This is a genomic window from Cupriavidus sp. 01L45 (genome assembly GCF_056399885.1).
In genome coordinates, this window is the sequence record NZ_JBFTSG010000024.1 from 56,402 (window position 1) to 112,483 (window position 56,082).

General features: G+C 64.5%; 55 protein-coding genes and 2 tRNA genes (2 of these 57 only partly in view). 36 read left to right on the forward strand and 21 right to left on the reverse strand.

All coding sequences use genetic code 11. From position 1 onward, the window contains the following. Positions 1-369, forward strand: the 3' portion of a protein-coding gene (locus AC1DT6_RS17960) for a S1C family serine protease (protein ID WP_441626674.1). It extends 891 nt beyond the left edge of the window; the window shows 369 of its 1,260 coding nt (coding positions 892-1,260); its start codon lies beyond the left edge, outside the window; the stop codon is at positions 367-369. Positions 370-598: 229 nt separating this feature from the next. Then, on the forward strand, positions 599-1,810 hold the full coding sequence (gene serA, locus AC1DT6_RS17965; protein WP_441626676.1) for a phosphoglycerate dehydrogenase: 1,212 nt from the start codon (positions 599-601) through the stop codon (positions 1,808-1,810). 29 nt (positions 1,811-1,839) lie between these two features. On the opposite strand, the gene AC1DT6_RS17970 is transcribed toward serA, so the two are convergent. Then, complete coding sequence (locus AC1DT6_RS17970; protein ID WP_441626778.1) at positions 1,840-2,106, reverse strand: H-NS family nucleoid-associated regulatory protein; 267 nt, start codon at positions 2,104-2,106, stop codon at positions 1,840-1,842. Between AC1DT6_RS17970 and AC1DT6_RS17975 the strand changes: the two genes are divergently transcribed. The 5 genes from AC1DT6_RS17975 (at position 1,988) to AC1DT6_RS17995 (ending at position 5,986) form a co-directional block, all read left to right on the forward strand. After that, positions 1,988-2,671: a hypothetical protein gene (locus AC1DT6_RS17975; protein ID WP_441626780.1), complete on the forward strand. Its 684-nt coding sequence runs from the start codon at positions 1,988-1,990 to the stop codon at positions 2,669-2,671. The genes AC1DT6_RS17970 and AC1DT6_RS17975 overlap by 119 nt on opposite strands. Positions 2,672-2,963: 292 nt before the next feature. Next, positions 2,964-3,686 carry a DUF4198 domain-containing protein gene (locus tag AC1DT6_RS17980; protein WP_477102951.1) on the forward strand — a complete coding sequence of 241 codons (723 nt, stop codon included), beginning with the start codon at positions 2,964-2,966 and terminating at the stop codon, positions 3,684-3,686. A gap of 13 nt (positions 3,687-3,699) precedes the next feature. Further along, a complete protein-coding gene (locus tag AC1DT6_RS17985; RefSeq protein WP_276289088.1) occupies positions 3,700-3,990 on the forward strand; it encodes a DUF3649 domain-containing protein in 291 nt (96 codons plus the stop codon). Next, positions 3,987-5,633 carry a PepSY-associated TM helix domain-containing protein gene (locus AC1DT6_RS17990; protein WP_441626680.1) on the forward strand — a complete coding sequence of 549 codons (1,647 nt, stop codon included), beginning with the start codon at positions 3,987-3,989 and terminating at the stop codon, positions 5,631-5,633. Before AC1DT6_RS17985 ends, AC1DT6_RS17990 begins: the two co-directional genes overlap by 4 nt. Beyond that, on the forward strand, positions 5,630-5,986 hold the full coding sequence (locus tag AC1DT6_RS17995) for a DUF3325 domain-containing protein (RefSeq protein WP_441626682.1): 357 nt from the start codon (positions 5,630-5,632) through the stop codon (positions 5,984-5,986). Before AC1DT6_RS17990 ends, AC1DT6_RS17995 begins: the two co-directional genes overlap by 4 nt. A gap of 7 nt (positions 5,987-5,993) precedes the next feature. Here the strand turns inward: AC1DT6_RS17995 and AC1DT6_RS18000 are convergent, their stop codons facing one another. Beyond that, a complete protein-coding gene (locus tag AC1DT6_RS18000) occupies positions 5,994-6,467 on the reverse strand; it encodes a hypothetical protein (protein ID WP_441626684.1) in 474 nt (157 codons plus the stop codon). Between the two features lie 173 nt (positions 6,468-6,640). On the opposite strand from AC1DT6_RS18000, the gene AC1DT6_RS18005 reads away from it, so the two are divergent. After that, positions 6,641-7,063: a PaaI family thioesterase gene (locus tag AC1DT6_RS18005; RefSeq protein ID WP_441626686.1), complete on the forward strand. Its 423-nt coding sequence runs from the start codon at positions 6,641-6,643 to the stop codon at positions 7,061-7,063. Between the two features lie 132 nt (positions 7,064-7,195). Here the strand turns inward: AC1DT6_RS18005 and AC1DT6_RS18010 are convergent, their stop codons facing one another. Both AC1DT6_RS18010 and AC1DT6_RS18015 read right to left on the reverse strand, forming a co-directional pair. Then, positions 7,196-7,537 carry an endonuclease gene (locus AC1DT6_RS18010; RefSeq protein ID WP_441626688.1) on the reverse strand — a complete coding sequence of 114 codons (342 nt, stop codon included), beginning with the start codon at positions 7,535-7,537 and terminating at the stop codon, positions 7,196-7,198. Between the two features lie 270 nt (positions 7,538-7,807). Continuing rightward, the gene (locus AC1DT6_RS18015) at positions 7,808-9,232 is read right to left on the reverse strand and encodes an MFS transporter (RefSeq protein ID WP_477114796.1); all 1,425 of its coding nucleotides are present in this window, start codon (positions 9,230-9,232) and stop codon (positions 7,808-7,810) included. A 248-nt stretch (positions 9,233-9,480) separates the two neighbouring features. Between AC1DT6_RS18015 and AC1DT6_RS18020 the strand changes: the two genes are divergently transcribed. From AC1DT6_RS18020 to AC1DT6_RS18050, 7 genes are all read left to right on the forward strand, one after another. Continuing rightward, complete coding sequence (locus AC1DT6_RS18020) at positions 9,481-9,882, forward strand: response regulator (protein ID WP_441626692.1); 402 nt, start codon at positions 9,481-9,483, stop codon at positions 9,880-9,882. A 135-nt stretch (positions 9,883-10,017) separates the two neighbouring features. Then, the gene (locus AC1DT6_RS18025; protein ID WP_160172310.1) at positions 10,018-10,176 is read left to right on the forward strand and encodes a hypothetical protein; all 159 of its coding nucleotides are present in this window, start codon (positions 10,018-10,020) and stop codon (positions 10,174-10,176) included. Between the two features lie 189 nt (positions 10,177-10,365). Next, entirely contained in the window at positions 10,366-11,004 is a 639-nt protein-coding gene (locus AC1DT6_RS18030) for a hypothetical protein (protein WP_441626694.1), read from the forward strand. Between the two features lie 189 nt (positions 11,005-11,193). Continuing rightward, positions 11,194-11,424, forward strand: a complete 231-nt coding sequence (locus AC1DT6_RS18035; protein WP_441626696.1) for a hypothetical protein — start codon at positions 11,194-11,196, stop codon at positions 11,422-11,424. A gap of 104 nt (positions 11,425-11,528) precedes the next feature. Continuing rightward, positions 11,529-11,999, forward strand: a complete 471-nt coding sequence (locus AC1DT6_RS18040; protein ID WP_441626698.1) for an NHL repeat-containing protein — start codon at positions 11,529-11,531, stop codon at positions 11,997-11,999. 67 nt (positions 12,000-12,066) lie between these two features. Beyond that, entirely contained in the window at positions 12,067-13,143 is a 1,077-nt protein-coding gene (locus tag AC1DT6_RS18045) for a methyltransferase (RefSeq protein ID WP_477102957.1), read from the forward strand. A gap of 42 nt (positions 13,144-13,185) precedes the next feature. After that, the gene (locus AC1DT6_RS18050) at positions 13,186-13,650 is read left to right on the forward strand and encodes a ferritin-like domain-containing protein (protein WP_035873659.1); all 465 of its coding nucleotides are present in this window, start codon (positions 13,186-13,188) and stop codon (positions 13,648-13,650) included. Positions 13,651-13,885: 235 nt separating this feature from the next. Here the strand turns inward: AC1DT6_RS18050 and AC1DT6_RS18055 are convergent, their stop codons facing one another. Next, the gene (locus tag AC1DT6_RS18055) at positions 13,886-14,014 is read right to left on the reverse strand and encodes a hypothetical protein (RefSeq protein WP_441626702.1); all 129 of its coding nucleotides are present in this window, start codon (positions 14,012-14,014) and stop codon (positions 13,886-13,888) included. A gap of 157 nt (positions 14,015-14,171) precedes the next feature. Here AC1DT6_RS18055 and AC1DT6_RS18060 point away from each other — a divergent pair, with 157 nt between their 5' ends. After that, positions 14,172-15,059 (forward strand): NAD(P)-dependent oxidoreductase, encoded by an 888-nt coding sequence (locus AC1DT6_RS18060; protein ID WP_477111500.1) that lies wholly within the window; start codon positions 14,172-14,174, stop codon positions 15,057-15,059. Positions 15,060-15,165: 106 nt separating this feature from the next. Here the strand turns inward: AC1DT6_RS18060 and AC1DT6_RS18065 are convergent, their stop codons facing one another. Together AC1DT6_RS18065 and AC1DT6_RS18070 are read right to left on the reverse strand one after the other, a co-directional pair. Further along, positions 15,166-15,414 (reverse strand): hypothetical protein, encoded by a 249-nt coding sequence (locus tag AC1DT6_RS18065; RefSeq protein ID WP_477114797.1) that lies wholly within the window; start codon positions 15,412-15,414, stop codon positions 15,166-15,168. 123 nt (positions 15,415-15,537) lie between these two features. After that, positions 15,538-16,257 (reverse strand): Crp/Fnr family transcriptional regulator, encoded by a 720-nt coding sequence (locus tag AC1DT6_RS18070; RefSeq protein ID WP_441626708.1) that lies wholly within the window; start codon positions 16,255-16,257, stop codon positions 15,538-15,540. 428 nt (positions 16,258-16,685) lie between these two features. Between AC1DT6_RS18070 and AC1DT6_RS18075 the strand changes: the two genes are divergently transcribed. Further along, positions 16,686-16,961, forward strand: coding sequence for a hypothetical protein (locus AC1DT6_RS18075; protein ID WP_441626710.1), 276 nt, complete (start codon positions 16,686-16,688; stop codon positions 16,959-16,961). A 16-nt stretch (positions 16,962-16,977) separates the two neighbouring features. Here AC1DT6_RS18075 and AC1DT6_RS18080 read toward each other — a convergent pair whose 3' ends face one another. Next, positions 16,978-17,193: a hypothetical protein gene (locus AC1DT6_RS18080; protein WP_441626712.1), complete on the reverse strand. Its 216-nt coding sequence runs from the start codon at positions 17,191-17,193 to the stop codon at positions 16,978-16,980. A 150-nt stretch (positions 17,194-17,343) separates the two neighbouring features. Between AC1DT6_RS18080 and AC1DT6_RS18085 the strand changes: the two genes are divergently transcribed. The 5 genes from AC1DT6_RS18085 to AC1DT6_RS18105 all read left to right on the forward strand — a co-directional run bounded on the left by AC1DT6_RS18085 (position 17,344) and on the right by AC1DT6_RS18105 (position 22,594). Beyond that, positions 17,344-17,823, forward strand: coding sequence for a hypothetical protein (locus tag AC1DT6_RS18085; RefSeq protein WP_441626714.1), 480 nt, complete (start codon positions 17,344-17,346; stop codon positions 17,821-17,823). A gap of 498 nt (positions 17,824-18,321) precedes the next feature. Next, complete coding sequence (locus AC1DT6_RS18090) at positions 18,322-19,686, forward strand: TAXI family TRAP transporter solute-binding subunit (RefSeq protein WP_441626716.1); 1,365 nt, start codon at positions 18,322-18,324, stop codon at positions 19,684-19,686. A gap of 236 nt (positions 19,687-19,922) precedes the next feature. Continuing rightward, entirely contained in the window at positions 19,923-21,140 is a 1,218-nt protein-coding gene (locus tag AC1DT6_RS18095) for a DUF4382 domain-containing protein (RefSeq protein ID WP_441626718.1), read from the forward strand. A gap of 261 nt (positions 21,141-21,401) precedes the next feature. Continuing rightward, the gene (locus AC1DT6_RS18100; protein WP_441626720.1) at positions 21,402-21,683 is read left to right on the forward strand and encodes a hypothetical protein; all 282 of its coding nucleotides are present in this window, start codon (positions 21,402-21,404) and stop codon (positions 21,681-21,683) included. Positions 21,684-22,087: 404 nt separating this feature from the next. After that, positions 22,088-22,594, forward strand: a complete 507-nt coding sequence (locus tag AC1DT6_RS18105; RefSeq protein ID WP_441626721.1) for a lipocalin-like domain-containing protein — start codon at positions 22,088-22,090, stop codon at positions 22,592-22,594. Between the two features lie 234 nt (positions 22,595-22,828). On the opposite strand, the gene AC1DT6_RS18110 is transcribed toward AC1DT6_RS18105, so the two are convergent. The 5 genes from AC1DT6_RS18110 to AC1DT6_RS18130 form a co-directional block, all read right to left on the reverse strand. Beyond that, complete coding sequence (locus tag AC1DT6_RS18110; RefSeq protein WP_441626722.1) at positions 22,829-23,800, reverse strand: quinone oxidoreductase family protein; 972 nt, start codon at positions 23,798-23,800, stop codon at positions 22,829-22,831. 135 nt (positions 23,801-23,935) lie between these two features. After that, the gene (locus AC1DT6_RS18115; RefSeq protein ID WP_441626724.1) at positions 23,936-24,928 is read right to left on the reverse strand and encodes a Bug family tripartite tricarboxylate transporter substrate binding protein; all 993 of its coding nucleotides are present in this window, start codon (positions 24,926-24,928) and stop codon (positions 23,936-23,938) included. Between the two features lie 94 nt (positions 24,929-25,022). Further along, on the reverse strand, positions 25,023-26,081 hold the full coding sequence (locus tag AC1DT6_RS18120; protein ID WP_477111501.1) for a beta-keto acid cleavage family enzyme: 1,059 nt from the start codon (positions 26,079-26,081) through the stop codon (positions 25,023-25,025). 56 nt (positions 26,082-26,137) lie between these two features. Further along, entirely contained in the window at positions 26,138-26,986 is an 849-nt protein-coding gene (locus tag AC1DT6_RS18125) for a TauD/TfdA dioxygenase family protein (RefSeq protein WP_441626728.1), read from the reverse strand. 154 nt (positions 26,987-27,140) lie between these two features. Next, positions 27,141-27,740: an RBBP9/YdeN family alpha/beta hydrolase gene (locus AC1DT6_RS18130; protein WP_441626730.1), complete on the reverse strand. Its 600-nt coding sequence runs from the start codon at positions 27,738-27,740 to the stop codon at positions 27,141-27,143. 213 nt (positions 27,741-27,953) lie between these two features. On the opposite strand from AC1DT6_RS18130, the gene AC1DT6_RS18135 reads away from it, so the two are divergent. Beyond that, a complete protein-coding gene (locus AC1DT6_RS18135; protein ID WP_441626732.1) occupies positions 27,954-28,991 on the forward strand; it encodes an AraC family transcriptional regulator in 1,038 nt (345 codons plus the stop codon). 175 nt (positions 28,992-29,166) lie between these two features. Continuing rightward, a complete protein-coding gene (locus AC1DT6_RS18140) occupies positions 29,167-30,219 on the forward strand; it encodes a phytoene/squalene synthase family protein (RefSeq protein ID WP_441626734.1) in 1,053 nt (350 codons plus the stop codon). A gap of 44 nt (positions 30,220-30,263) precedes the next feature. Here AC1DT6_RS18140 and AC1DT6_RS18145 read toward each other — a convergent pair whose 3' ends face one another. The 4 genes from AC1DT6_RS18145 to AC1DT6_RS18160 form a co-directional block, all read right to left on the reverse strand. Further along, entirely contained in the window at positions 30,264-31,688 is a 1,425-nt protein-coding gene (locus tag AC1DT6_RS18145; RefSeq protein ID WP_441626736.1) for an amidase, read from the reverse strand. 78 nt (positions 31,689-31,766) lie between these two features. Further along, the gene (locus tag AC1DT6_RS18150) at positions 31,767-32,264 is read right to left on the reverse strand and encodes a MarR family winged helix-turn-helix transcriptional regulator (RefSeq protein ID WP_441626738.1); all 498 of its coding nucleotides are present in this window, start codon (positions 32,262-32,264) and stop codon (positions 31,767-31,769) included. 195 nt (positions 32,265-32,459) lie between these two features. After that, a tRNA-Leu gene (locus tag AC1DT6_RS18155) sits at positions 32,460-32,546 on the reverse strand. A gap of 214 nt (positions 32,547-32,760) precedes the next feature. After that, a complete protein-coding gene (locus AC1DT6_RS18160; protein WP_441626740.1) occupies positions 32,761-34,998 on the reverse strand; it encodes an NADP-dependent isocitrate dehydrogenase in 2,238 nt (745 codons plus the stop codon). Between the two features lie 356 nt (positions 34,999-35,354). Here AC1DT6_RS18160 and AC1DT6_RS18165 point away from each other — a divergent pair, with 356 nt between their 5' ends. The 6 genes from AC1DT6_RS18165 to AC1DT6_RS18190 all read left to right on the forward strand — a co-directional run bounded on the left by AC1DT6_RS18165 (position 35,355) and on the right by AC1DT6_RS18190 (position 42,851). After that, positions 35,355-36,131 (forward strand): FadR/GntR family transcriptional regulator, encoded by a 777-nt coding sequence (locus AC1DT6_RS18165; protein WP_441626742.1) that lies wholly within the window; start codon positions 35,355-35,357, stop codon positions 36,129-36,131. Between the two features lie 111 nt (positions 36,132-36,242). Beyond that, entirely contained in the window at positions 36,243-37,652 is a 1,410-nt protein-coding gene (locus AC1DT6_RS18170) for an amidase family protein (protein WP_441626744.1), read from the forward strand. Between the two features lie 30 nt (positions 37,653-37,682). Further along, positions 37,683-38,687: a Bug family tripartite tricarboxylate transporter substrate binding protein gene (locus AC1DT6_RS18175; protein ID WP_441626746.1), complete on the forward strand. Its 1,005-nt coding sequence runs from the start codon at positions 37,683-37,685 to the stop codon at positions 38,685-38,687. A 479-nt stretch (positions 38,688-39,166) separates the two neighbouring features. Continuing rightward, positions 39,167-40,576 (forward strand): MFS transporter, encoded by a 1,410-nt coding sequence (locus AC1DT6_RS18180; RefSeq protein WP_441626748.1) that lies wholly within the window; start codon positions 39,167-39,169, stop codon positions 40,574-40,576. 108 nt (positions 40,577-40,684) lie between these two features. Further along, on the forward strand, positions 40,685-41,743 hold the full coding sequence (locus AC1DT6_RS18185) for a porin (protein ID WP_441626750.1): 1,059 nt from the start codon (positions 40,685-40,687) through the stop codon (positions 41,741-41,743). Between the two features lie 148 nt (positions 41,744-41,891). Further along, entirely contained in the window at positions 41,892-42,851 is a 960-nt protein-coding gene (locus AC1DT6_RS18190; RefSeq protein ID WP_441626752.1) for an AEC family transporter, read from the forward strand. A 279-nt stretch (positions 42,852-43,130) separates the two neighbouring features. On the opposite strand, the gene AC1DT6_RS18195 is transcribed toward AC1DT6_RS18190, so the two are convergent. Then, on the reverse strand, positions 43,131-43,910 hold the full coding sequence (locus AC1DT6_RS18195) for an IclR family transcriptional regulator (RefSeq protein ID WP_441626754.1): 780 nt from the start codon (positions 43,908-43,910) through the stop codon (positions 43,131-43,133). A 206-nt stretch (positions 43,911-44,116) separates the two neighbouring features. Here AC1DT6_RS18195 and AC1DT6_RS18200 point away from each other — a divergent pair, with 206 nt between their 5' ends. The 4 genes from AC1DT6_RS18200 (at position 44,117) to AC1DT6_RS18215 (ending at position 49,355) form a co-directional block, all read left to right on the forward strand. Then, a complete protein-coding gene (locus AC1DT6_RS18200; protein ID WP_441626756.1) occupies positions 44,117-45,487 on the forward strand; it encodes an MFS transporter in 1,371 nt (456 codons plus the stop codon). 39 nt (positions 45,488-45,526) lie between these two features. Then, complete coding sequence (locus AC1DT6_RS18205) at positions 45,527-45,967, forward strand: type II 3-dehydroquinate dehydratase (RefSeq protein ID WP_428180835.1); 441 nt, start codon at positions 45,527-45,529, stop codon at positions 45,965-45,967. A gap of 70 nt (positions 45,968-46,037) precedes the next feature. Further along, on the forward strand, positions 46,038-46,457 hold the full coding sequence (locus AC1DT6_RS18210; RefSeq protein ID WP_441626758.1) for a hypothetical protein: 420 nt from the start codon (positions 46,038-46,040) through the stop codon (positions 46,455-46,457). A gap of 468 nt (positions 46,458-46,925) precedes the next feature. Further along, entirely contained in the window at positions 46,926-49,355 is a 2,430-nt protein-coding gene (locus AC1DT6_RS18215) for a DUF3772 domain-containing protein (RefSeq protein ID WP_441626760.1), read from the forward strand. Positions 49,356-49,392: 37 nt separating this feature from the next. Here AC1DT6_RS18215 and fusA read toward each other — a convergent pair whose 3' ends face one another. After that, positions 49,393-51,441, reverse strand: a complete 2,049-nt coding sequence (fusA, locus tag AC1DT6_RS18220; RefSeq protein WP_477102971.1) for an elongation factor G — start codon at positions 51,439-51,441, stop codon at positions 49,393-49,395. 483 nt (positions 51,442-51,924) lie between these two features. Here fusA and AC1DT6_RS18225 point away from each other — a divergent pair. Further along, positions 51,925-52,001 (forward strand) — tRNA-Arg (locus AC1DT6_RS18225). 255 nt (positions 52,002-52,256) lie between these two features. On the opposite strand, the gene AC1DT6_RS18230 is transcribed toward AC1DT6_RS18225, so the two are convergent. Together AC1DT6_RS18230 and AC1DT6_RS18235 are read right to left on the reverse strand one after the other, a co-directional pair. After that, the gene (locus AC1DT6_RS18230) at positions 52,257-53,258 is read right to left on the reverse strand and encodes a lipase family protein (protein ID WP_441626764.1); all 1,002 of its coding nucleotides are present in this window, start codon (positions 53,256-53,258) and stop codon (positions 52,257-52,259) included. Between the two features lie 101 nt (positions 53,259-53,359). Continuing rightward, positions 53,360-54,061 carry a TetR/AcrR family transcriptional regulator gene (locus AC1DT6_RS18235; RefSeq protein WP_477114798.1) on the reverse strand — a complete coding sequence of 234 codons (702 nt, stop codon included), beginning with the start codon at positions 54,059-54,061 and terminating at the stop codon, positions 53,360-53,362. Between the two features lie 312 nt (positions 54,062-54,373). On the opposite strand from AC1DT6_RS18235, the gene AC1DT6_RS18240 reads away from it, so the two are divergent. Further along, on the forward strand, positions 54,374-56,082 hold the 5' portion of the coding sequence (locus tag AC1DT6_RS18240) for an AMP-binding protein (RefSeq protein WP_477114799.1). It continues 16 nt past the right edge of the window; only the first 1,709 of its 1,725 coding nucleotides appear in the window; it begins with the start codon at positions 54,374-54,376; the stop codon falls past the right edge of the window.

Sequence of the window (56,082 nt, forward strand, 5' to 3'; positions counted from 1 at the left end):
ATGGCTGTCCCCGCGACCACGGCGGCGTCCCCGCCACGCCCCGTTGCCGGCCCGCAGGGCAGGCCACTGACCGGCGCCGAGCTGGCGAGCCACTTTGCGCACCTCGGCCGGGTCGACGTCATCGCGCCCTCCGGCGCCACGCTCCGGATGCAAGTCCGGGAAAGTGGCAGCCTCGACGTCACCAATGCCCTCAGCCGAAGCTCGTCGCCGGGCCGTTATCGCGTCGATGTACAAGCGAACCAGGTCTGCCTGGACCTGGCCAACCCGAAGTTCAGCGCAATGCAGGCGTGCTATGGCGTGACCGAGGCCAACGGGCGCTTCGTCATGCGCTCCGCCTCAAGCCCCTTTTACTTCTCATACACGAAATAGCCGGGCGTGGGCCACGCCGCCTGCTGCCGGATTGGCATTGGCGGCAATGTGGGTGTTCGGCTGGCTTGCGCTGCGTGCGTTACCATGTCGGCGTACGTTTCGCATTGCGCATGCCTGCGCGCCGCCACTTGCGCAGGTTTTCAGCCCGGAGCCGCCGCGGCACGGGCTTGCGCTTCATCGCACCCTCGCTGCACCCACGCCGCGCCATCGCCGTCATCACCCAATCGCCATGACCTCCGCACTACTGCTTGAAAATATCCATGACACCGCCGTCGAGCGCTTCAAGGAAGCACAAGTCACAGTGGAACGCCGCGCCGGCGCTCTCGCCGGCGACGAACTCCATCGCGCTCCCGAAGGCCACCAGATCCTGGGCATCCGCTCGGCCACGCACCTGGGCGCCGCTGAAATCGAGGCTGCCAGGCACCTCATCGCGATCGGCTGCTTCTGCATCGGCACCTCGCAGGTAGACCTGGACGCCGCGGCCCGCGCCGGCATGCCGGTGTTCAACGCACCGTTCTCCAATACGCGCTCGGTGGCCGAACTGGTGATCGCCGAAGCAATCCTGCTGCTGCGCCGCGTTCCGGAGAAGAACACCCTGGCGCATGCCGGCAAGTGGGCAAAGGGCGCCACCGGATCGTTCGAGGCACGCGGCAAGACCATCGCCATCATCGGCTACGGCAATATCGGCTCGCAGGTTGGCGTGCTGGCCGAAGCCATGGGCATGCGCGTCGTGTACTACGATGTGCAGGCCAGGCTGTCGCTCGGTTCGGCGCGCGCGGCGCGCTCGCTGGCGGATGCGGTATCGCATGCCGACATCGTGACGCTGCATGTGCCGGCCACCGCGCAGACCAGGAAGATGATCGATGCGGAGGTGCTCGGCCAGTTCCGGCGTGGCGCTATCCTGATCAATGCCTCGCGCGGCACGGTGGTGGACATCGACGCGCTGCGCGCGGCGTGCGACGCGAACCACATCGCCGGCCTCGCGATCGACGTGTTCCCCGAGGAGCCCAAGACCAACGCGGACCGCTTCACCAGCCCGCTGCAAGGCGTGCCCAACGCGATCCTGACGCCGCATATCGGCGGCAGCACCGAAGAGGCGCAGGAGAATATCGGCACCGAAGTCGCCACCAAGCTGATCGCCTTCCTGCGGACCGGCGACACCGTCGGCGCGGTGAATTTCCCCGAGGTCAGCCCCGGCCCCCTGACGTCGCCGGCACGGCTGCTCAACGTGCACGGCAATGCGCCGGGCGCGCTTGCCGCGCTCAACACGCTGCTGGCGCGCGACGGGGTCAACATCGTGGCACAGCATCTGCAAACCAGTGGGCAGATGGGCTATGTGGTGACCGATCTGGACAAGGTCCCATCGCCGGAACTGATTGCCGCGCTGGACGCGGAACCGGCGTTTATCCGCTGCCGCACCCTGCTCAACCCGCAGGCCTGAACAACGGCGGCGGCAACCAGCCGCTGCCGTCAACTCACCCGGAAGTGCTCCACCGACTGGCCCGCGTTCACCGCGCGCAGCAGCCAGGCCGGCATGGGGCCTTCGCCATCCCAGACCTGTCCCTCGGCGTTGCGATAGCGGCGCGCGGGGGCGGCCGCAGGCGTCTGTGAAGCCGCAATGGCCGGCGCCGGTGCCGGCATCGCGCGTGCCGATGTTGCCGGAGCAGATGCCGGAGCCGGAGCCGCAACTGGCGCCCGTTTCACGATTGTTCCCGCTTTCGACGCGGGCACGGACATCGTCACCCGCGCCGGCAACGGCAACGGCAATGGCAACTGCACCGCTGCCGGGGCAGTTGCCAGCGCCGAAGCGGAAACAGGCGGCGTCACCGAATCTGCCACCGCCATCGCCACCGACGTTGAATCAGGCGCGGGCACGGGCGTTGCGGCGGCGATAGCCGCCGGCGCGGCTGCCGGCTGCGTTTGTACTGGCGCGGGATCCCGGGCCGGCCCGCGTTTGTGGGCTGCCACTCTGCGCGATGGCTTCGGCGCTACCGCCGGCGGTGCCGTCACGGGGCCGGCAGGCAAGAGCGCCGGCGGCAGCACCGGCTCCGCCACCACCGTGGCCGGGACGGGCGCGGCGGCCGGGGCCGGAGCCACCACCCCGTCGAAACAACCTGCCGCGTCAAGTTCGTCCATGGAGATGCCGAGCCGCTCTATCTGGACGCGAATCCAGACAATGGCAGCGACTTTTCTGACGTCGGCGGGAACTGAAGAAGGCATGGCGGAAGACACAATAGATGCGGGTAATGGGGGCGGGAAAATGGTCGAGGATGCGATGCTGGCCGCACACCGGTCATCCTGAAGCTCGCACATGATAGCCGAGCGCGGACTCCAGCCCCGCAACCCTCCAGATCAGCATACTTCCAACAAGCCAAAAGCCCCACTCCGGCCCCCTTCCAGACGCTGCAAACCGGCCTCCGGAGCGCCGCCGCCCGGTATCGCATCCAACCCGGGCAATCCGTCGCCCTATTCCAAAATCCACACAATTCAAATGAGAACGATTATCATATGCGTCTTTCGCAAGGCGCTTTCCGGGCACCATGCGCAACTCGGCGCCGCCACGCACCGCCTTACCTTGAAAGGACGCATAGCCAATGCATCGCCTCATTACCTCCGCTCTCCTTTGCAGCGCCGCGCTTGCCGGCACCGCCCAGGCCCATCAGGTCTGGCTGGAACAGACGCCCGCGACAGCCCAGCTGTATTTCGGCGAGTTCAACGAGAACCTGCGCGAGGTTTCGCCGGGATTGCTTGACCGCTTCGTGCAGCCCACCGCCACCCTGGTGACCGCCAGGGGCGAGCAAGCGCTCAAGGCCGACAAGGCCGCCAACGGCTTCGTCCTGTCGGCGCGTGCCGGCGCTGGCGAGTCCATCGTCGCGCAGGATGCCGGCTATCCCGTGCGCGAACGCAAGGAGGGCGACAAGGTAATCCGCACCGCCTGGACGCCGGCGGCCCGCTTGCTCGGCGCCGGCAGCACCGCCGCGCTGGCCCCCAAGCTCGCGCTGGACATCGTGCCGACCGGCCGCGCCGGCGAGTACCAGGTGGTCTACGCCGGCCAGCCGCTGCCGAAGGCCAAGGTGGGCGTGGCGGTACAGTCGGGCTGGGGACGGGAGTTGCGCACCGACGACCGGGGGATCGTGCGCCTGGCGCAGCCGTGGCAGGGCACCTACGTGCTGGAAGTGCACCACGTCGACCAGACGCCCGGCGAGCGCAACGGCAAGCCGTATGACATCGCCAGCTACGTCACCACCCTGTCGCTGACGCAGACGGATGGCCTGGCCGCGCTACCCGCCGCACCGGCCGCCGCGCCGAACAAGTAAGGAAGGGGCCGACATGGGGCTGAGCCAGACCGGCCGCTATCGCCTGAGCGTTGTCTCGCGCGTGGTGGCCGCCATCGGGGGCGGTTACGTACTGGCGTCCGTAGCCACCGGCCTGCTGGCCGTGCTGCTGCCGCTGCCGCCCGCCGAGGCGGTGATGACCGCCACGCTGCTGTCGTTCTCGCTGTACGCGTGCGCGGTGCTATGGGTGTTCGCCGCCGGCAGCGCGTTGCGTGCATGGACCGGCGTGGCCGTGCCCGCGATCGTGTTTGGCGCGCTGCTGGCTGCCTTGCGGAGCGCATCGTGAAGGCCGGTTTGCGTCAGTCGATGGCATGGCTGCACAGCTGGTCCGGGCTGCTGGTGTGCTGGGTCCTGCTGCTGGTGTTCTGCGCCGGCACAGCGAGTTATTTCAAGGACGAGATCACGCTGTGGATGAAGCCTGAGCTGCATCGCCCGGCGGCCACGCCAGTGTCCAGCGCCGAAGCGGCGAGCCGCGCGGTGGCATTCCTGCAGCACAACGCAGCCGATTCGCCGCGCTGGCTCATCGACCTGCCGGACGAGCGCAACCCCGTGGTGCAGGTGCGCTGGATGCGTCCGCCCGGCGCCGCGGCCTCCGGCATCGCGGGCGGCCGCGGACGCTTCGAGAGCCGCACGCTGGACCCCGCCACCGGCGCCTTCCTGCAACAGGTGCGCGACACGCGCGGCGGCGAGTTCCTTTATCGCCTGCACTTCGACCTGTATTTCATGCAGGCGATCTGGGCGCGCTGGATCGTCGGCTTCTGCGCCATGTTCATGCTGGTCGCCATCCTCAGCGGCGTCATCACGCACCGGCGCATCTTCCAGGACTTCTTCACCTTCCGGCCGCGCAAGGGCCAGCGCTCCTGGCTCGACGCGCACAATGCCACGGCCGTGCTGGCCCTGCCCTTCCACCTGATGATCACCTACACCGGCCTGGTGACGCTGATGTTCATGTACATGCCGTGGGGCATCCAGACGGCATACCAGGGCAACCAGCAGGCCTTCTTCAACGATGCCTTCGGACGCGCGCCCCAGGCAAAGCCGAGCGGACAGGCGGCCCCGCTGGCACCGGTCGCGCCGCTGGTCGAGCGAGCCGCGCGCCACTGGGATGGCGCGCAGCCCGGCAGGATCGACATCACGCTGCCCGGCGACACAAATGCCGCCATCAGGGTGTCGCGCGGCGCGGGCAAATCACTGTCCTCCGACGAACCGTCGATGCGCTTCGATGGCGTCACGGGCGCCCTTGTCGCAACCGTAGGCGATACGCCCGCGGCCGCCAGCCAGACCCGCGGCGTGATGGTGGGCCTGCACGAGGCGCACTTCGCCGGCCCCCTGCTACGCGCGCTGTTCTTCCTGAGCGGCCTGGCGGGTTGCGCCATGGTCGCCACGGGCGCGCTGCTATGGGGCGTGAAGACGCGCCAGGGCCAGGCCAGGGCGCTGGCCGCGGGCGCGCGCCCAAGCTTCGGCCTGCGGCTGGTGGATGCACTCAACATTGGTGCCATCGCCGGCCTGCCGATCGCATTCGCCGCCTATTTCTGGGCCAACCGGCTGCTGCCGGTGTCGATGGCGCAGCGCCCCGACGCTGAGATCCATGCCTTCTTCATCGCCTGGGCCGCGGCCGCCGTGCTGGCACAGTTACGGCCAACGCGCGGAATGTGGCGTGCGCAACTGTGGGGCGGCGCGCTGATGCTCGCCGCCATACCGGTGCTCAACGCCGCCACCACCGATACCCACCTGGGCGTGACGCTGCTGCAAGGCCAGGGGCCCGCGGCCGTGGCGGGCTTCGACCTGACGGTACTGGCGCTGGGCATCGCGCTGGCCGCGGCAGCGTATATGCTGGGCCGCCGCTCGAAGGCGCGCACGCCCGCGCGGCGCGCGGCGCGAGCCGATGACGCGGGTCTGCAGGGCGGCGACGCGAAGGGGGTGGCATGAACGCCAGCCTTGGCTTTTTCACCGCGCTAGCCTTGACCTATAGCGGCTTCGCGGCGCTCAGCCAGACGCTTGACCGCCACTATGCCGATCACCATGGCCGCGGCAGTTCCCCTGGCGCATCGGAGCGGCTGCGGCTGCATGGGCTGGGCTGGGCCGCGCTGGCCCTCGCCCTGGCGGCTTGCGTGCGGCACGAAGGCTGGCCGATGGGCACCGTCTCCTGGCTCGGCACGCTGACGCTCGGCGCGCTGCTGCTGGTGTTGCTGCTTTCCTACGCGCCTGCAATCGCCGTACGCGCGGCCCTGTGGACGGGGGCGCTGGGCTGCGGGCTACTAGTCCTGAGCGTGGCGGCCTGAGCCATGGCTACCGGCATTTCTTGTACGGCGCATACTCCTTGCCGTTCCAGCGCCAGACCGGAAAGCAGGTGCCCGGACCGCCCACCGCGATGTCGGGAAAGCCGAGGTTCTTCGACTTCAACGCCTCCGGCTGCCCCGGAAAGCCGAACTGCGGCTTCCACTGTCCGTTGGCATCCTTGATGTACAACTGCATGAAGACCCCGGCCATGCCGCCCACGCAAGTGCCGTAGAGGTTGGTGAACACCTCCGGCTGGCCGTCGCCGTTCAGGTCGATCACGGTGGCGTCGTAATCCACGGATTCATTGCAGGCCTTGTCGAAGACCTTGCCCTTGAGCGCCTTGAGCTGGCCGTTGGTGGCCTCGACGACGATCCTGGCATCGGCGGTGGGCGCGGCCTGCGCCACTGCGGGCGGGCCAAGCGCCCCGGCCACGGCGAGCGCCACGCTCAGCATGCTGGCCAGGGACTGTGGATACCTGCGCATCGCGGTCTCCTTAGCTTAGGGGTGAGGGTATGCAACGCTGTTTCTACTTCCCCTTCACTCCGGAGCAGCGAACCTAGCCTTTCGATGATACGAAGAACCCGTGAAGGATGCCAGCCACGAATGCGGGGCTATCATTACGGCCATTCCAACTTATCGCCACCGGCCCGGTAGCCATGCCTGACAACACCCCCGCAAGCCAGCCCTACGCGCTGGAAAATCCCTTTCTCGAATCCCTGGATGTCGTCATCGAAGCGTGGCAGCCGGACCTGGTACGGATGTCGCTGGTGCCGCAGGCCGCGCACGTCAACAATACGGGCGTGGTACAAGGCGGCATCCTGGCCACGCTGCTGGACGCGGCGGGGGGCTACGCCGGCTTGTTCCCGGAGAACGGCGTGCGCCGCGCCGCCACGACCATCTCGCTGAACGTCAACTATGTCTCCTCCGCGCACGTGGAACCGCTGCTAGTGGTGGGCAGGCGCGTGGGCGGCGGGCGGCGGGTGTTCTTCTCCAACGCCGAGATCACGGATAGCCAGGGCAGGCTGATCGCCACCGCGCAGGCAGCATTCCGCCGGAAGGATACGGTCTCGGCATCCTAGACAACGTGAAACACTCCCGCGAAAGGGGACAGCGAGGCGAGCGCCACCCCCGCGCCCGCCCTGCAAGCGGTTCTCATGCCAGCCAGGACACGCTGGCGCGCACCGCGAGCGCCAAGGGAATCAACCTGGCGTTCAGGCGCCATCCAGGAAGGGGCTGCGCATGCCGAGGCGCGTACCGAGGCTCGGGCCGAGCCAGCGCGACCGGTCCATATAGGCGGCTGAACCTACTTCGGGCTCCGGTTGCGCCACGGCGAAATCCTGGCGCGTCGATTGGTTTGCGCCTTGCGTGTAGGAATCGAACTTGTCGGGGCTGCGCGCACCGCCCGCATAGGGATCGGTGAGGCCGGTCCCGGTATTCGTCGCCGCACCCTGGCTGTACGGGTCGCGCGCGCCGGGCGCGGGTTGCGCCTGGGCCGAGAAAGCCACGACAGCGGCGCTGGCCAGCAGCAGGTTCCTGGCAAGATGATGTTTCATGAATATCTCCTTGGACGCCCTGAGGCGCTGGGTTGAACATGGGACAGCCTGTTGTGCAAAGCTGGACGCCTGCCTTGTTCAAGCGAGACACGTGCCAGTCCGACAATATCCGACAAGCGCCCGCCCGAGGCCATGGCAGGCATGCAGCATGGCGCGCAAACCGTGCCACGCCGCGTGGCCGGGACCAGCGCGAATCTCCCCGATTCAATGCACGCCTTACATGCCGGCCTTACAAAACACGCAAGGATGCGGCGTTCGCGCTGGCGGCATTCACTGTTTGCGCGCCGACAGCGGTGGCGCTATGTCCTCCAGTGGCCGCTTTTCCGCGCTGACGGCATAGCGCAAGGCGAACAGGCCCGCGCCAATCACCATCGCCGCACCAATGCCATAGCCGCCGGCCACCGCCGCGCGACTGCCGGTTTCGATCAGTGCGCCGAACAGCAAAGGCCCGATAAACCCCCCGCTGCCCGTCCCCACAGCATAGAAGACGGAAATGGCCAGCGCGCGCGTCTCCAGCGGAAAGACCTCGCTAACCGTCAGGTAGGCAGAACTGGCCGCGGCGGACGCCAGGAAAAACACGGCCGACCAGCACAGCGCCTGGCTGCGCGCATCGAGCCAGCCCTGCACGAAGGCCCATCCGGTCAACCCCAGGCCCACGCCTGACAGCACATAGGTAAGCCCGATCATGCGGCGCCGTCCCACGTGATCGAACAGCGGCCCCAACAGCAGCGGACCGAGCACGTTGCCCAGCGCGAAGGGGAAGATGTACAACCCTACGCGGTTGTCAGGCACGCCGTGAAACCGCGTCAGTACCAATGCATAGGTGAAGAAGATGGCGTTATAGAAAAACGCCTGCGAAATCATCAGCGCCAGGGCCACCGCGCTGCGCAGCCGGTAGCGCTTTAACAGCACATGCGCAACCTCGCCAAGGGTCGCCGCGCCGCACCGGGAAAACGTAACCGTGCCGGTTGCCGGTGGCAGCGTCCCGTACTGCGCGGTCACCTGCGCCTCGATCGCGGTGAGGATATGGCCGGCTTCCTCGCCACGCCCGTGCGAAAGCAGCCAGCGCGGGCTTTCCGGCACATCCCGGCGCACCATCAGGATGGCCACCGCCAGCACCGCGCCGAGCAGGAACGCGGCACGCCAGCCCAGCGCCGGGCCCAGCACGCGCGGGTCCAGCAAGATCAGGCTCAGCCCCGCACCGAGCGCCGCGCCAACCCAGAAGCTGCCGTTGATGGCAAGATTGACTCGTCCGCGCAGGCGGGCCGGGATCAGTTCGTCGATCGCCGAGTTGATGGCCGCGTACTCTCCGCCTATGCCAACGCCCGTCAGGAAACGGCACACCGCGAAGAAGACAAAACCGGTAGAGAAAGCGGTGGCCAGGGTCGCGGCCATGTACACGGCAAGCGTCACCAGGAACAACGTCTTGCGGCCCAGGCGATCGGCGAGCCGGCCGAACACCAGCGCGCCCAGGACCGCCCCGCCCACATACAGAGATCCAAGCCATCCCACCTGCGACGCATCCAGCCCCAGCCCGTCCGGGCGCTCCAGCACGCCGCCCAGCGAGCCCACCAGCGTGACTTCCAGCCCGTCCAGCACCCACGCCACCCCTAGCGCGATCRCCACCCGCCAGTGCCAGCGCGACCACGGCAGGCGGTCCAGGCGGGCTGGGATATCGCTTTCGATGAGTGGCATAGGCAGTTCCCGGCCCCTGGAGCCGTGGGTGAGCAGGATGGCAGGCACGCCGCCGATGAGTCCGCTGCGGCGTGCAACATGGATGCCGCGGACGCCACAGGCGCAGACGCGCTCGATGGCGAGAACGCACCAGCACGGCCATGCAGGCGCGGCCCCCTTTATATTCCTTCTGGCCCGGCCCTTGCGTGCATCCGGATCACCTGTGCGCGCTTCAGGCTCGAAGCCCGCCTCCATCATAGGCAGATCCCGTGCAGAGTCGCGTACATACCATTCTCGTAGTTGACGACGAACCTGGCGTAGCGGACGCCCTGGCCTGCGCGCTTGAGCAAGAAGGCTATGCCGTGGAAAGGGCGTCCGACGGGCTCAGCGCCTTTGCCCTCGCGCAACGCGTGCATCCCAGCGTGGTGGTGACCGACTGGGTCATGCCGCACGCCGACGGCGCGCTGTTGTGCCATCTGCTGCTGGGCGAGCAAGCGCTCAGTGCTACGCCTGTCGTGATCTCGACCGGCGCAAGGCCGGAACCCGCGATTGCCAATGCCACGGTGCGCTACTGCCCCAAGCCCTGCCACCCCGACGAAGTGGTGCGGCTCGTGCATGCCCTGACCGGCGATGCCGACACCCTTCGTGTGGATGACGCACCGCCTGCTTGAAATTCTTACCGCTTGCTTGCGCGCCTGCGGCCCGCGGCCGCAGGGCGCACGCCGGGTCGGCCATTGATGCGTTCGCCGCCACTCGTCAAACCCGACAGGCCTACAATGAATCATGGCCACCTCAAAGGAGCCGCCATGACAACCTATATGCTCTTCCTCGGGGCAATCGTCCTGCTCTACGCTTTCATTATTCGCGCCGGCTTTTTCCACAAATCCCTGCTCTATCCGGAACACGCCCATCCCTTCCACTACTGGTGGGACCGCATCGTCCATCACCAGAAGAAGACTGGTTAGCGCCCTCGCAACACGGAAGGCTCGCAAAGGCCTCCCCGCCCGCCACCCGGCGGGTTTTTTCATGCGCGGACAGGGCGCGAAGTCCGGCACCAACGGCGGAAGGCGGATCCAAGCGCCCCTTGCTGCTCATGCCAGCAACCCAGATGCTAAACTCGCGGCCTTCTCAATCAAGGCCCTCTCCTCCTGTTCATGCGCCTCACCCTATTCGCGTCGCTGTCGCTCTCCCTGGCATGCGCTAGCGCGCTGGCAACCCCGGCGGCCCCCACGCCGGCCCAGGTCACCGCCGCCATCCAGCAGTTCGAAGCCGAGCGTATCAAGCATCTGGAACAGACCGATCCGGCCGCCGCCGAACGCGCCCGCTCACCGGTTGTGGCCTCGCTGGTCGCCTCGATCAAGGCCCATGCGGTCAAGGGCTGCCTGCCGGCCAGCGCCGGCGAGATCGTTTGCATCGTAGGCGTCCAGGCCGGCCTGCGCGACGGCTATCGCGCACTGGCCTTTCGCGACAACCCCGAGCCGTGGGTGCTGGTGCGGCGTGAAACGCCCGACGTGAACGGGCCCGATGCCGCCCAGGCCACCGCCGCGATGCGCGAATTCGCCCGTGCGGAACTGAAGAAGAATCCGGCCGGCGAGCATGCCGCGGAACTGACTTCGATGGCCGAATCGCTGGTGGTCAAGCAACTGAACCACTGCGGCCTGAGCCGCGACAGCGGCAATCTTGGCTGCGACGCCATGATTTCGGTTGGCGGCGCACCGGAAAAGCGCGTCACCGGATTCGCTTTCGCGCTGGAACCCGCGGGTTGGCGCTTTCTGCCCCGCTCCACGGACTGAGCGCGCCGAGCCGCCAATGGCGAGGCCTTGCGGGGGCACAAGAAGTGCCCCTTAGCACACTAAGGCCAAATCAATAGTCTTTCGCGATTACCCCGACACGGGGGATCGTTCGCGCGTCGCGCGGGTGCACAATGCGGCCAGCCCGCTACATGCGGATCTGCCTATACCGCAATACCGTAATACCCGCCTTTGACCCTGACGCTTATGTTCCAGAATCCGAACGCAGATATCGCTGCAGCCCGACGCGCAAATATCTCGAACGAGGCGGGCACCGGCACGCTGCCGGCGTTGTCGGCACAGCCCGCGCAGGCGGGAGAAGCCACCGCTCAACAACTGGCGGAACGCCGGACGCGCGCGCTTGCCGATACGCTTGAAGAAGCCATCCGCAGCCGGCCGTCACGCGCCAGGGCTTCGCGCTGACATTGCGCTTCGTGCGGTGGCGGATGCCGCCGAGCGGCGGGCTTGCCGGTTTGCGCGGCCTGGTTCGCGGTAATCACGTTGCGTCGACGCTGGCCGGAAGCACAATGCCGGGCTCGGCCGATGGCACTGGGACTGCCGCCTCGTTCTCCAGTCCGTACTCTGTGGCGGTCGATGCTGCCGGCAATGTCTACGTTGCCGAGTTCGGAAGCAACACGATCCGCCTTGTCACGCCCGCGGGGGTGGTGACGACGCTGGCAGGTTCCCCGGGAGTCGCGGGTTCGGTCGATGGTCCCGGTGCCACCGCGGCCTTCAATTCACCGCTAGGTGTCGCGGTCGACGCGAACGGCAATGTGTACGTGGTGGAGTTCCCGAACAATATGATCCGCAGGGTACGGGCGGCACCGCAAGCGATGGGGCGCACTGGCGTGCACTGGTGCTCTCCCCGTCCTGCTGTGCGCCGCGCCTGCCTGCCCCGGCGCGGCACGCATCGGCAAGCGCTGGACCCGGGGCCTGCACACCTGCCTGATCGCCGCCGGCCGCCGGAATCGCTGGATTTCGCCTCTTCCGACATCTAGAGTTACCAGCATCCTTCCCCACGCCCAGGCGCCCGGATGTCAGCCGGTGGCGGTGATGAGGTGACTTATGCAGAACGGAAAAGATGCCGCCCGCGACGCAACTGCCGCCAGCCCCTGGCAAGTGCCGGACCTGACGCCGGACCGGCTGTTGCAACTCGGCATGGGCTTCTGGGCCGCCAAGACACTCCTGAGCGCGGTGGAGCTTGGCGTGTTCACGCAACTGGCAAAGGCACCGCAGGACGCGGCGGCGCTGAGCGCCGTGCTTGGCCTGCATCCGCGTGGCGCGGTGGATTTTCTCGACGCGCTGGTGGCGTTGCACGCACTCGAACGCGAAGACGGCAAGACCGGCAATCTCTACCGCAACACGCCCGACGCCGGGCTGTTCCTCGACAAGGCCAAGCCCACCTACGTGGGCGGCTTGCTGGAAATGGCCAATGCGCGGCTGTACCCAAGCTGGGCGTCGCTCACCGACTCGCTGCGCTCCGGCCGCCCGCAAAGCGAGGCAGCCGAAGAGGGAGACCTCTTCGCGGCCATCTATCGCGACGAGCAGAGCCTGCGCGGATTCCTGCAAGCCATGACCGGCGTCAGCCTGGCCGCCGCCCAGGCCATGGCGCGCAAATTCCCGTGGGCGGAATGCCAGACCTTTGTCGACATCGGCGCCGCGCAGGGCGCGCTTCCGGTGCAGATCGCACTGGCCCACCCGCACCTGCGCGGCGGCGGCTTCGACCTGCCGGCGGTCGGCCCGGTGTTCCAGGAATATGTCGCCACGCACGGCCTGCAGGACCGCCTGCGCTTTTACCCCGGCGATTTCTTCACGGACCCTTGCCCGCAAGCGGATGTACTGATCATGGGCCACATCCTCCACGACTGGGATATCGAACAGAAGCTTTACCTGCTGGAGAAGTGCTACTCGGCACTGCCGGCCGGTGGGCGCCTGATTGTCTACGACGCCATGATCGACGATGCGCGCCGGCAAAATGCCTTCGGTTTGCTGATGAGCCTGAACATGCTGATCGAAACGCCGGGCGGCTTCGATTACACCGGCGCGCAGTGCTGCGCATGGGCCCGGCAGGTGGGTTTTGCGCAGGCGCGCGTGGAGCCGCTCAGCGGGCCGGATTCCATGATGATCGCAACCCGGCAATAGCAGCGCAGCATCGCAATGCCGACACGACGGGAAGGACCTGCCATGGCTGAAATGGAAAAAGACAAGGTGGTAAGCGTGCTCAACCGGATCCTCGAAGCCGAGCTTGCCGGGGTGGTCCGCTACACCCATTACTCGCTGCTGGTGTTCGGCTTTGGCCGCATCCCGATCGTTTCCTGGCTGCGCGAGCAGGCCGACGAATCGCTGCTGCATGCGCAGCAGGCCGGGGAATGGATCACCACGCTCGGCGCCTATCCGTCGCTGGCCATCGGCAAGCTGCTCGACAGCCATACCTTCGATACCGCGGCCATGCTGCGCGAATCGCTGGAGGCGGAGAACGCCGCCCTCAAGCTGTATCGCGAGTTGCTGGCGCTGGTGGAAGACCGCTCGGTGGCGCTGGAGGAGTTCGCGCGCCAGATGATCCAGATCGAAGAACTGCATGCGGGCGAGGTAGACAAGATGCTGCGCAAGCCAGGGCAATCCGCGGCCTTCGCGCCGCCACCTGCCTGACGCATCCGCCGGCCAGCGGTGAGTCGCTGGCCGACCTGCGGTGCCTCACCGGCGTGCCGACGTCGGGCGCAGTACTTTGCCCAGACCGCCCCGCGCCAGGCGCTGCGCGGCTATCCGGCCATTGCCGGCCCGGAAGCCCTGGCCCGCTTGCCCGATACGCTCTACCGTATTCTTCCTATGCCATGAGGCCGCCTTGCGCGCGCCGTCAGGGTCGCGCGCCTGGATGGCACATGGCCTAGCGCACCACCGTACCGCTCAAGCCGTATTTCTCGGTCATGAATTTCTCGATGGGCAGGCGCGCATCGATGGGGTAGGTGCCCTTGCGGATCCGGCTTGCGGGCAACTCGGTGATACGATCTGCCACGGCCATCGCGCTTGGCGGCTTCCCGGGCGCTGCGGCGCGCTTTGGCGCCCCCGCCGGTCAGGCCTTCCCGCGCCAGCGACTACCTGGAAATCAAAGACATCTGCGCCGGCGGCCCCGGCAAGCGCGCCGCAATACCCGGCACAAGAACGGAGACAGCATGAAGACAATCGGCATGATCGGCATCGGCATGATGGGCCATGGCATCGCCACCAATATCGCAAGGCACGGCCATCCGATGGTGCTGCTGGACCATCCCGGCAACCAGCCGCTGGACAACCTGCTGGCTGCCGGCGCCACCACGGCTGCCAGCCCGGCCGCGCTGGCGCGCGCGGTGGAGGTCGTGATCCTGTGTGTCACCGGCACGCCGGAAGTGGAAGACGTGCTGTTCCGCCCGGATGGCGTGATCGCCGGCCTGCGCCCGGGCGCCGTGGTGATCGACTGCTCCACCGCGATCCCCTCCTCCACCGAGCGCATTGCCGCCGCGGTGGCTGAGGCCGGCGGGCGCTTCCTCGATGCCCCCATGACGCGCACACCAAAGGAAGCCGCCGAAGGCCGCCTCAACCTGATCGTCGGCGGCGACCGCGCGCTGTTCGACGAATGCCGGCCACTGCTGGCCTGCTTCGCCGAGAACATCGTCTACGCCGGGCCGGCCGGCTCAGGCCACCGGCTAAAGCTGCTGCACAACTATGTATCGCTGGGCTTTTCCGCGGTGCTGGCCGAAGCCGCCGCCTGTGCCGAGCGCTCCGGCGTGGACCCGGCCGTGCTGGTGGAAGTGCTCGCCAAGGGCGGCGGCGACGGCGTCATCCTGAACCGCCTGCGCCCCTACATCGAGTCGCGGGACGACTCGGGCTTCCGTTTTTCGATCGCCAATGCGCTCAAGGACATGGGCTACTACACGACCATGGCGCGGGAACTGGGCGCGGCAAGCGCAACGGCAGAGGCAGTCCGGGATACTTACGAGCGCGCCAGCCGCAGCGAGCGGGCGCAGCCCACGGTGCCGGAGCTGATATCCATCCTGGGTGATCCGGCAGGAAAATCGCACTGAACTAAGCCCTGTCCTGGCCCCGGCCGAGGCGCCAGCAAAAAAACGCTGCAGGGCGGCAATCGATGCCACCCTGCACTGTTCGGCTTCGGGCCTTCAGCGCATGCGGTCAGATGCCAAGGATCTTCTTGGCCTCGCCGAGCGACTTCATCGACTCATCATGCTTGCCGGCCTTGTGATAGGCCTCGCCGTCGGCGCGCAGCTTGGCTACCTTGGCGGCGTCTTCCGGCGATAGCGCGGGCTTGGTGGCCAGCTTGGCGTCGATCGCCTTCATCTCGTTCGGGCAATTGTGGGCCAGCGCCAGGCTGCTTGTGCCTAGCAGGACAAGCGCGGCGAGAATGGAAAGGAACTTGCGCACGTCGGTCTCCTTCACGATGCAGGGCAAGTATTCAGCATAGTTCATCGGGAGCGTCGCGCGGCAGCGCTTGTCCGCCCACGATCAGCGTCCTGCCCGGGCTGGACGCCATCCGCCGTGCAGCGTCTAGATCGCCCGCAGGTCGGGCAACAGGCGATCGCACTCCCGCTTCACCACGGCATAGCACTCGCACACGCGCTGCTCCAGCCCTGGCCGGTCAAGGACTTCGATATGCCCGTGCCGGTAGCGAATCAGGCCGGCATTCTGCAGTTTCAGCGCCGCCTCCGTCACCCCGGACCTTCGCACGCCGAGCATATTGGCGATCAGTTCCTGCGTCATCCGGAGTTCGTTGGTTGGCAAGCGGTCCATGCTCAGCAACAGCCAGCGGCAAAGCTGCTGCTCAATGGAATGATGCCGGTTGCAGACGGCGGTCTGCGCCATTTGCGTGATCAGGGCCTGCGTATAGCGCAGCAGAAGCCGCTGCATGGGGCCGGCCCGATTGAATTCTTCCTTCATCGCAACGCTGCTCAACCGATAGGCCCTACCGGCGCTTTGCACGATCGCGCGGCTTGGGGTGGTTTCGCCCCCCATGAACAGGGCGATCCCGACTATCCCTTCGTTACCGACGATGGCGATCTCGGCGGACGCGCCGTTCTCCATCACATAAAGCAGCGAGATAATCGACGTGGTTGGAAAATACACATGCTCGAGCCGGTCGCCCGACTCGTAGATAATCTGCCCCAGCGGCAAGTCGACTGGCACCAGTTGTGGCGTCAGGCGAGCCCATTCCGCTTCGGGCAGCACCGCCAACAGATGATTTGCCTTGGGATTTTCCTGCTTCTGCATGCGTCTGCCCTCTGGAATTCAGGATCTGCCTCCTGCAGGGCTTGCGACCGGCAAATTGCTGGTCAGGACCGCGCTCTGAGCCATAGTGTAAGCCAGCCGCGCGACGCCCATTCCGAAGCCCCTTCAATCCAGGGCCCGCCCGCCCGAGGGTGGAAAGAAATTCCAACACACTTGCACGTTAGCGTACCGACTTGCCCCGGGCGATCGCCTATTGTCGGGGCGGTTGTGGATTCACCAGACAGCAGGGTTCAGCGGTCAAGAGAAAGACCGGCAACCGATCATCACCACGCCGCGAAGCATACATCACACGGCCACAGGACTGATGTGCAGTGCGTGTTCTACCGCGGTCACCGTAAGCCTCCCCCTTGAGACGCACGGTAGGTAGTGGCAGTTAAGCCACTTATTGGCGAACGTTTTTTGGAGGGCTCATGCAAGCCCCACGCAATGGTCACAGTGTGATCGTCTATCCCGACATGATCGGTGGATGGTATTTCGCGGAAATCGACGGGAGAGCCGTCTATCGCTTCGGGCCACTCGAATCGCACAAGCTCCTCAGGGAGCTTGTCGGGATATTGTTTCCGGATATCCCCGTACTCGAACTCGTAGAACCGTCGTCGCTAATGGATGACAGCACCCTGATGATTCTGGGCAACGCGGAGCGAGTGGCAAAGATCACCGAAGAGCAGAAAACTGCCTGGCAGTAGACGCGGCTGYAAACTATTACAAAGGGTCAAGCAGCCGACCAGCGACGGCGGCGAAAGCAAGCTGCGCTGAAGCGTTACCACTTTTTGCCCTCGCCTTCGGGCCGAGGGCATTTTTTTCGTCATGCGCCATCGTGACTGGCGAAAACGGGCTCATCGCGCCGGGCACGCCAGGCGGCTTGCCGCCTGTTTTCGTGTCCGCCACCGTACCGACGTTGCGGCACATTGATGTCATTCTGGTTCCGTCGCGGCGCCGGCGCGCTCAACGAAGGCTGGCCGGAGTCTGGGCCTGGCCTCGGGGAGCCAAGGCAAACGCCATCATGCGCAGCCAGCTCTCTTCCCCCGGCTCCCGGCCCGAGCAACGCAACGATAGCGAGGTGACATCATGCGTAGCATCCTGTATTTCCGGCTCAGCGACATCGCTGCCGCAAGAAGCATTCAATCGAGGATGCGAGAGTTGCCCGTTTCCCCCGTGCATATCGGAGGGCCCTGGTTCATCCAGCGTGACGGCCAGCCCATGCAGGGCTTGCCTAATGCCGAGACCCGACAAACCACGTATCGCAACGAGTGTGCAATAGCAGGCGCTTTATGCGGCGCCGTGCTGGCAGTCTTTGCCACTTTGCACTTTGGCACCTCGGCCGGTACGTTCGCCAGCGCGCTGGCCTGCCTGGCTGGCGGCGCCTTTGGCGCCCTGGCCGGGTGGTGGCTGGGGGGAAAGCTTGGCGGGCACATCCAGCGAGGCAAGGTCGCCCGGCAACGCGCACAGCTTGCGCAGGGAGAAATGCTGCTGGTCGCAAGCTGCTCCAAGGGGACCAGGGATTCCGTGCGGCTCATGGTCAGTGAATTGGGCGGTGTCAGCGTTTAGGAACACGGTGCCGTCCGGACCGGTTCCGCGCCTTGTCCAGTAGCGTAGCGACGCGCGGCCCTGGACGGCGCGATGATTGCTCAGCACCAACTGCTTGCCTGATTTATGTTCCGCCACCCTTGTTGATGCCCCGGAACGGCCGCCACGGCCTGTCCGTCTGCAGCGCGTCGCGCCTGCCGGCGATCGCGGACAGATGTACACCCCCGATCGCACGGGCGATAGCCGGGAGCGCGATTACTCACTGAGGAATGGATGGATGCAATGAGGTGGTCTGACGGCGGGGCCAACCCACAGCCCTGACACGCGGATTCACTATGCAGGAGAGTGGCTGGAGCGGACAGCCCGAATCACGTTCCGGACGTGACCGGCAGACAACCCAGCAGGGGCGTTACCAGCACTTCGCGCTCGGCAGCACCGCCGCCCGCCACCCCGCATGGAAAAATATGGCCTCGCGCGGGTGCTATCATCCAGCGGCTCTACCCTTCCGCAATCGTGCCGATGACGCCCGACCCCACGCCAGAAAGACCCAAGACAACCACTGCACTCCCCGATATCCACCGCTTGCGCGCCCGTTTTGTCGCGATTTCCTGGCGCGACCTGGCCGTGTCCTTTGGTCCCGCGCTTGTATTCAGCCTGGCGGCGCTGTGGCTGGCGGTCTGGCTGGTGCAGCCGGCGCCGCCGAATACCATCTCCATCAGCGCAGGCCCCAAGGGCAGTTCCTTCCATGACGCGGCCGAGAAGTATGCAAAGATCCTTGCGCGCAATGGCATCACCTTGAATGTGCTGGCCTCCGAGGGCTCGCTGGACAATGTGCGGCGGCTGTCCGACGGCAAGCAGGCAGTCGACCTGGCACTGGTGCAGAGCGGCATCTCCAGCGAGGTGGACAAGGATGGACTGGTTTCGCTGGGCGGCGTGTTCTATGCCCCGATCTCCGTGCTGTACCGTGGCAAGGAAATGCACAAGCTGTCCGACTTCCGCAAGTCGCGCATCGCCATCGGCCGCGAAGGCAGCGGCGCCCGCGTGCTGGCCCTGGCCTTGCTCAAGGCAAACGGCATCGAGCCTGGCGGCAGCGCCAGCCTCATCGCATACGATGGCGACGACGCCGCGCAAGCGCTGGTCGACGGCGAGATCGACGTGGCCATGCTCACCGGCGATTCCGCCACGGGCCCGACCATGCGCAAGCTGTTCCGCACGCCAGGAATCCGGCTGCTGGATTTCGCGCAGGCCGATGCGTATACCCGGCGCTTCCTTTACCTGCAGAAGCTGGTGCTGCCCACCGGCGTGTTCGACCTCGGCAAGAACCTGCCGGCGCATCCCATCCGTCTGATCAGCCCGACGGTGGAACTGGTGGCGCGCGACACCCTGCACCCCGCGCTGTCCGACCTGCTGATCGAAGCCGCGCGCGAGGTCCATGGCAAAGCCGGCCTGATGCAGAATGCCGGACAGTTTCCCTCCGCGACCGCGCATGAGTTCCCGCTGAGCGACGATGCCACCCGCTACTACGCATCGGGCAAGGGCTTCCTCTACCGGCATCTCCCGTTCTGGCTGGCGAGCCTGCTTGACCGCGCCCTGGTGGTGCTGGTGCCCATTATCGTGATCCTGATTCCGGCCTTCCGGCTGGTGCCGTCGCTGTACAGCTGGCGCGTCAAATCCCGCATCTATCGCTGGTACGGCGCCTTGATAGAAATCGAGCGCGTCGCGCTGGTGAACCCCACCGACGAGGAGAAGACGGAGCTGGCCGCGCGCCTCGACCAGATCGAGGAGGCGGTGAACAAGATGAAGATGCCACTCGCCTACGCCGACCAGTTCTACGTACTGCGCGAGCATATTGTCTTCGTCCGGCGCAGGCTGACCGGATCGTAATCAAGGTTATTCACCGGCTCGATCGATTCGATCGCGACCATGAAGCGCCGAATCTGGCTGTGCCTGGCAGGGCGATTTCTGGGACGCGCATTTGGTTTAAGACATAGCATTGCTTCGTTGTCTGGCGCCTGTTGTAATTCGTTCTCGCGTCAGCCGGACATTAACAAAGTTTTACAACGAGACAGAGCGATCCAAACTATGCTCGCCACGCCAAGAGATTTACGAGGGGACATATCATGAACGCGACAACAATCGTCTCATCGCCATTGCGACTGCTTGCATTGAGCAGTGCACTCGCTCTTGCCGCCTGCGGCGGGGGCGGCGACGGCTCATCGAACAGCACCACCAGCAACAGTGCAGGCACCTTGAGTGTGTCGATGACCGATGCACCCGCCTGTGGCTTTGATCATGTCTTTGTCACGGTTGACAAAGTTCGGGTCCACACAGATCCCAACGCGGACATCAACGGCACCGGCTGGGTCGACGTCACTGTGAGCCCGGCACGGCGAATTGATCTGCTATCGCTTACAAATGGCGTACTCACCACTCTCGGTCAGACTCCGCTTCCGGCCGGCACTTACCAGCAGATCCGCCTGGTGCTCGTGGCCAATGGCGCCGGCGCGCTTGCCAATTCGGTGGTACCCACTGGCGCTGCCGAGCAAGCGCTCGACACACCCAGCGCCGTCCAGACCGGCATCAAGATCAACCGCCCCTTCACCGTGGCCCCTGATACGTTGACCGATCTGGTGCTGGACTTCGATGCTTGCAAGTCGATCGTCACACGCGGCAACAAAACCTATGGGCTCAAGCCGGTGGTTACCGCTTTACCAACGGTGGTGAGCGGCACTGTCGCCGGTGTGGTGGCCTCCGCGCCAGGCGCCCAGGTATTTGCTGAACGCAACGGCGTCGTGGTCAAGGCGACCGTGGCTGACGCCAGCGGCAATTTCACGCTGTCGCCGATCGAGCAGAGCAGTACCGCCGGCAATGTGGACGTTGTGGTTGTGCCGACCTCGGCCACCGGGCGCGGCACCGGCATCGTGCGAGGCGTGCCGGTCGTGGCACGCAGCAGCACTGTCGTCGCGACGGCTGCTGCACCGCTCAACCTGCCGGCCTCAACGTTTGGCAGAGTCTCCGGTACGATCACCCCCATCACTGCGGCGGGAACCGTCCGTGCCTTGCAGCAAACTGGCGGCGGTACCTTCGAGATTGCCGCCACCGCGGCGGCGTCGGATTCGGGGGCCTACAGCTTGTTCCTGACGCAGCCGGCATTGCCGCTGGCTGGACCTGCGGTTGGCACATACCAGACCCCGCTGCCGGCTGGGGGGATCCTGCTCACGCAGGATGGCACTGTGGCAGGCAAGTACAGTATCCAGGCTACGAGTGCCAGCGGGTCGGTCATCACTCAGCCAGTCACCGTGACCACAACAGGCGTGTCCCAGAACTTCGCATTCTGACGTGCGGGTGCCACTGCCGCGCCGACACTCAAACCCAATAAGAGAGTAGCAACAGATGAAATTCCTATTCGGAGCCGTGCTGACCGCCACGCTCATGGCCGGCTGCGCCGTCTACACACCCGGCGCGGCCGTTGTTGTCCCGGCCGGAGTGGTCGTCGACTCGGGGCCGGGTCCCGGCTTCTGCCCACCCGGGCAGGCAAAGAAAGGGCGTTGCTGAGCACGCGGCGTTTTCCTGAGCAACTTCGGACGTAGGAGAATCGCATGAACAAGATCCGCTTGTTTTCCCTGATCGCAACTTCCATCCTGGCGGCGACCTCGGTAGCCGCTCACGCGCAGCATGGCGGCGGCATGGGCGGGGCGGCTCGAGCCGGCGGTGATTTCGGTGGCCGCTCGGGCAGTCAGATCAGTAGCCGTGGCCTGATCAATAGCAATGGCCCAAATGCGGGTGACCGGGACAAGGGCCGATCGCGCGCTGAGGACCGCAGCGAAATGCGCACGGGTGACCGGCACGGAAAGGTGCATTCGAGCAGCCGCAAACATTAGCCACCGATGGCCTCCGCTGTGAGGCGGCGGCCATCGCCCAAAATGAGGTCGGCATTAGGCGCACAAGCAGACGCCGGCCTTCTTCAAAACTTCTTGTTAGCGGCTAGCCCGCGACCACCCTGCTTCAATTCGAAATGTGACGGGAGAAAGTTCCGATCCATTAGCTGCAATGGGGCGAAGAGTACCAAAGCTGATTTCAGGACGGCAAGTATCCCTAACCGTTTGCGCCGCCCTGGAGTCGCCGCTCGCCGGCAGTTAGCGCTGTGCCGATGCAAAAACCACCTTTCTGCCAAGGCGAGCCATCACCTATGCTTGGCAGAGAACCGCAGTTCCAATGTACGCCAGCTGACAGACATCCGGGGACGCGCCGGGAACGATTCATCCTTTGACCTTGGAGGAGTCGAATGAACAGCATCCTTGGGAAGTACTCTCCGATGGTGGCGATATGTCTGGGCGCTGCGCTCCCAGCGACCGGCGTGTTTGCTCAAGAAGCCTACGATATAGTCGGAACGTGGACGCTTGTCTCATCAGTTCTCGATAAGGACGGAAAGAAGATCGATCAGTTCGGTCCAGGGGCGAAAGGGATGATGATTCTGGATGCCCAAGGCCGGTTTATGCTAACCATCATTGGGGCGGATCTGCCAAAATTTGCCTCCGGTAATCGCGCTGCTGGTTCGCTAGAGGAAAACAAGGCGGTAATCGGCAAGAGCGTTGCCCTCTTCGGCACCTACGCCTTAAATCCGGAAGGCAAGAGCCTCACTCTCAATATCGATAAATCGACCTTTCCAAACTGGGACGCAACCGAACAGAAGCGCTCCGTGGTCGCGCTCAGCCGAGACGATCTTCAATACATGACTGCGCAAGCGTCCGGGGGCGGCTCCGCGACGGTAACCTGGAAGCGCGCAAGATAGACGGGCGTAATGGCGAATGCCAAGGATCGGCTCCGATCGACCTGGATTGGGGAGCTAAAAGGAGCGACCGTTCAAGGCAGATTCTGTCCGCACGGACTTCCCTCAAGAGTCAATATCGGGACAATCCGATCTGCGGCGTTTGCGCATGCAAGCGCCGAGATGGCGGTGACAAAGCGATATCGTCTTCATCACGCCATCTCGGGCGATCGCTTCGGCAACGTGACAATGCCTCTGTCAGGGCACCAGGACGGTGGACCCTACTGTCTTGCGGGACTCGAGCGCCCGGTGCGCGTCGGCGGCATCGGCCAGGGCAAAGGTCTGCTGGGGTTCGCTCACGATGCGGCCGGCCAGCACGTGGTCGAACAATTCCCTGGCCATGTCCAGCATGTGTGCGCGCGGCTGGATATAGTGCATCATGGCGGGCCGCGTGAACCAGATCGATCCCTTCGCGGCCAGCATCTGGGAGTCGACAATCACGGCTCCCGACGAGGTGCCGTTGCTGATCAGCGAGCCCCGCGGCTGCAGGCAGTCCAGTGAGGCTTCCAGCGTGTCCTTGCCCACCGAGTCATAGACCACCGGAACACCCTTGCCGTCGGTGATCTCCTTGACGCGCTGCACGATGTTCTCGCGCGAGGTCACGACGGTGTGCGCACAGCCGTTGGCCTTGGCGATCGCGGCTTTCTCGTCGGTACTCACGGTTCCGATCATGGTGACGCCCATCGCCCGCGCCCACTGGCATGCGATCAGCCCCACGCCACCCGCAGCCGCGTGGTAGAGGATGGTCTCGCCACCCTGGAGCGGGTAGACCTGACGGAACAGGTATTGCGCCGTCATGCCCTTCATCATCAGCGTGGCGGCGGTGCGGTCGGAGATGCCATCGGGCAGCGGGATCAGCACCGCCGCCGGCATCACGCGCACCTGGGAGTAAGCGCCCTGCGGCCCGATCAGGTAGCCGACGCGGTCACCCACGCGGATGTCCGTCACGCCGGAACCCACGGCCTCGACCACACCGACCGCGTCGGAGCCCAGCCCGTTGGGCAGCGCCAGCGGGTAGCGGCCGGTGCGGAAATAGATATCGATGAAGTTCAGCGCGATGTAGCTGTGGCGCACGCGGGCCTCGCCGGGGCCGGGCTCGCCGACCTCGACGTCCTCGAACTTCAGCACTTCCGGGCCGCCGGTTTCATAGAAGCGAATGGCTTTTGACATGTTTGTATTCCTGTGTATGTTCCGAGGGGTCCCACGCGGCCGACTCAGTTGGTCGCTGACAGTCAGGCGATGGGTTCGTGGCCAGGCCAGGCACTGAATGCATCAACGCGCCGGGGCATGGCCAAGCCCGATCGCTCACTGGTTGAACTTGATGTTGTACGCCTTGACGATCTGCGCGTTGCGCTCGTACTCGGCATGCGTCATTCTGGCCAGCGCTTCGGGGTTTTCGCTGACCATCGGAGAGAAGCTGAGCCCCATCAGCTTCTCGCGTACTTTTGGCGTCGAGGCTACCTTGGTGACCACGGCATTGATCCTGTTCACGATGTCGTCGGGCACCTTGGACGATACGATGACGCCCACCCAGTTCGAGAAATCGATGATCTCGGGGAAGCCCTGCTCCGCCATCGTTGGCACATCGGGCAGTTGCGCCAGCCGCATCGTGGTCCCGACACCGAAGGCCTTGAGCTTGCCTGCCTTGATCAGGGGCAGCGAGGTCACGGCACCGTCGAACATGATGTCGACCTGGCCGCCCATCACGTTCTGCAGCGCGGGTGGCGAGCCCGGGAAGGGCACGTGCTGCAGGTCCAGCCCGGACTTGCTGGCGAAGATGGCGCCTGCGTAGTGCGAGCTGGTTCCCGCGGTGTAGGACGCATAGCTTCCCTGGCCACCCTTGGCGGTCTTGAGGTAGCCGATCAACCCTTTCAGGTCCTTGGCCGGCACCGTCGGCGTTGCCACCAGGACCATGGCGGAGCGGGCCACCATCGTCACCGGCTTCACGTCCTTGACCGGATCGAAACCCGTCTTCATCACCAGCGGAATTTCGGTCAGGATGTTGCTTGCAATGACCATGATCGTCTGGCCATCCGGTGGCGCGAGATTCAGTCCCTGCACACCGATGGCGCCACCGGCGCCCGGCTTGTTGTCGACGATCACCGGTTGGCCGATCTCGGTCGAGATGGCCTCGGACAGCACCCGCGCCACGACGTCCATCGTGCCGCCGGCGGGCGCCGGCACCACGACCCTGACCGGCTTTTGCGACCATGCGTTTGCCGCCAGAGGCGCCGCGCACAGGGCGATGGCGACCCCGAGAAGCGTCGCGCGCTGGCGGTACCTGGTTGCTTGCTTCATCCTTGTCTCCTCGTTGTAGTTGTAGTTGTAGTTGTAGTTGTAGTTGTAGTTGTAGTTGTTGTCGTTGTCGTTGTTGGCCAGGGCGTGGCGACGCTCAGGCGATCTTGCGCAGGTGGCCCTGCTGGCGACCGATGCGGTTTGGCGCGAAGCCGTTGGCCGCCAGGGACTCCTCCACGGTGTCGTAGAACACGCCGATCTTGGAAATCTCGCGCGCCTGCTGCGCAGTGGCGATCGGACGGCCGAACTCGCGTGAAATGCGCACCAGTTGCTCGATCTGCTGGACCGTGCTGAACTTCCTGGTGCGCTGCTGGTTCCAGAGGTTGTCCTCGATGCCGCAGCGCACATGCAGGCCCATGGCGATGCCCATCATGTTGATCGGCAGCACGTTGAGCACGGAGCTTTCCACCGTCAGCACGGCGCCATCGGGCACGGCGCGCACAATGTTGGCCATGTTGTAGATGTTGGGCGCGTCCATGCCGCCGCTGATAGCCACCCAGTTCATGACCAGCGGGCCTTTGTAGATGCCCCTGCGCATCAGGCGCTCGACCGACTCGAAGCTGTTGATGTTGTAGCACTGGAAAGCGCTTTGGATGCCGGCGGCCGACAGGCGGCGGATGTGCTCCTCGACCCAGCCAGGCTGCGAGGGCACCGTCATTTCCTTGTACGCCTGAAAGGTGGCCGGATCTTCCATCGACGTGCCGCGCAGGTCTTCGTAATCGAAGTGCTCCAGCACATTCATCTGCGAGGTGTTCACGGTCACCGTGACCTGGTCGGGCTTGGGATCGAGATCGGCGAGCATGTGGCGCGTATCGTCGGATAGCCACTTGGCGGCGGCGCCATCGGTCTCCGGCGCGAAGGAGATCGAACCACCCACCTGGATGATCATCTCGGGCACGGCCTTGCGCACGCCGGCGACCAGCTCGTTGAATTTGGACAGCCGCTTGGAGCCGCGGCCGTCGAGTTCGCGCACGTGCAGGTGCAGCACCGTGGCGCCCGCGTTGTAGCAGTCCACCGCCTTCTGGATCTGCGCCTCCATCGTCACCGGGATGTCCTCGGGAAAATCAGAAGGGACATAGGACGGCGCGTAGGGTGCTGCCGTGATGATGAGCGGCTGCTGGTTTTCGGGGAACAGGTGTCCGTCGAGAAAGTTCATGGCGTGTCTCCTGGGTGGGAAAGGAAGAAAGGCGATAGGGTTGGCGGGAGTGAGAGTCAGAACACCTTGTCGCCGACGATGCCGGCGCGCTCCATCTTGCGATGGCAGGGCGGGTAGTCCATCACGGCGTAGTGCTGCGTCGAGCGGTTGTCCCAGATGGCGATGCTGTTCGGCTTCCAGCGCCAGCGCACCTGGTACTCGGGGATCAAGGCCTGGCCGATCAGGTACTGCAGCAGCGCCGATCCGCCTTGCGTGAAGTCCTGGCCGTAGCGCACGTTGGCCGACGTGTGGAAGTTCGAGAAATGGGTGGCGAAGCCGTTGACGAACAGCACCTTCTCGCCGGTCTCGGGATGGGTGCGCACCACGGGATGTTCGGCATCCGGGTACTGGGCCTTGAGTGCCAGGCGCTTCTCGATCGGCATGGCCGCACCGAACGTGGCTTCGATGCTGTGCCGCGCACGCAGGCCAGCGATCTGGATCTTGACCTGCTCGGGCAGCTTGTCGTAGGCCAGCGCCATATTGGCCCACATGGTGTCTCCGCCCACCGGCGGGCATTCCACGCAGCGCAGCACGCAGCCCATTGGCGGCGACTCGCGCCACGTGGCGTCGCAGTGCCAGCCGTTCTCGTAGCGGTCGTTGGGGGCGTCCGGCGACTTGTAGATGCGCACCAGGCCCGGGTGATCCGGGTCGCTGCCGGCCACGGGGTGGTCCTCGAGTTCGCCGAAGCGGCGCGCGAAGCCCACATGCTCATCGCGCGTGATGTCCTGGTCGCGCAGGAACAGCACCTTGTGCCTGAGCAGCGCGGCCCTGATCTCGGCGAACAGGCCATCGTCGTGCACGGCGTCTGCCAGGTTCACGTTTACGAGCTCGGCACCTATGGCGCATGTCAACGGTTCGATATGCATGGCTTGTCTCCTTGTTTTCTTGTTCAGATCACCAGGACGAACGATCCCGTGGTCTTGCGGGACTCGAGGTCGCGGTGAGCATGGCCGCTACATGCGGCGCGTAGCACTGGTCGGGCCGCTCTTGCGTTGAGAGCTGCCGCTGATGCTTGCCTGGTCAGCGGTACAACGTGGACTCGGCGCTGTTCGAGAGACGCCCGGCGTCAAGCCGCTCGATCAACTGCGTGGCCATCGGCCAGGGGCCATAGCCAGATGCCGGGTTCAGATGACCGACCTCGCCCAGGTCCACCGTGTCACTGCCCCAGGCCCGCGCGAGTTCGATCACCCTCGGCAGTTCGCCCAGCGGATCGTTCTGGCTGGTAGCAACCAGGCTGGGAAACGGAAGCCGCTGGCGTGGGACCGGGAGCCAGCCACTAGCGTGGATCGCGGACAATGTCGGGTAGCCTTCCGGCATGGGGCGCTCAAAGTCAGGCGGACACGCCAGCAATGCGCCCTGGATGCGTGCCGCGTGTGCGGTTGTCAGGGCCCAGTGGGCAAGCATGATGCAGCCCCCGCTGTGGGCGACCAGCAGTACAGGACCGCCAATGTCTGCCACCGCCTGCTCAATGGCCGCGACACGGCGAGAGCAGTCCAGGTTTTCGCGCCCCATTGGCGGCACTGTGCGGGCATTGGGCAGTCGCTCGGCCAGCAATGTCTGCCAATGCCCGGCAACCTGGTCACGCAGGCCGGGGACGATAAGCACAGTGGATGTTGTCATGATCGAATTCGATTTGAGGTGATGCTGCGACTCGGGTCTGTCAACAGCTGGCTTTTGCGCATGAGGTCCGGCGTAAAGACTGAAGCCACGCTGCGCTCCATTGACCCCGCCCCGCCGGGCATCGGGGATCAGATGCACATCAGAAGACTATCGCTGCAAGATCGAATGTGATGTATTATTTGGGACATTCAATATCTAAATTGGGACATCCCCATGCCCAGTTACACGCCCTTGATCCGAAGCGCCAGTCTTACCGGCTACACGGAACTGGCGCGCCACCATGGACTCAACCCTGAGGCGATGCTGCGCAAGGTGGGGTTGAGTCCCCGGAGCCTTCTCGACCCCGATATGCCGGTCAGTACCATGGCGGTACGCCAGCTGCTTGAGGACAGTGCTTTGATGGCAGGCGTGGAAGACTTCGGCTTGCAACTGGCCATGGACCGGCGGCTGGCCAACCTGGGCCCGATCAGTTTCGTGATGCGCGAAGCGCCGAATGCCCGGCAGGCGCTGGACAACCTGTGTCGCTATATGCGCCTGATCAATGCGTCGCTGTTGACTCGCATCGAAGACTTCGGCGACGCCGTATTGATTCGCGAAGAGATCCTGGCCACCGGCAAGCACCCGGTGCGGCAGTCCATTGAAATGGCCGTGGGCGTGCTATACCGCACGATCCAGGAACTATTGGGGCCAGCCTGGCGGCCCCGAAGCGTCTGTTTCGAGCATCGTCAACCGCACGGTGCCACGTGTCACAAAGCGTTGTTCGGCGCGGCGGTTGAGTTCAATGCAAGTTTCAATGGCATCGTCTGTGCCGCAAAGGACCTCGCCGCGCCCATGCCGGCCAATGACTACCGCATGACGCCATATGTCCGTCGCTTTCTCGATCAGGCCCTGTCTGGATCCGATGAAAGTGCGACGCACACCGTACGGCAGGTCGTGGTTGCCATGTTGCCCGGGGGCAGGTGTACATCGGACCAGGTGGCAAAGCACCTTGGCGTGGATCGCCGGACTTTGCATCGCCATCTCGCCGCGGAAGGCACGGGCTTTTTGTCGCTGCTCCAGTCGGTCCGGTCTGAACTCGCCGCCCGCCAGATCCTCGACAGCGATCGTTCCCTCGCCGAACTCGCCGATCTGCTCGGCTTCTCGAGTCCCAGCGCTTTCGCTTTCTGGTTCAGGAAACATTTTGGCATGACGGTTTCGAGCTGGAAGCAAACTTCACAGGCTGCCGCAAATGCACCGCCGCAACGTGGCTGATCTGTGTCCCCTCACTGCCATCTCCGCACCGAGGCAATTGACGGCGCAGAGAGTCGATGAGAAAAAGCGCCGATCCGCCTTGGATGGCCACTCGATACGCATCACCGCCGCGGCATCGTTGCCGGATACAATTCGGCAGCGCCTGACCTGTCCAATACCGACCTGACCCCAATCCATGCCTAACCCCACCCGGGCCTTCCTCCTCGGCCCGCTACTGAAAGGCGTTTCACGTTCTTTCTACCTGACGCTGCGCGTGCTGCCCGCCGGGATGCGCGATCCCGTTGGCCTGGCGTATCTGCTGGCCCGCGCCGCGGACACGATCGCCGACACTTCGCTCATTCCGCCGCGGCAACGGCTGGATCTGCTCCTGTCGCTGCGCGATCAGGTCAACGGCGCCGCGGACGACGGGACGTTCCTGCGACGCATGGCGGTGGAAGTCGCGGGGCAGCAGACGCAGTCCGACGAGAAGGTCCTGCTCGAGTCGCTGGGGCCCGCGCTGTCGATATTGTCCCAGTTGAGCGAGTCCGACCGGGCGGCGGTACGCGAGATCGTGACGACCCTGACGACGGGCATGGAGTTTGATCTCCGTACCTTCCCCGACGAATGCTCCGGGCAGATCGTCGCGCTTCGCGAACCGGAAGAGCTTGACCGGTACACCTACCTGGTTGCGGGATGCGTGGGGGAATTCTGGACCAAGATGACCTATGCGCACATGCCGGGAACACTCAAGGGTAGCCCGGAGACCATGCTGCACCGTGGCGTGCGCTTCGGAAAGGCACTGCAGTTGACGAACGTCCTGCGTGACTGCGGCAAGGACCTGCGCATTGGCCGCTGCTATCTGCCAGCCACGATGCTGGACCGGTTTGGATTGACGCCGCAAGATCTCTTGCTGCCGGCCAACGCCCTGCGCGCCCAACCGCTGCTGTTCGAGCTGATCCGCGAAACGCTGGATCACTTCCGGGAGGCGGTTGAATACACGCTCGCCATCCCGGCGTTCTCCATCCGGTTGCGGCTGGCGTGCCTGTGGCCGGTCCTCATCGGCCTGGAAACCCTGCTGCTGCTCGTCAACAACGACGATTGGCTCGACCCCGGAAAAGTCTCCAAGGTACGACGCAACAAGGTGTACCAGATCGTGGCGGCATCGGTGCCGCTGGTGGTCTCCGACAAACTGCTGCGTTCCTGGGTTGACGGGCTGACCGGAAAGATCGAAGCCCGGCTGGGTAGCTGACGGAACGCCGCCTCACCGGGCGACGTCCTCGCTGCCCGACGCGCTCAGGCTGCCGTCCGCGGCGGTTGCGGCCAGGGCCGCTGCGCGGGACGCATCTCCTCCCAGGCCCTGGCCATCTGCAGGACGCCCAGATCGTCGAAACGCCGTCCGGCAATCTGCAGGCCGATGGGCATGCCCTCCGCCGCGTACCCGCAATTGACGGATGCCGCGGGCTGCTCGGAGAAGTTGTAGACGATCGTGAAGCTTGCCTGGTGAATCGGCTCGACGCCCTCGTATTCCACATGCGTCTGTTCCGCGCCAAACGCAGGCTGCGGGAAAACGGGCGAGAACACATAGTCGAAATCGCGCGTGGCGGCCACGGTCGCCGCGCGCAGCGCCAGGCCTTGGGCGTGCGCCTTGTATAGCTGCTCGGCGCTGACCTCCTGGCTCTTTTGCACCGCCCACTGGATAGCTGGCGACGCCTTTCCGCGCCGCGCTTCGGGCAGCGCGGAAAGGTCCATGCGTGTGCGCATGGCCCAGAAGCGGCTGATACCTTCGAGCATGCCCGGCTCGATCCACGGCCGGATCGGTTCGACGACCGCGCCGGCCGCTTCGAATGCCCTGGCCGCCCTCTCCACCGCTTCGCGCACATCCGGATCGAGCGGGATGCCGCAGTCGAGCTCAAGCCACAAGCCGATGCGCAGGCCCTTGAGGCTGCGATCCAGCCGGTTCCACTCGATAGCCTGGTAGGGCAAGCTCATATGGTCGCGCGCATCGGGCTGCGACAGCACGCGCATCATGAGCGCGGCATCCGCCACGGTGCGCGTCATCGGACCGGCGGCGCGCGCCGCATAAGGCGGATCGATCGGAATGCGGCCAAGGCTCGGCTTGAGCCCGAAGATGCCGCAGAAACCGGCCGGCCCGCGCACCGAGCCACCGATGTCCGTGCCGACATGCAGGGGACCATAGCCGGCCGCCGCTGCCGCGCCCGCGCCCGAACTGGAGCCGCCCGTATTCCGGCTGAGGTCCCATGGATTGCGCGTCAGCGGGTGAAAGCTGGACATGGCCGCGCCAAGCATGCCGAGGTCCGGCATCGTGGTCTTGCAGAGGAACACAGCCCCGGCTTCACGCAAGCGCGCCGCCGGGGGCGCATCCTTCGCGGCCGGGACCAGCTCGGTCGCGGCGCAGCCCAGCGGGACGGGCACCCCTTGCGTGGCGATGTTCTCCTTGATCGTCACCGGCACGCCGTCCAGCGCCCCTTGCGGCGCGCCGCGCTGCCAGCGCGCCTCGGACTCGCGTGCCATCGCCAGCGCGCGCTGCGTGTCGAGGGCATAGGCCGCATGGATATGCGGCTCCCATGCTTCCATTTGCGACAGCACGGCCTGGGTCACCTCCACTGGCGATAACGCCTTGCGGGCATAGAGGTCGAGCAGCGTCGTGGCGCTCAGCGCATTAAGGGCGGTTGTCTCGTTTGTCTCGTTGATTGTCATTGGGTCATCCATCGGTGAAGGTGCATCAGTGCATCAGCCAGCACCGGATTCGCAACCCCGGCACGGGAAACCAAGAATCTATGCGGCCCGCTTGGGCTTGACCCTGGCCGCGCCTTCATGGCCGGCGTCCCTCGCACGGTGCTCGAGCGTATCGGTCAGCTTGTCGATGCAGCGATTGAACGTCTTGAGCTCCGCCTCGGTCAGCGTGGCCAGCAATGCCTTCTCCAGCGTATTGCCGCGCTCGTAGGTTCGCTTCACCATGCTCTCGCCCTCCGCGCTCAGGAACAGATTGATCTGCCGGGCATCGAGTTCGCCGATCTGCCGGCTCAGCAGCCCTTGCCGCACCAGCGCGCTGACCAGCTTCGACACCTGTGTCTTTTCGAGCAAGGTGAGTTCGATGAGCCGGCTCAGGGTCAGCCCCGGCTCCAGCGCAACCAGGCGAAGCACGCGCAGGTCCCGCACCGTGACGCCGAACTCGTTTTCGTAGAACTGCGAACCCGCCGCCTTGCTCAGCTCGCTCAGCCGATCGAGCCGGAACGACAGGTATTCGAGGATGGGGTGGTCGGAGGATGGCATGGCAGGCTTCGGAGAATTAGTCGATATCGACAACAGATTCTCGTTGCAATAGTTGCTTCGTGCAACTAAGCAAAAATACCTAGGCCTTTGCCTTGACGCGACAAGGGGTCGCCTTTCACCTCTCGCCTCTCGCCTTTCGACGCGAAGCACCAAAGCAAAAGGCCTGCACGAATGCAGGCCTTTTGCTTTCTATCTTGGTGCCCAGGAGAGGACTCGAACCTCCACAGTGTTGCCACCGCTAGGACCTGAACCTAGTGCGTCTACCAATTTCGCCACCTGGGCTAGGTGAGGAGGCGCATTTTACCTAACGGATCGGAATTTGCAAGTGCTCCGCATAGCGAACCGGAAGAAAAACATCGCCTTGCCCCGAAGCGCATCGTGCAACTGCTGCCATCAACGGGACGATCAGCAAAATCCCTCCCGGCCCTGGGCCGGAAGGGAGCGGTCAGGGATAGCGCAGGTACAACCCGCCCCGACCGGAGGCAGCGGAACTTCCTTAAGCCTGCGCAGCCGCCAGCGCCGCGTTCAGCGTCTTGCTCGGGCGCATCACGGCATCCAGCTTCGCGAAGTCGGGCTTGTAGTAACCGCCGATGTCCGCTTCCTTGCCTTGCACGGCCGACAGTTCCGCCACGATGGCCTGCTCGTTGTCGGTCAGTTGCTTGGCCAGCGGCGCGAACTGCGCGGCCAGGGCTGCATCTTCGGTTTGCGCCGCGAGTTGCTGGGCCCAGTACATGGCCAGGTAGAACTGGCTGCCGCGGTTGTCCAGTTGCCCGGTCTTGGGCGACGGGTTCTTGTTGTTCTCCAGCAGCTGGCCGGTGGCGGCATCCAGCGTCTTGGCCAGGATCTTGGCCTTGGCGTTGCTGGTCTTGATGCCCAGGTCTTCAAGCGACACGGCCAGCGCCAGGAATTCACCCAGCGAGTCCCAGCGCAGGTGGTTTTCTTCCACCAGTTGCTTGACGTGCTTGGGCGCCGAGCCGCCCGCACCGGTTTCGTACATGCCGCCACCGGCCATCAGCGGGACGATGGAGAGCATCTTGGCGCTGGTGCCCAGTTCCATGATGGGGAACAGGTCGGTCAGGTAGTCGCGCAGGATGTTGCCGGTGACCGAGATGGTGTCCAGGCCGCGGATGACGCGTTCCAGCGTGTAGCGCATGGCGCGCACCTGCGACATGATCTGGATGTCCAGGCCGGTGGTGTCGTGATCCTTCAGGTAGGTCTCGACCTTCTTGATCATCTCGGCTTCGTGCGGACGGTACGGGTCCAGCCAGAAGATCGCCGGCATGCCGGAGTTGCGGGCGCGGGTAACGGCCAGCTTGACCCAGTCGCGGATCGGCGCGTCCTTGACCTGGCACATGCGCCAGATGTCGCCCTCTTCCACGTTCTGCACCAGCAGCACTTCGCCCGTGGCGATGTCCACGATGCGGGCTTCGCCGGCTTCGGGCACTTCAAAGGTCTTGTCGTGCGAGCCGTATTCCTCGGCCTGCTGGGCCATCAGGCCGACGTTGGGCACGGTGCCCATGGTRACCGGGTCGAAGTTGCCGTTGGTCTTGCAGAAATTGATGATTTCCTGGTAGATGCGGGCGAACGTGCTTTCCGGGATCACAGCCTTGGTGTCCTTCGGGCGGCCGTCGGCGCCCCACATCTTGCCGCCGATACGGATCATGGCCGGCATCGAGGCGTCCACGATCACGTCATTGGGGGCGTGCAGGTTGGAGATGCCCTTGGCCGAATCCACCATCGCCAGTTCCGGGCGATGCTCGTGGCAGGCGTGCATGTCGCGGATGATTTCCTCGCGCTTGGAGCTGGGCAGGCTTTCCAGCTTGTCGTACAGGTTGACCAGGCCGTTGTTGACGTTCACGCCCAGTTCGTCGAACAGCGCGCCGTGCTTGGCAAAGGCTTCCTTGTAGAAGATCTTCACGGCGTGGCCGAACACGATGGGGTGCGAGACCTTCATCATCGTGGCCTTCACGTGCAGCGACAGCATGACGCCGGTCTTGCGCGCGTCTTCCATCTGCTCTTCGTAGAAGTCGCACAGCGCCTTCTTGCTCATGAACATGCTGTCGATGATCTCGCCGTCCAGCAGCGAAACCTTGGGCTTCAGCACGATGGTCTTGCCGCTCTTGGTGACCAGCTCCATCTTCACGTCGCGGGCGCGGTCCAGGGTCATGGACTTTTCACCGTGGTAGAAGTCGCCGTGCTTCATGTGCGCCACGTGGGTACGCGAAGCCATGCTCCACTCGCCCATGCTGTGCGGGTTCTTGCGGGCGTAATTCTTCACGGCGGCCGGTGCGCGGCGATCCGAGTTGCCTTCGCGCAGCACGGGGTTCACGGCGCTTCCCAGGCACTTGGAGTAGCGCTGGCGGATGGCCTTCTCGGCATCGGTCTTCGGGTCTTCCGGGAAGTCAGGCACGTTGTAGCCCTTGGCCTGGAGTTCCTTGATGGCGCCGACCAGCTGGTGCACCGAAGCACTGATGTTGGGCAGCTTGATGATGTTGGTGTCCGGCAGCAGGGTCAGGCGGCCCAGTTCAGCCAGGTTGTCCGGGACGCGCTGCGCTTCGGTCAGGAATTCCGGGAATTCGCCCAGGATACGGCCCGCCACCGAAATATCGCTGGTGGTGACGTCGATCCCGGCCGGCGCGGTAAAGGTGCGGATGATCGGCAGGAAGGCGCTGGTCGCCAGCAGCGGCGCCTCGTCGGTCAGCGTGTAGATGATGGTGGGTTGCTGGGTACTCATTGCTTCTCTCAGGGTCAAGAAATGGGTTGGAGAACGCCACCGGCTGGGTCGCAGCCCGGCAGTAACGTCGAATTTTGCCTGATTTTGCTTCAGGGGGCTCAAACACGGGATGGCTTTTTGCATTATGAAATGCACAAAACACGCTTTGCCTGCCCGGCTGGTATCCCGCTACGGCCTATCCCGGCTGCCTTGCGCGCCGCCAGGGGACTCGCCATCGGCCTTCGGCCAGCCAGCCCCCTCCTGCGCCGCCTCCACGAAGGCGCGATGCCCGCAAGCCACCGCCCCGGGAATACCCGCATAGGAAAAATCGGGCCGCTGACCAATTATGATAATTATGATCATAAATAGAGTCAGCAATGCCTCACGCCCCCAAGCCCGGGTTATCCGGCAGCAAGCGCGTAAAGCGCGTCGATCAGGTAGTCAACGGTATCAAGCGCTGGATTGTCCAGACGCACCAGAAAGTGGGCGGCAAGTTGCCGCAGGAGGCGGCGCTGATCGAGCAGATGGGCGTCGGCCGCGGAACGGTGCGCGAAGCGCTGACCGCCTTGCAGGTGCAGGGCCTGGTCACCGTCACTACCGGGCCCAACGGAGGCGCCACGCTGACGCAGCCCTCCTACGTCCAGTGCCTGGAGGCTGTCTCCAACTTCCTCTACTTCCAGCCGGTCGATATCGCGACGCTATATGCCTTGCGCCGCGCGGTTGAGCCCGAACTGGCAGCCAATGTGGCATTGCGCCTGACCGAGGCCGACCTGGCCGATCTCGATGCGCTGATCGGCCTGAGCCATCCGGCGCATGGCGGCAGCGAGGACTGGAACGAGCGCCGCGAAGCGGATCTGCTCTTTCACGACCGGCTCGCCGATGCCTGCAGCAGCCCCATGCTGGCGCTGTTCTGCCGCCTGCTCAACGACATCATTCGCCGCGTGATCGTGGTACGCAACGCACAAGAGAGTTTCGACCGCTTCGACGACGAGATCGTCCACAGCCACACGGCCCTGATGGATGCATTCCGCGCGCGCGACGCCGACCGTGCCCGGGCACTCATGCAAGAGCATATGGCGCACGCCGAAGCCCTGGCCCTCGAAGCCGAGTCGCGGGTCGACCGGAGCAGCCTGCTGATCAGTCCGGGCGACTGACCTTGGCCGCGTGGGTCTCGCCCGCCGGCACCGCCCCCTCCCCGCCATACTCCCATCAGCCGTCGGCCAATGGGGGCGGGATCGTTTTTGCTCTAATTTTTGGAGTCCCACGTGAAACCCCATGAAACGCTGTGGCGCTGGAGCGCCGTCGACATTGCCGCCGCGGTACGGCGGCGCGAGATATCCTGCCGCGAGGCCACGGCCAGCGCACTCGCTCGCATCGAACAGCTCAACCCGAGCCTCAACGCCCTGGCTGAAGTGCTGGCCGAGCAGGCCCTGGCCAGCGCCGATGCGGCCGACCAGATGACCGCGAGCGGAGCGCAACTCGGGCCGCTTCACGGCGTGCCCGTCACGATCAAGATCAATGTGGACCAGGCGGGCCATGCCACTACCAACGGCGTCATCCCGTTGCGGGAGAATATCGCGCGCGAAGACGCCCCGGTGGTTGCCAACTGGCGCAATGCCGGCGCCATCATCGTCGGGCGCAGCAACACGGCCACCTACTCGTCGCGCTGGTTCACCGACAACGGTCTGCACGGGCGCACGCTGAATCCCTGGAACCCGGATATCACGCCTGGTGGGTCCAGCGGTGGCGCCGCTGCCGCGGTGGCCTGCGGCATGGGCGCACTGGCACATGGCAATGACATCGGTGGCTCCATCCGTTATCCGGCGTATGCCTGCGGCGTGCCTGGCCTGCGGCCCACGACAGGCCGGGTACCCGCGTACAACCCCACTGCCAGCGTCGAGCGCGGCATCACACCGCAACTCATGTCGGTGCAGGGACCATTGGCACGCAACATGGCCGACCTGCGGCTTGGATATCACGCGATGGCGCGCCATGACGCGCGTGACCCCAGTTGGGTGCCGGTACCGCTGGAACTGCCGCCGCCAACGGGCCCTATCCGCGTGGCGCTGTTCAAACGCTGCCCCGGCATCCCCATCGATCCAGCAATCAGCGAAGCGTTGGACAGCGCGGCGCATTGGCTGCAGCAGGCCGGCTACGCCGTCGAGGAAGCCGCGCTGCCGGACTTTGTGGAAGCTGCCGCCCTGTGGCGCACGCTGACGACTGACGACAGCCGCCGGAATATCGTCGCGGGCGTGGAACAACATGGCGACGACGCCATGCGGCGCAGCCAGCGCAACATGCTGGCGGGCATGCCGGAGACCGACCGCGACGGCTTCCTCGATGCACTGGCCCGGCGCCAGGCACTGGGCCGCAACTGGTCGGTCTTTCTGCATGAATATCCGCTGGTGTTGATGCCGGTGTCATGGCAGCGCCCATGCCCGCAGGACGCCGATATCGGCACGCTGGAACAAACCCACGCCCTGCTTGACGCCCAAAGCCCGCTGCTAGCCACTGCCATGCTGGGCGTGCCGGGCCTCTCGGTGCCCACAGGCATGGCCGGCGGCGTACCCGTCGGCGTGCAACTGCTGGCCTGGCGCTTCCGGGAGGATCTGCTGCTGCAGGCAGGCCAGGTCATAGAAGACGCCGCGCGCTTCACCCCGTTCACCGCCCGATAACAACCCCCGCAATCAAAACAGGAGACTCCCATGAACGAACGCAACCCGACTTCCCCTGCGCGGTTTTCGCGCCGGGCCATGCTGGCCGGCACCGCCGCCGCCCTGTGCACCGGCAGCCTGATCTCGCGCGCCGCATGGGGGCAATCCGTGTCTCGCATCATCGTGCCATTCCCGGCCGGGGGACCAGCCGATTTCATGGGCCGTCTGCTGGCCGAGAAACTCAAGGAAACGCTTGGCCGGACCGTCATCGTCGACAACCGGCCCGGTGCCGGCACCCGCGTGGCGGCGGAGGTATTGAAGAACGCTCCGGCAGACGGCCATACCGTGCTRCTGGCGCCGGTCGATCCGATGTTCATCGGCCCGTTGATCTATAACAATATGCGTTTCAATCCCGCCACCGATTTCAGGGCGATCACCGACGTGGCCGGCGTTCAGTTTGGCCTGGCGGTCAATGCAAACTCTCCGGCCAGGACACTGGCCGAGTTTGTCCAGGCGGCCAGAGCCCGTCCCGCTGACCATTCGATCGGCATCAGCACGGTTGGTACCCTGCTCCACTTCCTCGCCGGGGAATTCGTGGCCCAGTCCCGTACCGGCAGCACCCTGGTGCCCTATCGCGGAGGCGGCGCCCTGGTGACGGACTTGATGGGAAACCAGATTGCGGCGGGCATGGACGCGACGACCTCGTTCATGGAGTACCACCGCGCCGGCAAGCTCCGCGTGCTGGCGGTGGCCGGCGACAAGCGCGCGGATGCCCTCCCCGACGTGCCCACCTTTGCGGAATCCGGATTTCCAAACCTGGTGACCTCGTCGCGCTACCTGCTGTACGTGCGCGCCAACACCGCGCCCGAGGTGTCCGCGCAGTGGTACCAGGCCGCGCGCAAGGTGCTGGCCATGCCCGATGTCCGCGAGAAGCTGGGCCGCACCGGTTATGACTTGCTGCCTGGCGGTACGGCTGACGAAGTCGCCAAGTATGCGAACGCGCTTGCCGCTCGCTGGACGCCGGTCATCAAGGCATCCGGCTTCAAAGGCGACTAAGTCCTGGAGACGCCAGCGCGAGCCAGGGGCACGCGCTGGCGGCTATCCGTTGCGGAAAGCGGCGGTAGCGACAAGCGTGCCTCGCAGCCGGACACGCCTTTCCGCGATCACATTGACAATGAACGTGTTCGCGGTTTCTTCCCCCCTTTCACCGACGCTTCCCCGCCCACGGCGCATCGGCATCAGCCTCCAACTTGCCGCGCTTGATCTCCCGCCTCGCAGATACCGCGCAGCCAGCGGTTGGCGGCACCGTGGCGATCAGGTCGCTCGACTGGCGCTCAAGTGCTGTGCACACCTTGCCAGCGCTGTCGCCGCAGTTGACGCCGACGCATGTCCCGGAAAACCCCTCACGCTAGTAAAAACCCGACTTTCGGTCGTCTAACGCGCAAGTAGCGCGATTAGCGCGCAAATTGCGCGAATTGAGCTTGTCCGGGGCATGGCGATCGCTTAATTTTCAGGCACCAAATACAGGAGACAACATGGCTACCACCATCGACCGTGACACACACGGCGCACGCCAGACGAAGAAGGCGACCGCGAGCGGCTGGATCGGATCGGCGCTCGAATACTATGACTTCTTCATCTATGCGACGGCCGCGTCCCTGATCTTCCCGCAGATCTTCTTCCCCTCGGGCAACCCCAAGATCGCGATCGTCGCGTCGCTGGCAACTTACGGCGTCGGCTACATCGCACGGCCAATCGGCGCATTCTTCCTGGGCCACTGGGGCGACACCCACGGGCGCAAGACCGTGCTGGTCCTGTGCATGTTCCTGATGGGTTTCTCGACGATGGCGGTCGGCCTGCTGCCGACGTATCAGCAGGTCGGCATGCTTGCCCCTGTGCTGCTGGTCGTCCTTCGCCTCATCCAGGGTTTCGCGGTGGCCGGCGAGATTTCCGGCGCCAGTTCGATGATTCTCGAGCACGCCCCGTTCGGCCGACGCGGCTACTACGCCAGTTTCACGCTCCAGGGCGTGCAGGCCGGCCAGATCCTCGCCGCCGCGGTATTCCTGCCGCTGGCGTACTACATGCCCGCCGATGCCTTCAACGCATGGGGCTGGCGCATTCCCTTCCTGCTGAGCGCCTTCGTGCTTGTCGCCGGCTTTATCATCCGCCGCGAAGTCAATGAAACGCCTGCATTTGCCCAGGAAGCGAAGGGCAGCGCCGTGCCTCGCTCGCCGATCATCGAAGCCTTCAAATACAGCTGGAAGGACATGATCCGGGTGGTATGCGTTGCCCTGATGAACGTCATCCCGGTGGTCGCCACGGTGTTCGGCGCGGCTTACGCGGTGCAACCGGCTTATGGCATTGGCTTTGAAAAGAGCCTTTATCTGTGGATTCCGGTCGCGGGCAATATCCTCGCCGTGCTGGTCATTCCGTTTGTCGGCAACCTGTCCGACAAGATCGGCCGCCGGCCGCCGATCATCGTCGGAGCGCTGGGCTCGGGGCTGCTCTCGTTCGCTTACCTTTACGCCATCAGCATCCATAACGTGCCGCTGGCGATCGTCTCGTCGCTGCTGATGTGGGGCGTGGTCTACCAAGGCTATAACGCGGTGTTCCCGAGCTTCTACCCGGAGCTGTTCCCGACGCGCTCCCGCGTCTCGGCCATGGCTATTGCCCAAAACGCCGGCACCGCCATCACCGCCCTGCTTCCGGCGCTATTCGCCATGGCAGCGCCTCCGGGATCGGCCAATATCCCGCTCACCGTTGGCGCGATCACCCTGACCGTCACGATCATCGCGGCAATCGCCGCATGGAGCGCACGGGAAACCCATCGCATCCGCATGAGCGACCTCGGCGAGCCCGGCGCGGTCCCCATGGACAAGCGGGACTATGACCGCTTGCGGGAAGAGGCCATGGGCGAAGCGAAAGTGATCAAGGCACTCGCCTGAGGCAGCCTGCGACCCGCACTGCGGCGACTTATCAAGATGGATTAAAAGATATCAATAGATATTTATTGATATCAATAAATATCAAAAGCCAACCGGAGGAGTATCAATATGAAAAAAGCCGCCGCCCTGCTTATCCTGGGGAGCGCAGCATGGCCAGCATTCGCGCAGCAATCCGGCGTCATCCTGTATGGCCTGATCGACACCACGATTCGTTTCTCCACCCACGAGAACGCTGCCGGCAACAGCAAATGGCAAATGACCGACGGCGAACTGACCGGCAGCCGCTGGGGCCTGCGCGGCACCGAAGACCTGGGCAACAACCTGAAGGCCTTCTTCATCCTGGAGTCGGGCTTTAACCCCGATACCGGCATCAGCCAGCAAGGCGGCCGCCTCTTCGGACGCACAGCCGTGGTGGGACTGGATGGCGATTACGGCAAGCTCGCGCTGGGGCGGCAGTACACCCTCGCGCACGAGATCCTGTCCTCCTACGAGGCCATGGCCTTCGCCAACAACTCCATCGTCGGGTACCAGGGCGGCAATTACACCGGCCTGCGCTACGACAACACCATCAAGTACATCAAGTCCTTCGGCGGCCTGCAGGTGGCCGGCGCCTACACCTTCGGCGAAGTCGCCGGCAGTACCTCGGCCAGCAACGCCGCAGCCGGCTCGCTGGTCTACAGTTCCGGTCCCTTTGAGGTTGGCGCCGTCTACCAGGTCACGCACGATGTCTCCTCCGCCTTCTTTGGCGCCGTGCCCGCTTCGCAAGCCAGCAAGCAGACCGTCTGGGGCCTGGGCGGCACCTGGAAGGCCGCGCGCGCGCAGTATTACCTGGGCTATACCAACAACCGCCTCGATGTCGCGGACTACCGCAACAACGTCGGCTATGTGGGCACCCGCGTCAACCTCACCGAAGCCCTGAGCCTGATCGGAACCTTCCAGTACGACTGGCTCAAGCACGCCGGCGAAAGCGGCAAGCGCCTGACCACCGCGGCGATGCTGGACTACAACTTCAGCAAGCGGACCGACGTCTATATGGCAGTCGATTACACCCACCTGAGCGGCGCATGGATTCCGCTGAACAGTTCCCCCACCTTCATCAACAGCGGCAATACGTTCGGCAACAGCACACGGCTGGGCGTCATGGCCGGGATACGCCACAAGTTCTGAGCGCGGCCAGTGGCCCCTGCAGTTGCAAGAACAATAGCCGCAACGCCGCCAACCTGCCGTGGTTGCCCTCCCCGGCACCGCGGCATGATGGCCGCGTTGCGCGCGCCAGCGCACCAGCCTTGACGGACGTTTTTTCGGAAGCCACCTAATGCTCGACATCCTGGCCATCATCGCCCCGATCTATATCGCCATCCTGATCGGATACTCGATGACCCGCTCGGGGATCTTCGCCAAAGCCGACATGCGCGTTTTCGGCAGGTTCGTGATCAATCTGGCGTTGCCGGCGCTGCTGTTCCGGACGTTGTCGCAGCGGCAGCTTGGGGAGATCCTGAATGTCAGCTACCTGCTCGCCTATTGCCTCGGATCATGGGCAATGGTCGGCCTGGGCTATTTCTGGTGCCGGCGGGCTTCCGGGCTGAATCCGGCCACCAGCGCCTTCTACGCGATGGGCATGTCGTGCTCGAACAGCGGTTATGTCGGCTATCCCATCCTGCTGCTCACCCTTGCCCCTGTGGCCGGGGTATCGCTTGCGCTCAACATGACAGTGGAGAACCTGCTGGTCATCCCTTTCCTGCTCTGCATGGCCGAGAGCAGGCAAGGCGGCGCCGGGCAATGGCGTGCATTGGGCAAATCGCTGATGCGGATGGCCTATAACCCGCTGATTATCGGCTTGCTCGCGGGGCTCACCGTGTCGGTACTCGGATTGAAACTGCCCGGGCCGGTGATACGCACGGTCGATATGCTGGCAACTGCCTGTAGTGCCCTGTCCCTGTTTGTCATTGGCGGCACGCTGGTCGGGCTTCCCATGCGCGGACACGGCTCACGGATTGCGCCGATTGTTCTTGGCAAGCTGGTGCTGCATCCGTTGCTGGTTTTCGTGGCGATCACGATGGTGCCGATGCTCGGGCTTGGGGAGATCGAGCCTTCGCTGCGGATGGCGGCTGTGTTGATGGCGGCTATGCCAATGATGGGCATCTATGCGACGTTGGGGCAGGTCTATGGGCAGGAAGATTTCAGCGCAGTGACTTTGCTGGTGACCACGATCGTGTCGTTCTTTACGCTGAGCGGGTTGCTTTGGGCACTAGGAAAATACTGGAGCCTGGCGTGAAGACCGGATGGATGCCGGACCGTCGAGCCTGATATGGGGCAAGATCGATGGCATACGAGCGTTTGCGATGGGCAGCCTGATCGAGCAGTCAGCCGCCGTCGCGACATGCATAGGGGACGACGCCTGGGCCACGACATCCCAAGCGAAGAGGATATCGTCGAGGCTACGGATCGTCGCGATCCGTTCACGGACGGCACGCACAACTGAAACACTGCGCGAAGCGCAGGCGGCTTGATGGAAAACGGCGGGCTGCGGCCCGCCCCGTTTGCGCTTGCCCGGCTAGGAAGTCCGATTGAAAAGCGCGGAGGCGTGGCTAGCCGCGGCCAGTTCCGCAGCGGCACTAAGCAGTGCCGGGCCCAGCTCTTTCATGCGTGCCTCGCTGAGCCTGCTAAGGGGGCCCGCAATGCTGATCACCCCAATTGCGGGATACCCCCGGCGCTGGACGGGCGCCGCCATGGCCGACATTGCCGGTGCGAACACTTCATTGATGGTGGCATAGCCGCGCTCCCGTGCCTTGTGGATGAAGCCCAGCAAGGCTTTGACGGTGGTTGGCGCATTGGGGCCATATTGTCTGGGCTGGCCGAAGCCTTGCTTCAGCACCAGTTCAAGGGCGCGTTCATCCGTCATGGTCTGCATCCAGGCATGTCCGGTTGCGCTGCAGGAAAGAATGGTGTCCATGCCCATGTCGGGGTCATACCGCAGCCCCCTCAGCGCCCCTTGCGCCTTGGCCACCCAGGTGAGGCGGTCCCCGTCGACGATGGCCAGGCGAACGAGTTCACCCGACGTCTCCGCCAGCCGGTCCAGCCTTGTCTGGGCAATATCGACGATGCCGGAAGTCGCGAGAAAGCCCAGTCCCATCCCCACCAGCTTGGTCGTCAGTATGTAGTCGCCGTGGTCCCGCAACTGGCGCACATAGCCCGCGTTCTTGAGATCGACCAGCAGGCGATGGCACGCGCTGCGCGGGATATCGAGATCATCGGCGATGGCGGCCAGGGGAACGGCCTCGACTTGGGTACAAAGGTATTCGAGGATTCCAAGTGTGCGCAGTACGCCTGACATGGCGAGTTCCCTGCCAATGAAATATATAGTTTTTTACTATTCAACAAAAATACCAATACGTCAAGTTCGGAATGGCATTCCCAAACCGCTGCTAGCATGCATTCACCGCTCCAACCGGCACGAAGGGCAACGTTGTTGGACGGATTCAAACGGCACCGGATGGCAGCGCTGCATGCCATCCCCAGCAAGAGACGCTAGGAGACAAAATGACTGAAGAGACACCGCGCCACGCCGATGCGGCAATGCGCACGCGCGCCGTCGCAGCCGCCACCATTGGCACCGCACTAGAGTGGTTTGACTTCACGCTGTATGGGGCGTTGGCGGCTACGATTCTGCCCAAGCTGTTCTTTCCCGCGATGGAGCCGACATCCGCGCTCCTCGCATCGCTGGCCACGTTCGGTGTCGGCCTGGCGGCGCGGCCTCTGGGGGCGATCATTTGCGGCCATCTCGGCGATAAGCTGGGGCGCCGCAATCTGCTGCTGGGCACCGTCACGATCATGGGACTGTCCTCCGTGCTGATGGGCTTGCTGCCCACCTACACACAGATCGGCGTTTGGGCACCGGTGTTGCTGGTGCTGCTGCGCGTTCTGCAGGGCTTCGCGCTCGGCGGCGAATCGACCGGCGCTCAACTGATGGCAATCGAGCACGCCAGTCCGGACCGGCGCGGCAAGTATTCCGGTTTGCTGGGCCTGTGCTCGCCATTGAGCCAGATCCTTGCCAACGGCGTATTGCTTCTCCTCGCCTCCACGATGTCAGCGGAATCCTTCGAGTCCTACGGATGGCGCGTGCCGTTCCTGCTGAGCTTCGTCCTGGTGATCGTCGGCGTGTATATCCGCCTGAAGGTCAATGAAACGCCGGCATTCGTGGAACTCAGCAAGAACAGGGTGGCGCAAGCCGGCAATCCGCTGCGCGACGCGTTCCGGTTCCATTCAAAAACGGTGCTGCGCTGGATGCTCTTCTTTTGCGGACCCGCGGCGATTTTCTATCTCATTGTGGTGTTCTCGCTGAGCTACATCACCAAGACGCTCGCCGTGCCCAAGCAGACCGGCTTCCTGCTGCTGATGGGTGCCAACGTCTGCGCGATTTTCGGTGCACTGGCGGGCGGCATGCTTAGCGACAAGATCGGCCGCAAGAAGGCGCTGGCCATTGGCTCCGTTGCGACGCTGCTGATTCTGTTCGTCTACTTCCAGATCCTCGACACCAAGAGCTTCCTGCCGATGCTTGCCATCATGGGGCTTTTCCTCGGCTTCACCCAGTTCCAGAGCGGCATTCAGCCGGTCGCGTTCGCCGAAGCATTCCCGACCAATGTCCGCTACTCGGGATCCGCACTTGCCTACACGGGGGCAAACCTGATTGCCGGCGGTCCGATGCCCGTCGTTGCGGTGTGGCTCCTGTCAGTCTGCAACGGATCACCGTGGGGCGTCGTTGCGGTGTGCGTCGCGTTCAACCTCATCTCGCTGGCCATGATTCTGACGGCGCCCGAAACGCGTGGCATCGACCTGAACCGCGCGGAAGCGCCGAACGACATGGCCGATGGCGCTCCTTTCCTCTCAGTTGGCACCAGCCAGTCCCGCTAACCCACGACGCGCGCAGCCCCTGGCCGCGCGGCACAGACCATGACCGAACTCGTATATCTGCTGAACGGCTCCAATCTCAACATGCTGGGCAAGCGCGAGCCGCATCTGTATGGCACGACCACGCTTGCCGAGGTGCAACAACGCGTCGCCGGGCTGGCTGACGAATTGCGGATCGACTGCGATTTTCGTCAGACCAACAGCGAAGCCACGATGGTGGACTGGCTCCAGGAAGCCTTTGAAAAGAATGCCGCCGTGATCATCAATCCGGCCGGGTTTTCCTTTGCATCCGTACCTGTGCTTGATGCCGTCAAGCTGATTCAGCGGCCGGTCATTGAACTGCACATCACGAATATCCACGCGCGCGAAGAGACCCATCGCCATTCGATCATCTCGCGGGCGGCCACGGGCGTGATCTGCGGGCTTGGCGTTGCCGGCTACACATTGGCGCTTCGCGCCATGGCCGACGCATTGCGGAGCTAGTCCCCGGACTGGACATCGTGTTGCCGCGCCGCCATGATTCCATTGCGGCCAACCTCCACGGGAGCCAGCCATGACGTCCACGCTCCGACATGCCCTGTGCTTACTTCTCGGCACCTGCTGCCTCATCGTCGCCGCGTGCGGCGGGGGCGGCGAGGTCGAAGTGACCGCCGGTGACGGCAAGCCCGGCACCCTCTCCATCATCATCTCGGGCCTGCCTGCGGGAACGCCCGCCAACGTCACGGTCACCGGCCCCGGCGGCTACCGGCAGACTGTGGGGCAATCGACGACCCTGGGGAACCTGCAAGCGGGCACCTATACCGTGACAGCGGCCAGTGTCACTAAAGGTTCGGTCTCGTTCAGGGCGCAACAACCCGTCCAGACGATGATGGTGGCGGCAGGTACCGCGCCTGTGGCTGGCGTGGTCTACGGCTCATCCGAAGTCACTCCCATGGCGCTGGACCAGATGGCCGACGGCCTTGTCATGCAGTGATTCCTGGCGAGCCAATATGCTGTTTGGCAAGCTCCGTTCCTGCGGACACCGGAAAAAACCGCACGATCGGGAGCGCCGGCATGCCTATGTATAATGCAGCTTCTTTAGGTCAAACCCCGGCCCACCGCCACCACCAGACTGGTCAGCGCGATGTGGCCTGCGCAAGCGATGAGTAAGCCAGTTCGGCCGCCAATCCGGCCCTGCTGCAGCGGCTTACCGCCCGCACGGCATCGTATCGCAGCGTCCCGCACTGACCGCCCAGTACCGGGCGTCCTCTCCGCCAGAGCAAGAGCACGCCACCGAAATCGCGCCCCAGCCGTCTGATCGACTTCCCGTTTGATCGGCGCCGCGGCCGTCCAACATCCCGATCGTCGAGCCTGGCAACGCGCCGTCTGGCGAACCAGGGCCATCCACGGAAAAGTGCCCGATTGCTTGCCCGGCTAGCCGATCTGTAGCTTTTTTTGTCTTATGAGCAAACTCCCCAAGCTCGCGCTGAGCCTTGTGCTGATTGCGCTATTCCACCTGAGCCCGGCCGCGCTGCCGACAGCCGCCGCCGCCGATACCGTAAAAAGTACGGACGCCCAGCTCGCAACATCACTTTCGCACGCCGAGGCCGTCGCTGAACTGAAGAGGCTCCAGACAGAACAGGACCGTATCAAGCAGCTGGCGTCGGCCGCCACGAGCAGCACGCAGCTCGAAGGGCTTGACAATGACATCAAGCAACTGGCGGGCGACGTCGACAAGCTGACCGCGGCACTGCTGCCCGAGCGTGCGCAGTTGCAGGCACAGCTCGATGTGCTCGGCCCGGCGCCCGCCGCCGGAACGACGCCGGAAGCACCTGCCGTCGCGCAGCAGCGGGCCGAACTCAACGCGCGCAAGACGCAGCTGGACAACGGACTGAAACAGGCGGCCGACGACAAGGAGAACGTAGCCAACCTGACCGGGCAGATCGCCAAGCTGCAGCGCAGCCTGCTGAAGAACCAGCTGGCGCTGCGCTCGGACAGCATCCTGAGCGCGCAGTTCTGGATGCCGTTGTTCAAGCCGACACCGGAAGACCAGCAAAGGCTAAGTGCGTTCAGGGAGCAGGTCGTCCCGTTGTGGCAACTGGCCTGGCAGCCGGGTCAGCAGGCTGTCACCACCCTCCTCGTACTCCTTGCGCTGGCTGTCTGGCTGATCGGCCGCCGGCTCATCGAGCGGGCTCTCGCGTGGTTCTGCCTGACGCGATTGCCGGAGTCCCGCCTGCGGCGCAGCGCGCTCGCACTGGCGACAGCCCTCGCGACCGTCGTGACGACGGCGGTCGCGGTACAGATCGTCTGCTTCGCCTTCACCCGATACTACGAGCCGCCGCCCCAGTTGCAAGACCTGATCAGCGAACTCGGAAAGCTGACGCTGACCAGCGCGCTGATTTCCGGCCTCGGCCGGGCGCTGCTATGCACGCGTCATCCGTCATGGCGCCTGCCGGCACTCGCCGATCGGGTCGCGCTGGCGATGAGCCCGTTCCCCGCTGTCCTCGCCGGCCTGTTACTGCTGGCCGGCACGCTCGAGCAACTGAACCGGAGCGCCGATACCAGCCTGCAAGTCACGCTGTCGGGCCGCGGCCTTGTGTCGCTTGTCGTGGTCCTGGCAATCGGCGCGGCGTTGCTGCGCGCCAACCGCGTGCGCACCCTGCTCTGCGCGGCGGGAGAGCAGCCCGAGGCGCGCTCCACGCTGGCCGGCATGATCCACGCTGGCGTGACGATTACGGTGATCGCATCGTTGTTCGCCCTGCTTATCGGCTATATCACTTTCGCGCGCTTCCTGACCTACGAACTCGTCTGGGTCGATATCGTCCTGTGTAGCCTGTATCTGCTGACGCAACTGACACGCGACGTCTGCGAGTGCGTTTTCTCGTTGCATCATTCGAGCGGCAAAGTCATCAAGCAGCTGTTCGGCCTGGGCGACAGCCATCTCGAGCAGGCGTCGACGGTGGTGTCGGGCATCGGCACGAGCCTGCTGCTGCTGGTCGCGGTCATTGCCTTGCTGACCGGCGGCTTCGGCACGACACCGAGCGATCTGTTGAACAGCCTGCTCACGGTGCTCGGCGGAGAAAAGCTGCGCCGCCTCAATATCATGCCCGATCGGATCCTCAGCGCCGCCATAGCGCTGTCGGTTGGCATCTACCTGCTGCGCTCGGTACGGCGCTGGCTGGATGCGGAGCTGTTGCCCAAGGTATGCATGGAGCCGGGCTTGCGGGTCTCGCTCGTTACGCTGTTCAGCAATATCGGCTACGTACTGATCGTATTGCTGACCTTGTCGCTGCTGGGCGTCAAATGGGACAACCTCGCGTGGATCGTCAGTGCGCTGTCGGTCGGGATTGGCTTCGGCCTGCAGGAGATCGTCAAGAACTTCGTGTCGGGGCTCATCCTTTTGACCGAGCGTCCGGTAAAGGTCGGCGACATGGTGAGCATCGGCGGCGTCGAGGGCGACATCCGGCGCATCAACGTGCGCGCGACGGAAATCCAGTTAGGCGACCGCTCCACCGTGATCGTGCCGAACTCGCAGCTGATATCGCAGAACCTGCGCAACGTGACGATGAGCAATAGCACGCAAGGTGTGGCGACGCTGCAGCTGACGTTCCCGTTGAACATCGACCCCGAGCATGTGCGCGATCTGCTGCTGGAGGCTTACCGCGAAAACATGGCGATACTCGAGAAGCCCGCGCCGTCCGTCACGTTCAGCCAGCTGGCATCGAACGGGATCACGCTGAGCGTGACGGGCTACGTAGGCAGCCCGCGGATCGCCACGGAAACAAAGAGCGACCTGCTGTTCGAGATCCTGAAGCGGCTGCGCGCGGCCGAGATCTCACTGTCGGTGCCACAAACGCTGAGAGTGCAAAACCTGCCCGCGCTGAACGCCTGATACCGCCGGCGCCATCGGCCATCGGCCTGCCGCACCGTCAGGCCGCGCCCTCCCCATGCGACTTGTGCTGCGAAGCCATCTGTTCCTGCTGGGCGGGCGGCACGGGTTCATAGTGACTGAGCTGGATCGTGTAGTTGCCGTGTCCGCCCGTGATGCTGTTCAGGCGTGACTGGTAGTCGTTGAGCTCGGACAGCGGCACCTGCCCCGCCACGACGACGCTGTTGCCGGCCGCCGTACGCGTGCCGCGCACCTGTCCGCGCTTGGCGGAGAGGTCGCTGATGATGTCGCCCATCGCCGTTTCGGGCATCGTCACCTCGATATCCACGATCGGCTCCAGCACACTCGGCCGCGCCTTGAGCACAGCATCGATAAAGGCCTTGCGCCCGGCGGCCGCGAACGCCACTTCCTTCGAATCGACCGAATGGCTCTTGCCATCGAACACGGTAACGCGCACGTCCTGCATCGGAAAGCCGGCCAGCGGCCCGCTTTCGAGAACCTGGCGGATACCCTTTTCAACGGCGGGAATGAACTGCCCCGGAATCGCACCGCCCTTGACCGCGTCGACAAATTCGAAGCCCGTGCCGCGCGGCAGCGGCTCCACGCGGAGCAACACCTCGCCGAACTGGCCGGCACCGCCGGTCTGTTTCTTGTGGCGGTGGTGCCCCTCGGCCTTGCCGCCGATGGTTTCGCGATAGGCGATCTTGGGCGGCCGCGTCACCACCTCGAGCTTGTACTGGTCGGTCAGGCGTTCGAGCGCGCAGCGCAACTGGAGTTCGCCAAGGCCAAGCACGACGGTTTCATTGGTGCCGGCCGGATGCTCGATGCGCAGGCACGGGTCTTCCGCGCCGAGTTTCTGCAGGACTTCCGACAGGCGCTGCTCGTTGCCGCGCCGCGCCGGTTCGATCGCCAGGCCATAGATCGGCCTCGGAAAATCGAGCGGGACCAGGTGGATGTTGCCGTCCTCGCTGGCATCGTGCAGCACGGCATCGAAGGCGATCTCGTCGATCTTGGCCACCGCGCAGATATCGCCGGGTCCGGCCTGCGGCACTTCGACGCGCTCCTTGCCCTGCAGCATCAGCAGATGCGCGATCTTGAAGGGCTGGCGGCCGTCGCCGATATAGAGCTGGCTGTCGCGCGAGACGGTACCCTGGTGGATGCGAAACACGGCCATTTTGCCGAGATACGGGTCCATCGTGATCTTGAAGACATGCGCCAGCACATGCTTGTCGGGCACCGGCTCGGCGCGAACGGCGACGCGGCGCTCGCCCGCGTCACGGTAGAAAAGCGGCGGATTGCCTTCGGTCGGGTTAGGCAGCAGGCGCACAAACACGTCGAGCAGTTCCCTGATGCCGGCGCCGCTGGCCGCCGACGTGAAACAGATCGGCACCAGGTGGCCTTCGCGCAGCGCCCGCTCGAACGGCGCATGCAACTGCTCCGGCGCGATCGCCTGGCCCTGCTCCAGATAGAGCTCCATCAACTCGGGATCGATCTCCACGACCTGATCGACGAGCGCGTCGTGAGCCGAAGCCACGGACAGGAAGTCCGCCTCGCCGGCGGGACTGAAAAAGCAGTCGGCGACCTCGCCGGCGCGCCCCGCCGGGAGATTGATCGGCAAGCACTCTTTGCCGAAGGCCTCCTGGATGTCGGCCAGCAGCGCGGGCAGATCCGTCTTTTCCTTGTCGATGCCGTTGACGATGATCATCCTGCACAGCTTGCGATCCTGCGCCCAGGCCATCATGCGCCGGGTCGTCATCTCGATGCCCGTCTGCGCGTTGATGACGATGGCGGCAGTCTCGACTGCCGGGAGGACACTCATCGACAGGCCGGAGAAATCGGGATAGCCGGGCGTATCGAGCAGGTAGATGCGGGTGTCGCGATAGTGCAGGTGCGCGACCGCGGAGGTGAGGGAGTGGCGATATTTGCGCTCGAGAGGATCGGAATCGCAGACCGTTGTGCCGCGCTCGATACTGCCCGGGAGATGCAGCGCGCCTCCCTTGTGCAGCAGCGCTTCTACCAGCGAGGTCTTGCCGCACCCCGCGTGCCCCAGCAGGGCAATCGTACGAATTGCATCGGGACTATAAAGCATGGCGCGCCCTCGTCCGGCAATGTCAGTTAGACCATTATTGGCGATAGGGGCCGGGAACACCATATGGGGTGATACCCGCGCCGGGCCGGCGCGGTGGCGAGGCAAGCCGCGCAGTGGAATCGGCCGGCGGCGCGAGTGCCGCACGCCTCACCCGAAGCGTATTGGACGGTACGCCCACACCCCACGACACGCAAAAATGGGGATTACCCGGCGCAAAATTTCCCATTTCCGTAGGGGCGCCTGAGTTGTGTGCGGTCGGGCACGGCATTTGGCGCGCAACGCAGGTTCGCGTCCGCGGGAAACGGCAATAAGGAGAGGGGCCATGCGTTGGTTCAGTTCGAGATATTCTGAACCCGCTCGTCGCGCGGCTTTATTCGCGCCATTGGCTGGGGTACGACAAGAGCCCGCCGCACATTCCGTGCATGCATTAACCAAAAATAGATTGCATTTTCCCACGATTGCGATATAGTTCTGCCCTCGCGTGCGGCTGTAGCTCAGTTGGATAGAGTACTTGGCTACGAACCAAGGGGTCGTGGGTTCGAATCCTGCCAGCCGCACCACCTATTTGTTTGAAGGGCTTCCAGTTATGGGAGCCCTTTTTCATTTGGGCTGCTGTGTGGCTACTGTGGGACTGCGCCGCGACCGAACCTGCCAACCCTTCAGCGCCTTGCATTCTGGCGACCATCCTGCCAGCGCTGGTGGTGTAGCCTGCAATCGCGGCGAACCGTGCCAGCAAATTCAATCGCGCCAGTCGCCGGGTATTTCGCTTCCGAACGTCGCTTCCGAACGGAACGCCGCAGCAGGCCGGACCTGGCCTATGCCCCGCGCAGGCGGTCCAGATTCTGCTGCGCGAGGAGTACGTCCGTCACGACACAGTTCATCTCGTCATGGTTTGCCGTGAGCAGGCTGGCCCAGGAAACCTTGCCGGGCGCGACTCCCGCGTCCGCGGTGTAGGCGCCCAGGGCGCCAGGCGCCACCAGCGCCGCGTAGCAGACTGCGTGGTGATGGCAGAGAAGATCATCCCTGATCGTCGGGCCAACAGGCGGAATGTTCGGGTTGGGGAATGTCAACACGTCCCGGAGCGATCTGAAGCCGGCAATCTCTTTCGGCAGCTTTGGCACGGCGTCAAGCGCGTGGTTGATCACAATGTAGTTATCAACCCTGCTCTGGAAGTCATCCGCGAAGCCCTGGTCCCCAGGCCGCGGCGACGCAAAGAGACAGGCCGCCAGCTTGTCACCGCCGATACCCGCCTTCGCCAGGCCTAGCGTGAGATAGCTTGCGATGGCCGCCCCCAGGCTATGCCCCGTGACGACCAGCTTGTTGCCGTTTGCCACGTTCATGAGACTCGGAAGCAGCGGTTGGGCGTCCCCCGTGTTATCGGCGGCCAGGAACTGCATGGAAGTGAATATGCTCGAGAATCCCAGCTCGACCTTCCCGGCGGTCGTGACGGACGGTACCCCGACCAGTTCGCACTCTGCGTTGACCAGCCACTCAAGCAGACTGGCCGTACCCCGGACGACGACGAAGTCCGTGCCGGCACCGAATGGCTCCTTCAGCACGACACCGTAGCAGACCCTCTCGGCCAGTATGTGCATGCGCCGGTCCAGCCCGAGCAGCACATCGCTTGCCACCAGGTAGCCGGCCACGGCCTGCGTCGCAACCAGCCGGGCAAACAGGGAATCCTCAAGCCCCGATGGCCTGAGACTGGCCTTGCTTGCGCGGCAAGCGTTGAACACGTCCGCGATCAGCAGCGCAAGCTCGCCGACCCTGTCGATCCGCAGGCCACACTCCTGAAAGATGATCTCTTCGTCAGTCATTGTGGTACTCCCCGTTGCGGACTATCTCTAGCGTAGCCTACGGAACGGGCGGCATTGGTGGCGAGTGTGGAGTCCTTGTCCAAGGCGCGGAACACCTGGCCCTATACCGGCCCGCCGCCCGCCCGCCGAAAAGCCGCCCCCACCTCCCCATAAAACTCCCGCAACGCCACTACCTCCAGATCCGGCGGCAACAAGGCCGGCCAGAGCAACGCAACGATGTCCCTGGCGGTCCGCTCGATATCCACCGGCCGCTGCCTGGCGATCGCATCCCAGAGAATGTGCTCCATCGGCCCAAAAATCGCCGAACGCAGCAAACTCAGCGGCAAATCGGTGCGGATCTCCCCATTCTCCCTGGCCCGCGCCAGCATATCCATCAGCGGCGCCGTGTAGCGCCGTTGCAGCGGCACGAATACCTCGCCCAGCCCGGGGCCCTTGGCGCGGCCCTCGGAAAGAACCAGCGCGCACAGGCCGGTGCCCTGGATCAGGAACAGCCGTAAATGGGTCCGCACAAAGAACTCGAGCTGAGCCTTGGTGGTCTGGTCACGCGGCATGCCCTCTTCCACCGCCGCGATGATCTCGTCGTACCAGTCCTCGATCACCCTTACGCATAGCTCGCGCTTGCCGTGGAAGTAGGTGAACACGGTGGCCTCGGAGATGCCGAGGCGCTGGGCGATCTCGGTCGTGGTGGTCCGCTCGTACCCCATCTCGGCAAAGACTTCGCGGCTCACGCGGAGGATGTCGCGGATGCGTTGTTCCGCCTTGGCGCCCGCGGGAATGYGGCGCCGCACCATGATGTCGTCCATCGACGTGTTACCTCGCTTGCCGGAAGCCGGCGATTATAGTGCGGCGCCGCATGAAAACGTGCGCCCGGGCGTGCCTGTGCGCCGCCTCGGCCCTGTCATCGCATTGTAATTGATCTTTACTCAAGTCTAGGTTGCAATTTTCCGGTCTAGCGTGTACTTTTCCACTCAACGCTACTGGTCCGGCGCGTGGATGGCGGGCCCAGGGACGAGATAATATGCGCACCCCGAGACTTGAGCCTCGCTCAACAAAGTTGAATAAAGCTCAAGAAATCACGTTACAGACATGATTGCGACAGCGCTTTGGAGACAAGTATGACCACACAGGGTGCCGCTAGCCCAACCACATTGCCCATTGGCGGGCTCTCCCACGTACGGGGCCGGACCGACATCCCCCTGTCCGAACTGACGGTGCCGGCCTTGCTCGCGGAAACCGTGGCGCGTTTCCCGGACCGCGAGGCGGTGGTGTTCCGCGAGCAGGGAATCCGCTGGAGCTGGCGCGAGTTCGCGCAGGTGGTGGATGCCATGGCCGGCGGCTTGCGCCTGCTGGGCCTGGAGCGCGGGGACCGGATCGGTATCTGGTCACCGAACCGCGTGGAATGGCTGGTGACCCAGTTCGCGACGGCGCGCCTGGGACTGGTGCTGGTGAATATCAATCCGGCCTACCGTTTGTCGGAGCTGGAATACGCGCTGAACAAGGTAGGCTGCAAGGCGATCGTGGCGGCGGAGTCGTTCAAGACGTCGCGTTACCTGGAAATGCTGCAGACCCTGGCGCCGGAGCTGCAAAGCTGCGAGCCGGGCGCGTTGCAGGCGGCGCGCCTGCCCACGCTGCGCTGGGTGATCCGCATGGGCGGCGAGCGGACACCGGGCATGCTGAACTACGATGCGCTGCTGGCACATGGCACTCACGCCATCACCGGGGAGCTGGACGCGATCACCGCGCAACTGGATCGCAACGACCCGATCAATATCCAGTTCACCAGCGGGACCACCGGCGCACCGAAGGGCGCCACGCTGACGCACCGGAACATCGTCAATAACGGACGCTTCATCGCCATGGCGATGCGGTTCTCCGAGCAGGACAAGCTTTGCATCCCGGTGCCGTTCTATCACTGCTTCGGCATGGTGCTGGCCGTGCTGGCCAGCGTGTCCACCGGCGCCTGCATGGTGTTCCCTGGCGAGGCGTTCGAACCGGCAGCCACCATGGCGGCGGTCAGCGAGGAGCGCTGCACGGCGCTGCATGGCGTGCCGACCATGTTTATCGCGCAGCTGGATCACCCGGATTTCGGGAAATACGACTTCTCCACGCTGCGCACCGGCATCATGGCTGGCTCGCCCTGCCCCATCGAGACGATGAAGCGCGTGATCTCGCAAATGCACATGGCGGAAGTGACGATCGCCTATGGCATGACCGAGACCAGCCCGGTTTCCTTCCAGAGCTCCACCACCGACCCGCTGGAAAAGCGCGTGACCACGGTCGGGCTGATCCAGCCACACCTTGAGGTCAAGCTGGTCGACGGCGCGGGCGAGATCGTGCCCGTTGGCGAGAAGGGCGAGCTGTGCACCCGCGGCTATTCGGTGATGCAGGGCTACTGGGACGATGAACCGCGCACCCGCGAGGCGATCCGCGATGGCTGGATGCATACCRGCGACCTCGCCACCATCGATGAAGAGGGTTACTGCAATATCGTCGGCCGCGTGAAGGACATGCTGATCCGTGGCGGCGAGAACGTCTACCCGCGAGAGATCGAGGAATTCCTGTTCCGCCACCCCAAGGTGCAGGCGGTGCAGGTGTTCGGCGTGCCCGATCCCAAGTACGGCGAGGAAGTGTGCGCATGGATCGTGCTGAAGCCGGGCGAGACCGCCACGGAGGACGATATCCGCGCCTTCTGCCGCGACCAGATCGCGCACTACAAGATTCCGCGCTATATCCGCTTCGTGAGCGAGATGCCCATGACCATTACCGGCAAGGTGCAAAAGTTCGTGATGCGCGACCGCATGACACAGGAACTCGGACTCGACGA

Coding starts and splice junctions, on each gene's coding strand:
- AC1DT6_RS17980 (WP_477102951.1), top strand. CDS start 2,964: ATGCATCGCCTCATTACCTCCGCTCTCCTTTGCAGCGCCGCGCTTGCC.
- AC1DT6_RS18180 (WP_441626748.1), top strand. CDS start 39,167: ATGGCTACCACCATCGACCGTGACACACACGGCGCACGCCAGACGAAG.
- AC1DT6_RS18025 (WP_160172310.1), top strand. CDS start 10,018: ATGACAACCTATATGCTCTTCCTCGGGGCAATCGTCCTGCTCTACGCT.
- AC1DT6_RS18115 (WP_441626724.1), bottom strand. CDS start 24,928: ATGAAGCAAGCAACCAGGTACCGCCAGCGCGCGACGCTTCTCGGGGTC.
- AC1DT6_RS18125 (WP_441626728.1), bottom strand. CDS start 26,986: ATGCATATCGAACCGTTGACATGCGCCATAGGTGCCGAGCTCGTAAAC.
- AC1DT6_RS18005 (WP_441626686.1), top strand. CDS start 6,641: ATGCCTGACAACACCCCCGCAAGCCAGCCCTACGCGCTGGAAAATCCC.
- AC1DT6_RS18060 (WP_477111500.1), top strand. CDS start 14,172: ATGAAGACAATCGGCATGATCGGCATCGGCATGATGGGCCATGGCATC.
- AC1DT6_RS18210 (WP_441626758.1), top strand. CDS start 46,038: ATGACGTCCACGCTCCGACATGCCCTGTGCTTACTTCTCGGCACCTGC.
- AC1DT6_RS18070 (WP_441626708.1), bottom strand. CDS start 16,257: ATGCAGAAGCAGGAAAATCCCAAGGCAAATCATCTGTTGGCGGTGCTG.
- AC1DT6_RS18090 (WP_441626716.1), top strand. CDS start 18,322: ATGACGCCCGACCCCACGCCAGAAAGACCCAAGACAACCACTGCACTC.
- AC1DT6_RS17975 (WP_441626780.1), top strand. CDS start 1,988: ATGGCCGGCGCCGGTGCCGGCATCGCGCGTGCCGATGTTGCCGGAGCA.
- AC1DT6_RS18010 (WP_441626688.1), bottom strand. CDS start 7,537: ATGAAACATCATCTTGCCAGGAACCTGCTGCTGGCCAGCGCCGCTGTC.
- AC1DT6_RS18095 (WP_441626718.1), top strand. CDS start 19,923: ATGAACGCGACAACAATCGTCTCATCGCCATTGCGACTGCTTGCATTG.
- AC1DT6_RS18195 (WP_441626754.1), bottom strand. CDS start 43,910: ATGTCAGGCGTACTGCGCACACTTGGAATCCTCGAATACCTTTGTACC.
- AC1DT6_RS17995 (WP_441626682.1), top strand. CDS start 5,630: ATGAACGCCAGCCTTGGCTTTTTCACCGCGCTAGCCTTGACCTATAGC.
- AC1DT6_RS18200 (WP_441626756.1), top strand. CDS start 44,117: ATGACTGAAGAGACACCGCGCCACGCCGATGCGGCAATGCGCACGCGC.
- AC1DT6_RS18230 (WP_441626764.1), bottom strand. CDS start 53,258: ATGACTGACGAAGAGATCATCTTTCAGGAGTGTGGCCTGCGGATCGAC.
- AC1DT6_RS18030 (WP_441626694.1), top strand. CDS start 10,366: ATGCGCCTCACCCTATTCGCGTCGCTGTCGCTCTCCCTGGCATGCGCT.
- AC1DT6_RS18100 (WP_441626720.1), top strand. CDS start 21,402: ATGAACAAGATCCGCTTGTTTTCCCTGATCGCAACTTCCATCCTGGCG.
- AC1DT6_RS18145 (WP_441626736.1), bottom strand. CDS start 31,688: ATGACAATCAACGAGACAAACGAGACAACCGCCCTTAATGCGCTGAGC.
- AC1DT6_RS18185 (WP_441626750.1), top strand. CDS start 40,685: ATGAAAAAAGCCGCCGCCCTGCTTATCCTGGGGAGCGCAGCATGGCCA.
- AC1DT6_RS18085 (WP_441626714.1), top strand. CDS start 17,344: ATGCGTAGCATCCTGTATTTCCGGCTCAGCGACATCGCTGCCGCAAGA.
- AC1DT6_RS18150 (WP_441626738.1), bottom strand. CDS start 32,264: ATGCCATCCTCCGACCACCCCATCCTCGAATACCTGTCGTTCCGGCTC.
- AC1DT6_RS18080 (WP_441626712.1), bottom strand. CDS start 17,193: ATGACATCAATGTGCCGCAACGTCGGTACGGTGGCGGACACGAAAACA.
- AC1DT6_RS17985 (WP_276289088.1), top strand. CDS start 3,700: ATGGGGCTGAGCCAGACCGGCCGCTATCGCCTGAGCGTTGTCTCGCGC.
- AC1DT6_RS18000 (WP_441626684.1), bottom strand. CDS start 6,467: ATGCGCAGGTATCCACAGTCCCTGGCCAGCATGCTGAGCGTGGCGCTC.
- AC1DT6_RS18130 (WP_441626730.1), bottom strand. CDS start 27,740: ATGACAACATCCACTGTGCTTATCGTCCCCGGCCTGCGTGACCAGGTT.
- serA (WP_441626676.1), top strand. CDS start 599: ATGACCTCCGCACTACTGCTTGAAAATATCCATGACACCGCCGTCGAG.
- AC1DT6_RS18050 (WP_035873659.1), top strand. CDS start 13,186: ATGGCTGAAATGGAAAAAGACAAGGTGGTAAGCGTGCTCAACCGGATC.
- AC1DT6_RS17970 (WP_441626778.1), bottom strand. CDS start 2,106: ATGTCCGTGCCCGCGTCGAAAGCGGGAACAATCGTGAAACGGGCGCCA.
- AC1DT6_RS18105 (WP_441626721.1), top strand. CDS start 22,088: ATGAACAGCATCCTTGGGAAGTACTCTCCGATGGTGGCGATATGTCTG.
- AC1DT6_RS18075 (WP_441626710.1), top strand. CDS start 16,686: ATGCAAGCCCCACGCAATGGTCACAGTGTGATCGTCTATCCCGACATG.
- AC1DT6_RS18120 (WP_477111501.1), bottom strand. CDS start 26,081: ATGAACTTTCTCGACGGACACCTGTTCCCCGAAAACCAGCAGCCGCTC.
- fusA (WP_477102971.1), bottom strand. CDS start 51,441: ATGCTTTATAGTCCCGATGCAATTCGTACGATTGCCCTGCTGGGGCAC.
- AC1DT6_RS18190 (WP_441626752.1), top strand. CDS start 41,892: ATGCTCGACATCCTGGCCATCATCGCCCCGATCTATATCGCCATCCTG.
- AC1DT6_RS18165 (WP_441626742.1), top strand. CDS start 35,355: ATGCCTCACGCCCCCAAGCCCGGGTTATCCGGCAGCAAGCGCGTAAAG.
- AC1DT6_RS18045 (WP_477102957.1), top strand. CDS start 12,067: ATGCAGAACGGAAAAGATGCCGCCCGCGACGCAACTGCCGCCAGCCCC.
- AC1DT6_RS18110 (WP_441626722.1), bottom strand. CDS start 23,800: ATGTCAAAAGCCATTCGCTTCTATGAAACCGGCGGCCCGGAAGTGCTG.
- AC1DT6_RS18215 (WP_441626760.1), top strand. CDS start 46,926: ATGAGCAAACTCCCCAAGCTCGCGCTGAGCCTTGTGCTGATTGCGCTA.
- AC1DT6_RS18135 (WP_441626732.1), top strand. CDS start 27,954: ATGCCCAGTTACACGCCCTTGATCCGAAGCGCCAGTCTTACCGGCTAC.
- AC1DT6_RS18140 (WP_441626734.1), top strand. CDS start 29,167: ATGCCTAACCCCACCCGGGCCTTCCTCCTCGGCCCGCTACTGAAAGGC.
- AC1DT6_RS18040 (WP_441626698.1), top strand. CDS start 11,529: ATGCCGGGCTCGGCCGATGGCACTGGGACTGCCGCCTCGTTCTCCAGT.
- AC1DT6_RS18205 (WP_428180835.1), top strand. CDS start 45,527: ATGACCGAACTCGTATATCTGCTGAACGGCTCCAATCTCAACATGCTG.